Raw genomic sequence first — 57,671 nt, forward strand, 5'->3', positions numbered from 1 at the left:
TTTTCAAGGCCTGCACGTATCTTCCATGGGTTCCCTTTGCGGATACATCGATCCTGAAAAAGCTTGATTTGCCGTTGGGGATCATTTCAAACTGGAACAGCTCGCTGGAAGAGAAATTGACGGAGCACTTTCAGGTCTCCTTTCAATGGATATTGGGATCGGAGAAGGAGCAGATCAGGAAGCCTCAGCGTGCGTTCTATGAACGCGTGATTGATCGGAGCGGATTTGATGCGCAAGACATGGTGTACATAGGCGATTCCATCAAACTGGATGTCGAGCCGGCGCAGAGCCTGGGGATTAAGGCAATATTGATTGACAGGATCGGCGCTTATCCGAATGCATCTGTGCGCCGCATCACTTCACTGGAGGACTTACCGAAGCATTTATGAAGAGACTTGCTATTATCGGATCCGGAGACCTTGGGCAGCAGATTGCCTACCATGCGCGCGAAGACGGGCACTATGAACCTGCCGGCTTTTTTGATGACTTTGAAGCCCCGGGCACAGTAAAGCATGGCGTGCAGGTTTGGGGTGGAGTCAACGATGTTTTGGCGACTTTTGAACGCGGCGCGTTTGATTGCCTCATGATCGGCATTGGGTACAACCACATGGCCTTCCGGCAACAACTCTATGAGCGATTCAGGAACACTGTGCCTTTTGGCAAGGTCATTCATTCCAGCAGTTATATAGACAAGAGTGCGTCGGTGGGTTCGGGCGTTTTTATCTATCCGGGTTGTGTGTTGGATATGGACGTTGAGATAAAGGACAATGCATTGCTCAATGTCGGATGTACCATCGCGCATCACTCCACCGTTGGCGAGGGCTCGTTTTTGTCTCCCGGCGTGAAAGTGGCGGGATTCACGGAGATCTCCGGCGGCGTCATTCTGGGTATCGGCACAATCGTCATTGATAATATTAAAATTGCACCGGGTGTGCGCACGGCAGGAGGTGCTGTGGTGATCGATCACCTCGACCGCCCGGGTTTGTATGCGGGAGTACCCGCCCAATTTAAAAAATGAATATGATTCCTTTTAACAAGCCATTCCTTACGGGAAAAGAGACCGTATACATTCAACAAGCCGTAGCCTCCGGGAAAATTTCCGGCGACGGTATGTTTACAAAGAAATGCCATCAGTTTTTTGAAGAGCGTTTTGGCTTCAAAAAATGCCTGCTCACCACGTCTTGCACCGATGCCCTGGAAATGGCGGCGATCCTCATTAACATTCAACCCGGTGACGAGGTGATCATGCCATCCTACACGTTTGTTTCCACGGCAAATGCTTTTGTGTTGCGGGGCGCTAAAATAGTTTTTGCCGACAGCGAGAAGGACACGCCGAACATGGATGTCACCAAGCTCGAAAGCCTGATCACGCCGCGCACCAAGGCTATTGTGCCCGTTCACTATGCCGGAGTGGGATGTGATATGGATAGCTTAATGAAGCTCGCCGAAAAGTACAATCTCTTTGTCGTGGAGGATGCAGCTCAGGCTATTGATTCGTGGTATAAAGGCAAGCCTCTGGGAGGAATCGGCCACCTGGCGGCGTTCTCTTTTCATGAAACGAAAAATGTGATCGCCGGAGAAGGAGGGATGTTGGCCATCAATGACCCGCGGTTTGTTGAACGTGCGGAGATCATTCGTGAAAAGGGCACCAACCGCAGTGCATTTTTCCGTGGCGAAGTAGATAAGTATGGATGGGTGGATGTCGGTTCTTCTTTTTTGCCATCAGAAGTCATCGCCGCCTTTCTCTTTGCCCAGCTCGAGCATTTAACGGACATCCAAGACCAGCGCAAACTGCTGTGGAAAAAATACGATGACGCTTTCCGCGCAGCGGGGATTGCTGCGTCTCACCTTCCGTTCTTGCCCGAGGGATGCTACAACAATGCGCACATGTATTACCTCGTGCTGGATAGTCTCGATCAGCGAACAGCGTTTATCGATCACTGCAAGAGCGCAGACATTCACCCTGTATTTCACTACCTGTCGCTTCACAAGAGTCCGTTCTATCACGAGAAGCATGACGGTAGAGAGTTGGTCAATGCCGATTTTTTCACGGATAGACTGGTGAGACTTCCGTTTTATTACACCCTGTCGCCCTCCGATCAGGATTTTGTAATCGCTCGCATCCTTCAATTCTTTAAGAAATCGTGACACAGATCAAGAAGGTCATTTTAAGTGGGGTGTATTGGTCCACCGTCAATCAAGTGTTCACACAAGTGGTGGGCCTTGGAGTGACGGCGGTACTCGCCAGGTTGCTGACCCCTGCTGATTTTGGCCTGGTGGCGATGGTCACGCTGGCTACAGGTTTTTTAAAGATCCTCAAGGACTTCGGCATCGGGGCGGCCCTGGTGCAAAAGAAACATGTTTCTCACGAGGAGTATAGCACCGTGTTTTGGCTCAACATGGCGTTGGGAGCTTTGTTCACAGCGGTTACTTTCGCGGTGGCGGGTCCTGTCAGCGAATTTTATCACGAGCCGCTCATCAAGCCGATCACCCAGGTGTTTTCCTTCAGTTTTTTGGTGAATGCTGTTGGCGTGGTGTGGTCAAATCTCCTGATCAAGCAGGTCGACTTCAAACAGATATTTTACCGTAACCTCGTCTCGGTCGTACTGAGCGGCGGCATGGGGATCGCCGCGGCGCTCTATGGGTGGGGTTTCTGGGCATTGATCCTTCAACAGTATGCCCTGATCGTTATCAACACCTACCTCAACTACACGCGCTCAGGATGGTGGCCATCGTTTTGTTTTAAACGCGAGTTCCTGTCAGACTTGTTCAAGTTCAGCCTGCCGTTGCTGGGCGACAAGAGTTTGAACTACTGGATGCGGAATGTCGACAATTTGTTGGTGGGAAGGTTTCTCGGAAAAAATGATCTCGGCTATTATACCAAAGCGTATTCGTTGATGTTGTTGCCGGTGAAGCAACTTTCGGGAACCATTACCAAAGTGTTGTTCCCGTCTTTCTCGTTGATTCAGGATGACGTCGATAAAATTGCTTCCATCTATTTGAAGATCTCGCGGGCCATTGCGTTTGTATCGTTTCCCGTCATGATCAACCTTTCCATTTTTGCCGAGCCGCTGATCCTGATGGTGTATGGCGACAATTGGCGACCGGTGATCCCGCTTTTTCAGGTGCTGAGTTTATTGGGAATGTTTCAGGCCATTGGCACGCTGAGCGGCAACGTCTACCTGGCCAGAGGAAAGACCTTGTTGATGTTTAAGGTGGGTGTGTTTTCAAGATTGCTCATGATTGTAGGGATCGTGGTGGGACTTTATTCCGGCGGCATTATGCCCATGATCTACGGTTATTGTATCACGTCATTGCTGGCGTTTTTGCCGGAGCTATACTTTTTGGGGATCATTATCAATACCAGCTTGTTCGCGCTGATCCGGAATTTTATGCCCTACTTCTTTATTTCACTCATCACGGGAATTGCCGTTTACTATGCTTTTGCGGCGGTTGAACTGGGCATCATCGCCGAAATGACCATCGGAAGCATTGTCTTTGGCATACTGTATATTTTATTGTGCTGGGTCTTTAACTTATCGGCCCTAAAAGAGTTATTAGCATTGGTTAAATCCTATAGAAAAACAAGATAGATATGTACCTGCACGTCTTCACGGATAGTCCCTTCATAGAAACGATTATTGCACAGTGCGAACGTATATCAACACAAAACCGGTACGTTGTTTTTAGCGAATCAAGCAACTATGCGAAGTCGCCAAAGATTGAATTCTTTGCATCGTATAAAGCATTAAAAAAGACGAATTTCAAAGCCCGGGAGTATGAGCGGGTATTCATCCATTATCTCGGAGGAAATGCGGTCGACCTTATCCTGGATAACCCGGGATATCCGGAGTATTATTGGTTCCTCTGGGGAGCCGACGGCTACTCGCTCATTGGCGACAAGCTAAACATATATCTGCCCAAAACGGCCTCGCTTGCCAAAAGTAAAAAGCCACTGAAGCAAATCGTTAAGGCATGGCTTCTCAAAATGCTCCGACCAGGTAAAGAGAAAAAGCTGGAGGCTGTGCGTCAGATAAAGATGTGCTGTACCTATGTAACGGGCGATTTTCAACTCGTACAGGATGCCGCAGGCTCTCAGATGAAGCAACTTGTTTTTGCATATCTGTCAACCGCCGAATTGTTCAAAGGAGATCCGGATATCGTGCTGAACCTGGATTTCTCGAAGAAATTGAAAGTGCTCATGGGCAATTCGTTGAATCCGACCAACAATCACATCGAGATGATCGATTTTTTAAGAGGCCTCCCGGATGCAAACCACTTGTCGGTTATCATGCCGGCCTCCTATGGTGGCTCTGAGCACTATAAGAAATCACTGTTGCCCTATGCCAAGGCGCAATTGAACGACATCTCTTTTATTGAGAACTTTATGCCCTACGATGAATACATGAACGTCATCAAGGAGATTGACGTGGCTGTATTTTTCCACATCCGGCAACAAGGCTCGAACAACGCCCTGGCCCTGCTGTGGCTAGGGAAAATTCTGATCATGCGAGAGGAGAGCACATTATTTAAAGTGTTCAGGGCATGGGGATTGAGCGTGATGGGACACACCGAGGTCCGGTCGGTTGACGACATCCTTCGCTTTAACAAGGCGACGGCAGACCGGTTGAAGTCGAACCAGAAGATCCTCCTTCAGCACTTGTCGCCGGAGGTGGTTGATCGTTACTATAACGCTCTTTACGAATAAGCTTATGAGGAACATCGGGCAATATTTCAGAGAGAAACTGGCATCGTGGTTGAGAAACACCAACTATATCCGATTGGCCGGAGATGCCCGCGTTCACAAGTCGGCAAAATTAAAAGGCGTCCGCCTCAACGGGCAAATCGACATTGCCGAAAATGTGCGGATGAGCGGTGTGTCGATGACCGGCAAAATCTCCATTGGGAGGTATTCGATCATCAACGGCCCCAACACCACGCTCAATGCAAAGATCAATGCGATCCGCATCGGGAGTTTTTGCTCCCTTGCCCAGGACGTGTTGATTGCCGAGGATAACCATCATGCCGATAAAGTGACGTCCTACTACATTCGAAAGAATGTTTTCAAAACGGAAATTTCGGGTGACTATACCAGCAAAGGGGCGATCGTCATCGGTAACGATGTGTGGATTGGCGCCAAAGCTATTGTGCTTAGCGGCGTGACCATAGGCGATGGTGCGATTGTTGCCGCGGGGGCGGTTGTAACAAAGGATGTTCCTCCTTATGCCATCGTGGGCGGCAATCCGGCGAAAGTGCTGCGAAATAGATTTGATGACGAAACAATAAACAAGCTGATGAGTTTGAAGTGGTGGGATTGGCCCATCGAGAAAATAAAATCGAGCAAGGAGTTCTTTTGGAATCCATTGCACGCGACGCAAGCCAACCTAACGAACAAGGAGTAAAGTAGACTTATGATTTTTATCGTCGTTGGATCTTTCAAATTAGGAGGTACGGAGCGGACAGCTTCCAGGATCGGCCTGGAGTTGATTCGTCAGGGCCATGCGGTTAAGTTTATTTTACTGAAGGGAGTTTTTGATTACAATGAAAAAGAGCTCGTGGAGAACTCGATTGTGCTCGACAATCCAAAATGGAAGTTCAAGACCGTTCGAAAGATGCTGTCGCTCTTCACCCTTATCGCGCTGCTGAGGCGTCACCGCCCGCGCTATCTGGTTTCCTTTTCCATGGGCATCAACCTCTTTGTATTTTTTACATTCTACCGGCGGATCATTTTCCGGATCGAGTCCAATATCTTTATCTACAAGAAAAAACTTTATCGACGTTATTTTCAGAAAATCCTTTCGATCAGCCCCAATGTTAAAAAGATAGTGGTGCCATCGAAAGGGCTATACGATGGTTGTTATCAGTATTTTTTGGCACCCGAGAAATTGGTCCTGATTTCGAATCCCATAGATGTCCCCAGCATTCAGCGTCTTGGCGCCGAGTCAATAGACGATTATCCGCAGTTACAAAACGGAAAATTTATCGTTACGGCTGGCAGACTTCACGAAAGCAAAGGCTTCAGACAACTGATCCAGGTATTTTTGAAATCAAAACTGGCTGCAACCTATTCGCTTGTTATCTTGGGAGAGGGGCCACAACGCCCTGCGTTGGAAAAAGTGATTAGCGACTTGTCGGCCGAACAGAAGGTTTACCTGCTGGGATACCAGCAAAACCCGTATCGTTTTTTTGCCAAGGCACGTTTTTTTATTTTGAACTCGGCGCACGAGAGCTTTGGGAATGTGCTCATCGAATCCATGGCATCGGGGATTCCGGTGGTGAGCAACGACTGCGATTTTGGTCCCCGGCACATTATCAAACAAGGACGAAACGGCATTCTCTACGACCGATCCAATGAAGCCGAATTCCTCAGCGCACTCGAACGCGTTGGGTTGGACAATGACTTATGGGAGAGCCTGAAAGAGGCCGCTAAAACGGATGTGGAACACTACAAAATTCAGGAAATAACTAGTTTCTGGACTCTTAATATTATTAACTTTGAGTAAATAACCATGAAGATACTGGACTGCACACTCCGAGACGGAGGCTACTATACGGAATGGGATTTCCATCAGGAGCTTGTTCATAGCTACTTTACGTCCTTCAACGAGCTTCCGATCGACTATCTGGAAATCGGATACAGAAGTAATCCGATGAAAGAATATCTCGGTGAATATTTCTATTGCCCCGACTATGTGCTGGAGAAAGTAAAGAAATTGTCGAACAAGAGGCTGGTTATCATTCTCAATGAAAAGGATGTTCGGCCCGAGCACCTGGATAACCTGTTATCGCCGTGTAAGGGTTTTATTGACATGGTGCGCATTGCACTGGATCCCGAGAACTTAGGTCGGGCATTGAAGCTGGCGGAAGGCATCAAACGGATGGGCTTCGAAGTCGGGTTCAACGTGATGTACATGAGCAAGTGGAAACAGTACGGCAACTTCCTTTCACAAATCAAAGAAGTCGACGGTGTAGCCGATTATTTTTATATGGTCGATTCTTATGGTGGCGTATATCCTCAAGACATTAAGGAAACCATCGACCTCGTGAAGCAACGCACGAGTTGCAAAATTGGATTTCACGGACACAACAATCTCGAACTCGCACTCATCAACTCATTGACAGCCGTGGAGCACGGCGCAGCGATAATCGATGCAACAGTGACAGGAATGGGACGTGGCGCCGGCAACCTCAAAACGGAATTGCTGTTGACGGCCCTCAATGCAAAGGAAGGAAAGAAAGTTGATTTCAATGCGTTGAGCAATGTCGTGGATGCTTTCGAGAACTTACAGAAACATCACGGCTGGGGTACGAATTTGCCCTACATGGTTTCCGGTGCAAATTCCCTTCCGCAGAAAGACGTGATGGAGTGGGTCACCCGGAGATTTTATTCTTTCAACAGCATCATACGTGCGCTGAACAATCAAAAGGAAAAGGTACAGGACAATCAAAAGCTTCCTGTTTTTCAACCTTCGAAAAAATACGGCCAGGTGATTATCGTCGGTGGCGGTCCGAATGCAAAATTGCATCAACAGGCCGTGAAGGAATTCATTCGCACGTTGGACAACCCTTGCCTCATCCACGCCAGTTCAAAAAATGCCGCGAACTACGAAGATATATCGGCCGACCAGTTCTTTTGTCTGGTAGGCAACGAAGGCCACCGGCTGGAGAGTGTTTTCCACAACCTCAGCCATTTCAATGGTCAATGTGTGCTCCCACCATTCCCGAGAAAGATGGGCACCTATGTTCCCGCGGCCATCAGCGACAAAAGCTTTGAGTTGGAAAGTATCACCTTCACCGACCGTTTGCAGGATTCTCATACGGCCTTGGCACTACAGACGGCCCTGGCCTTAGGCGCACGCGAAATTCACCTGGTGGGCTACGACGGCTATCAGGAGAGCACCATTTCGCAACTCGAGAAAAACCTTTCCGACGAGAACGAATTTCTCATCGATGCTTTCAAAAAATCTCAAGGACCCTCGTTGCATTCTTTAACACCAACAAACTACAAGAACCTTCCCGTGGCGTCTGTGTATTCATATCTGGTATAACATGAAAAAAGATATTTGTTTCTTTCTGCCTACGCGAAAGGGTAGTCAGCGTGTGAAATCGAAGAACACCAGACCCTTTGCAGGGATCGAGGGTGGCATTCTGGAACTGAAGCTCCGGCAACTGATAAAGTCCGAAAGGCTGTCGAGCGTCGTGCTGTCGACAAACGATGAATTGTCCATGGAGATCGCCAAACAGATCGATCCGTCGCAGGAGAAAATCAAAGTCGTGCAGCGCCCGGACCGTCTTTGTTTGGACACGACCGTATTGACTGATTTGATTAAATACGTCCCGGAAATAATTCCCCATCAGCATATTCTCTGGGGACACACCACGACACCTTTTGTAACGGGTGCCGACTATGATGCCGGGATCGACAGCTACTTTTCGAAATTGGAGGAGGGCTATGATTCACTCATCGGTGTGATGCCGTTGCAGAATTTTTTGTTGGATAGCCACGCCAATGTATTCAACTATGATGCAGGCGCGAACCGCTGGCCGCGAACACAAGACCTGCCCATTTTGTATGAAGTGAATCACGCGATGTTCATCACGTCGCGGGATATTTACATAAAAGATCACAACCGCGTTGGAGCCAAGCCTTTCTTGTATGAACAGGACAAGATCAAGTCATTTGACATTGATTGGGTTGACGATTTCCTGATCGCAGAAGCCATATATGATAAGCTTTTCAAAGTATAAAGTCGTTCTCTGGGATTTCGACGGTGTCCTGATGGACTCCATGCCCATTCGCGAGGAAGGGTTTAGGAGAACCTTGTCGGGCTATCCGAAGGAGGAAGTGGACAAGTTGCTGGTCTATCACCATAAAAACGGCGGTCTTTCGCGCTACGTGAAGTTCCGTTATTTCTTTGAGACCATTCGCGGCGAGTCGATCGACAATGACCGGATATTGGAGTTGGCTGGACGCTTCTCGGAGGTGATGATGGAGTTGCTGATCAACGAGAAGCTTTTGATCCACGATGCATTGGATTTTGTGAAGCGGGCCCATCAGGGACTGCCGATGCATGTTGTTTCCGGGTCAGATGGCGTGGAACTGAATAAGATCTGTGAGCGCCTGGATATTAGAAAATATTTCCGCTCCATCCACGGATCGCCAACACCCAAGAATCAACTTATTGCAGAATTAATGCAGAAACATGGTTACGATCCGGCGACTACCGTATTGATAGGCGATTCGGTCAATGATCATGACGCTGCCGTTGTGAACAACATCGATTTTTTGGGATACAACAATCCCGATTTGAATTCATCAACCGGTCACTACATACATTCCTTCCGGGAGTTTATGATATAGGTACAAACCTTAACTAACCCAATAAAGAACATCGGGCATGCTTTTTAATTCTGTTACTTTCCTGTTGTTTTTTATCTTGTTCTTCTTCCTGTACTGGTTTGTTACGGGCAAGAGTTTCCGGTGGCAGAACATTCTGATTTTGGTGGCCAGCTATATTTTCTACGGCTGGTGGGATTGGCGCTTTGTATTTCTTTTGATCCTCTCCACACTCATTGACTATTTTTTTGGATTAGCGATCTACCAGTCCACCACCCGAAAGAAATTGTATTTGTGGCTCAGTGTTGCAAACAATCTGGTCATCCTCGGGTTTTTTAAGTATTACAATTTTTTCGCAGAGTCATTCCAACAAATGTCACAGAAGATGGGGTGGGAGATCCACCCGTACATTCTGGAAATTGTGTTGCCGGTGGGCATCTCCTTCTATACGTTCCATGGAATGTCCTATGTGTTTGACATCCATAACGGCAAGCTGAAACCCACCAGCAATTTTATTGAATACGCCGTGTTTGTTTGCTTTTTCCCGCTCTTGGTGGCTGGACCCATCGAGCGCGCCAATCACCTTCTTCCACAGGTGATCAAGCCGCGCACGTTCCAGTATTCGCAGGCCATGGAAGGTATGCGGCTGATCTTGTGGGGCCTCTTTAAAAAGCTGGTCGTTGCCGATAGTCTGGCGGTGATCGTCAATCAAATTTTTGGGCACCACGAGTCGTACTCCGGGGCAACGCTGGTTTTGGGTGCGGTCTATTTCGCATTTCAGATCTATGGCGACTTTAGCGGGTACACCGACATTGCCCTGGGCACGGCAAAACTGCTGGGCTTTGAACTGCTGACAAACTTCAAGTTTCCCTATTTCTCGAGGGACATTGCAGAATTTTGGCGTCGCTGGCACATATCGCTGTCGTCGTGGTTCCGCGACTATGTATACATCCCCTTGGGGGGATCAAAAGATGGGAAGTGGGGCTCGTTGAAAAATATCTTTATCATTTTCTTATTGAGTGGATTTTGGCATGGCGCCAAATGGACCTATGTGGTGTGGGGTGGTTATCACGCGTTGTTGTACGTTCCTTTGTTTCTGCTGAATATAAACCGGAAGCACAGCGACAAAATCGTGGCCCACGACAGGAAGCTGCCTACACTGAAGGAGTTCCTCCAAATGAGTTTGGTGTTTGCCATGGTCACGATCGGGTGGGTGGTGTTCAGATCAAGTTCACTGGTCGACGCGGTACACTATTTTGAAGGAATGACCCGGAACCTGTTTGCCATGCCCAAAGAAACGGACGGCCTTAAACTCGTCGTGCTGTTTTTGATCTTGGATTGGTTTGCCCGGAAAGATGAACGCAAACCCCATGCTTTTGTGCGCGACGAGGTCTACATTATCCTGTTGACCATCGCCTTGCTGATTTTTGGAAAGGGGACGAACGAGAACATCGAATTTATTTATTTTCAATTCTAAGAAATGAAGACTTTTCTCATCCGGATCGGGTTTTGTCTCTGCATCGTTTTGCTGTTCGATGTCGCCTATGTGTTTTTAATCGGTGGCAATTTGCGAACCTATGCAAAGAAGTACCTTGACCTTCCCGGAAATGTAGAAGTGCTGGTGCTGGGCGATTCGCATGCTGATCGGGCGTGGTTCAGTAACACCGATAAAAAAGTATATAATTTTGCCAACGGATCGGATAACATTTCCGACATGAAGCAAAAATTTACATTCGCCGCAGAACACAGCCAAGGCGGAACGAAGAGAATTGTCGTGCTCCCATTCGATGCACACTTGATCTCTCCCTACCGGGAGGTCAAACAAAACAATCGCATCAATAACATCCTGAATCACGCCTATTTGAACCAACGCGTGGTCAACGCGCTTCCTTTGATCTTTGACCCGGATACCGAGTTCGATCTGAAGCGGTTTTTCTTGTCCCTTCATAAAAAGCAGACCGATGCTAACCGTTACTTTAGCCGCGCACACGCCACGGCCCGGTTTCAGGATCAATTTCCCGATAGTTTGAAAAGCAGAAAACTTTTGGTGGAGTACCAGGAACTGATTGAAAGCATCCGCGGCAAGGGATATCAGATCATCGCGGTCAAATACCCGGTTCACCCTTTCTATGACTCCTTGGTTCAAGCCGATCCAAGAAGCCGGAGCCTGAACCACGCCATGGACTCGCTGGCACAGGCGAACCACCTGACCGTTTCTGACTTTTCACAGCACATCAAGGCGCCTGAGTTGTTCCTGGATCAAGACCATGTGAACAAGGAAGGATCTTCGATTTTTGTTACAGAGTTTAAAAAAGCATTCTCTCAATAGTATGAATAAGTTGATACGTGCGCTGAAGGGTTTAAAGCTCGCCTTTTCCCATATCGAACGATTTGATTCAAGTTATTTTCGTTCCAAACGGATTGCTATCGTGGGACCGGCAAGCTCGGCCTTCAATACAGACAAGGGCAAAGATATCGACGGTTATGACATTGTGGTGCGGGTAAACAAATCGGCCCTCACGGTCGACGTTGGAAAAAGCAGCAAGGACATCGGGATCCGGACGGACATCCTGTTTCATTGCTTTCTCGAGAACCTGTATAGCGGGGGTGGCCCGCTGGATTTCGAGATGTACCGGCGCCAGGGAATTCAGTATGTGATCAACCCGCGGAACGAATGGACGGGGCTAAGGAATAGCTACAACTTCTATAAGAAGTATTTGTCCGCTCAAAGAACATATGTTCTGCCCCGTGGTTTATACAAACGCATCGCATCGTCATTGAACGGTTTCAGGCCCACGACAGGGTATTCGGCGCTCTACGCATTGCTGGAGGCGGAGTTTGATGAACTGTATATCACAGGCTTCACGTTTTTTAAAACAGCCTATGGCACGGGGTACCGCGATGAAATGAAAGAGTCGGCGCAGGCCCGGAATTTTATGAACGAGGTGGGGCTTCACAATCCTGATGTGGAGCTGCAGGAATTTAAAAAATTAGTGAAACGCCACGCCAACAAGCGCGTCGTGCTGGACCGGGAGCTATCGGAGATACTGGCGAACTACTGACATGAAGATCATTTATATATCCGATTCGGCCATACCTTCATCCAGCCCCAACAGCATTCACGTGATGAAGATGTGTCAGGCGTTTGCTGAGCTTGGCCACGAAGTAGAGCTGATCGGAAAGAATACAACGGCGTGTCTGAAGGATGTGACGGACATTCACCGGTTTTATGCCGTAAAGAATAACTTTCAGTTGAGAGTCTTCCCGTCAAAGGCGTTTAAGGGATCGGGTGCCTACTACAATGTTAGCTTAGGCTGGCGTGTCCTGGGTCTGCAGGCTGATCTGATCTATACGCGCTCCATCACTGCTGCATATTTCTTGCTTCTTTTCGGGAAAGCCGTGGCCTTTGAAGTGCACGAACCTTTCGAAGGCAAAGGCACAAGACTAAAAAAGATGTTTCGCTTCATCGTCCATCACAAAAAATTGGTGAAGCTGGTGGTGATCTCTGCCGCCCTTAAGGATTACTACCGGAATACATTCAATGTCGCCGAGGATCATATTTTTGTAGCACACGATGGAGCAGATCCCTTTCCGCCGGCGTCGCCCGTTCTGAAGAACGATGCCTTTAAAATTGGCTATGTGGGAAGCTTGTACCCAGGAAAAGGCATGGAGATTTTAATTCCCCTGGCGGAACAATGCCCACAGATTCAATTCCACATCCTGGGCGGAAATTCAAAACAGATCGCAGAAAATAAAGAGCGTGCGAAAGGTTTGGAGAATCTCTTTTTTCACGGGTTTAAATCACAGCAGGAGCTTCCGGCCTATGTGGTTTCGTTTGATGCGGTCATCGCGCCGTACACAGCCTACATAAAAGTGAGTGAGAAAACTGGGGCCAACAACCTGGCGCTGTGGATGTCGCCGTTGAAGATATTTGAATACATGTCGTCGGGCAAGGCCATCATCACATCCGATCTTCCCGTGATTCGCGAGATCTTGGAGCACGGGCAAAATGCCTTGTTGTGCGACCCTGCAGACCTGGCGCAGTGGAAATCCGCCGCCGTGCAACTGAGCCAGGACGACGCATTGAGAGCGACGCTTGCCGGGAATGCGCTGCGTCTGTTCACGGGGCATTATACCTGGAAAAAACGGGCGGAACACATACTGAACGCTTTACAGATCTCATGAAGATACTGCAACTCATCCAAAAGCCTCAACTGCGCGGCGCCGAGATCTTTGCTTGCCAACTGTCCAATCATTTGCTGGACGAGGGACATGACGTGCGCATGATCGCATTGCTGAGCGGTGATGCAAGCATGCCGTTTCGAAACAAGATCGAAACCCTTGATCTGTCTTTATCAAAGCGTTTTTTTGATTTTGCAGGGTGGAAGAAACTTGCGAACGCGATCGAAGAGTTTCAACCCGACATCGTACAATCGAACGCCGGCGACACTTTGAAGGTGGCTGCATTGTCAAAACTTGTTTATCGCTGGAAGGCCCCCATCATTTTCAGGAATGCAAACCTGGTGAGTGGTTTTGTGAACACGTGGTCGAAACGGATGTTCAATGGCTTTTTGGTGAAGCAGGTCAGCTACGTGATCTCGGTGAGCGAACTGTGTCGTCTCGATTTTATAAAAACCTATAACGTATCACCGGCGAGGACCAGGATGGTGCCCATCGGTATCGAACCGCACAAGCTGGATGCTGAACTGCCGGCCGATGTAAAAAAATATTTTGAGGGACACCGGGTGCTGGTGAACATCGCCAGCTTGGTTCCGGAGAAGAACCACGAGGCATTGATTCGACTGGCGGCTAGCCTTGCCACGCAAAAGCTAAACGTAAGAATATTAATTCTGGGGGATGGAAAACTGCGCGCCACCCTGCAACAGAAAATTGAAGCACTGGGTCTCAAAGACAACATAGTGTTGTTGGGCTATCGGAACGACGTCCAATCTATTCTTCAGCACTCCAACGGTTTTGTATTGCCCAGTAATATTGAGGGATTGCCGGCGGTGATCCTCGAGGCCTTCTATTGTAAGGTGCCTGTGGTCGCTACCAACGTGGGAGGGATCAGCGAAGTGGTGGTGAACGAACAAACCGGCTGGTTGGTAGCGCGCGGCAATGACAACGATCTTTTAAACGCAACGCGCGAAGTGTTGACCGATCAGGCAAAGTGTGCACTCGTAACCGAGAATGCCTATCGACTCGTGACCGGGGATTTCACCAATCGAGCTATCGCACATCGCTTTAGCGAAGCCTATAAAGACGCGCTTGAAAAGAATCGATAACACCTTTAAAATCATAATCAGTTGCAACCTAAAATCAAAGTCTTACACTTGATCAAAAGCCTTGGACGAGGGGGTGCGGAAATGTTGCTTCCCGAAACGTTGAGGTTGCACGATCAGGCGAAGTTTGAATTCCACTATATCTATTTCCTGCCGTGGAAAGATGCCATGGTGGATGCGATTCGCAGTCAGGGTGCCAGGGTAACCTGTTTGGCCGCAAATAATAACGTGCAGTTGATTGCGAGGGCCAAGGCCGTGGCCAATTATATCCGTGACCATCAGATTGCGTTGGTACACGCGCATTTGCCCTGGGCGGGAATTGTGGCCCGTCTGGTGGGAAAGATGACGGGTGTTCCGGTTATCTATACCGAACACAATAAGCAAGAGCGATATCATTTTGCTACGCGGTGGATGAACCTGGCCACGATGAACTGGCTCCGCCGGGTGATTGCCGTGTCAGAAGACGTTGAGCAGTCGATTCTTAAACACAAGCCGAAATTGCGTCCACCTGTGCAGACGGTTTTGAATGGTGTGAACACCGAACGGTTTGCTCCAGGTTTGTTTGAGCCATCGGCCATCCGGTCGGCACTGAAAATTCCCGATCATGCTGCGGTGATCGGTACCATTGCCGTGTTTCGTTTTCAAAAGCGGCTCGATCTGTGGATCGACATCGCGAAGCGCATACTCGCACAGAAGCCCGATACCCATTTTATCATCGTAGGCGACGGTCCGTTAAAAGAACTCCTGCATATCAAACAAACAGAGCACGGATTGGAAAACAACCTGCACTTTGTCGGTGTTCAGGTAGAAGTTCGTCCCTATCTGGCAAGTTTTGATCTGTACATGATGAGCTCCATCTTCGAAGGCTTGCCCATTGCCCTGCTCGAAGCCATGGCCTCGGGCTGTGCCGTGATCAGCACCGATGCCGGGGGCATTAAAGAAGTGATCCGGAACGAGCGGGATGGATTGGTGTGCTCAGTGGACGACCCTTTTCGATTGGTTGACTTTGCCGTGGAGCTGATCACCAACAAGGAAAAAAGAAAGACACTGGCAGCAAACGGGCGGACGAGGGTAATGGAGAGCTTCAGTATGGTAAAAATGGTCAAGGAGTTGGAGGAGATCTATACGCTCGAGACGGGTGCAAGGGCATAATTTTTCGCCAGGCAATCCCGAAAATCGGGTCGGTTTTTGACTTCGACAGAAGGAAAATTAATCGTACTTTGCATATTAAGGAAGACTAACTATGGAGATTAGGCCGGCCAGTGAACAGGACATTCCTGCGATCGTAGTGTTGTTGAAGTTGAGCTTGGGGGAGGACTTGATGCCCAAGTCGGAGGCGTACTGGCGATGGAAACATGTCGACAATCCCTTTGGTCCGTCTCCTGTCTTGCTGGCGTTTGACAAGGATTTACTGGTGGGAGTACGGGCCTTCATGCGTTGGAGATGGAGGCTCGGAAACGAAGTGTTTGAGGCCGTCAGGGCTGTCGACACCGCCACCCACCCGGAATACCAGGGCAAAGGCATCTTCAAGAAACTGACCCTGACTTTGCTGGAGAAGTGCCGCCAGGAAGGCTTTCATTTTGTTTTTAATACCCCCAACAAAAGCAGTATGCCCGGGTATATAAAGATGGGATGGGAAGAAGGCGGGAAGTTACCCGTCAAGTTGAAATGTGTGAAGCCGCTCTCGATGATGTTGCACGTGGCAGGATGGAAGGGGGAGGGCCGGGCGTTCACGGGAGACAATCCGCTAAAGGAACTGTTAAAGGAAAACAACCTGGAGAACGTACTGCTTAGCGATCGCGCAGGGCAAAAAGGAATCATCACCGACCATTCGCCGGCGTCACTAAAGTGGAGATATCACGATGTTAGCGTTGCTCAATACTTTGGGGTGGGCATTGAAAAAGGGGGAGCCCTCCGCGCAGCGGCATTTTACCGGGTGAAGAACACCAAAGCCGGAAATGAGTTGCGGGTAACGGATGTTTTCATGGAGTCTGCGGCCTATAAAAATGACGTGGCGGCGCTGCTCCAGGAGAGAATGAAAATGCACGATGCAGAATATATGACGCTCTCGGCTGCGCAAGAGCCGGTGGCGCTGCGAGGTCTTGTACCGAACCTGGAGATGCGTATTGGGCCCATGGTGACGCTTCGTGAAATGAATGCAGCACCGATGGACAAGCTGAGGAACTTTAATCAATGGAGGCCGTCATTAGGAGACCTCGAATTATTCTAAATGTTCAATAATTTGTATGAGGATGTAACATAAGGAGCAAATGCTTTAAGTTATAGCGGAGCCAAAGTTTAACCCCCCCAACAATGGAAACCCGATTCGCAACCGAAGATGATATCCCGGCAATCATTGATTTGCTAAAAACCGGACTGGGAGAAACCTTGGTTCCAAAATCGGAAGGCTACTGGCGTTGGAAGCATTTGGAGAATCCCTTCGGAGATTCTCTTGTTTTACTGGCCGTCAAAAAAGAAAACATAATCGGAGTGCGTACCTTTATGCGGTGGCAGTGGAAAGTAGGAGAGGAACCCATTGAAGCCGTGCGCGGCGTCGACACCGTGATTCATCCGGACTATCAGGGCAATGGCATTTTTGGTGAACTCACCATGGAGCTTATGAAAAAATGTGAGGAGAAGGGGTATCATATATTGTTCAGCACTCCCAATGAAAGGAGCAAAAGAGGGTATTTGAAGTTAGGCTGGGAGAGACCGGACCACTTGCCCGTCAACGTAAAAGTCATCAGGCCATTTAGGATCCTGACGAACGTGCTGAGAAAAAGGAAGCCGCTCGAGCCCGGTCAGGGAGTACACAACTCGGTGGCCTATTATCTGTCCAGACCCGATCTGGACGCACTGCTGGTGATGAATGAAAAACACTATCCCTCCAAGATCATCACAGCGCATACCCGGCAGAGTTTGCAGTGGCGATATGCCCAGGTGCCCGTGGGGCGGTATTATGCGATTGGTGTGGAAATGCAGGGAACAAAGGCATTGTGTTTTTACCGGTTGAAGTCGACGTATGCCGGAACAGAGATGAGAATAACGGATATCTTCCTGGAGTCTGCCAGGTTTGAGAAAGATTTAAAGAACGTGCTGGTGAAAAAGATTGTGGAACATGATATCGATTTTGTGACCTCGGGAAGTTTCAATGTGGCGCGCCTGGTGAGCGGTGTTTTGGCATTGTCAAGGAAATCGATTGGTCCCTGCGTCACCACGCATAAAATTTCCTTGCCGGACCTAAGGAATTTTGGTGGATTTGCAAACTGGAGTCCTTCCTTGGGTGACCTTGAACTTTTTTAGCAGATGCTTGGAGGTATACTAGTGATCATATTTGGCACCGTCATCTCGTTTGTTCATATCGACGCGCTGAAGAAAAGCCATCCCGGCATAGACACGGGACTGCTGAAGAGAATGTTTCTATACCACGTTGTGTTGAGCTTGTGCTATTTTGGTTACATCATGTTTAACCCGTCCGACTCACGGGCCTACTACGAGAAGATCACACTTGATTTCCGGGGCGACACGTGGGGAAGTTTTTACGGTACCAGCACAACGTTCATTGAGTTTGTCGGGTATCCTTTTGTAAAATACATGGGTTTTTCGTTTGAAGCCATGATGGCTTTATTCTCCCTTTTTGGTTTTTACGGATTCCTCTACTTCTACATATTCTTCAAGGAAAATATAAAGTTCAAGCACACCTTTGCGGGCTACGATTTGCTGACGCTCACATTCTTTCTTCCCAACCTTCATTTTTGGTCCGCTTCGCTTGGAAAAGGGTCGATCATTTTTCTGGGGCTTGGATTGTTCTTTTACAGTATCAGTAAGATACCCACTCGCCTCGTCGCCTTGGCCTTGGGTTCGTTCATCATCTATCACGTGAGGCCTCACGTCATGCTGGTCGTATTGGTGTCGTCGGCTATAGGATTCATTTTTACTACCAAAGGCGTGAGCATTGCGTTGCGGGTGCTTTTTCTGGTGGGGGCGTCCATTGCATTCTTTTTTATCTATAAGGATGTGCTCACCATGGTGGGGATAGACGAAGAGCAATTGGTCTCACAAAGTTTCGGCTTGTCCAACCGGGCGAAAGAACTGAGCAAAGCCACGTCGGGTATAGACATCAGTCAATATAGTTTGCCCCTCCAGGTTTTTACATTTTTGTACCGGCCATTGTTTTTTGATGCCCCGGGTCTTCTGGGGATCATCGTTTCTTTTGAAAACGTTTTTTATGTCATGGTATCCCTGACCCTCATCGGGAGTTTTCGGGGAATCAGGTTTCTCGTCATGGGTAATTTTTTGGCCAAGAGCGCCTTTTTAAGTTTTATTACCATCTCGATTGCCCTGGCGCAGATTTCCGGAAATCTGGGTCTGGCCATGCGGCAAAAAAGTCAGGTGATGATCTTGCTCATGTATGTGATATTGGCATTTCGCGATGACGAGTCGTTAAAAGTATGGCGACGAGAGCAAATCAGAAAGAAATTCAAACGAGAGGCTCAAAGTCTCAGGATGCAACCCACCACGCCCAAACCTTCCGTATGACGTCCACCTTCATCATCTCCCTCGACTTCGAACTGCACTGGGGTGGCTTTGAAAAATGGCCGTTGGAGAATTACCGGCAGTATTTTCTAAATACACGGAAAGTCATTCCCGAGATGCTCCAACTTTTCCAGCAACACGATGTGCACGTCACCTGGGCCACCGTGGGCATGCTTTTTCATTCGGACAAGCCATCGCTGGAAAAAAATATACCCGTGTTAAAACCCACGTATGCGCTACCGGAACTTTCGGCGTACCAGTATATAAAAACAAAAGGCATAGGCGAAGACGAAGAAGGAGACCCGTTTCATTTTGCCGGCAGCCTGGTGAACCGCATCCAGCAAACCGCCGGACAAGAGTTGGCCTCGCATACTTTTGCGCATTACTACTGCAATGAGGCGGGGCAAACCGTAGAGCAATTCAAAGCCGATCTCGGTGCGGCACAACAGTCGGCCGCGGTCCATGGAGCCAAACTGCGTTCGCTCGTATTTCCCCGCAACCAGTTCAACGAAGAATATTTGAAAGCCTGTCATCAACAAGGTTTCGTCGCCGTGCGCGACAATCCCCGCGACTGGTTCTGGAACATTCGAAGCACCCAGGGCGAGTCGATGTGGAAACGCCTGAACCGGGGTTTGGATGCTTATTTGCCGGTGGGAGAAGCCAACACTTATCCCTTGGCCAGCGTCAAGAGAACTCCAGGGCTACCGTTGTGTATCCCCGCCAGCCGGTTGCTGCGTCCGTACCGGCCCAAGGAATTGTTTCTCAACAGCATGAAGATCGCGCGCATCCAGACCGAAATGGAGCGTGCGGCGAAACAGCAGCTGGTGTATCACCTGTGGTGGCACCCCCATAACTTTGGAAATTATCCCGCGCAAAGCATGGAAGGCTTGAAGCGCATCCTCGATACTTTTGCCGTCTGTCGCGAGCGCTATGGCATGACCAGTCTGTCCATGGGCGAGACCGCAGACCTTATCTTGTCGCAACATGAATAACAAAAGGCCTGTCCTGCTTCGCATCACTACGGTCCCCATTTCATTGCATCTTCTGCTGAAAGGCCAGTTCCGCTACATGAAAGAGCAGGGCTATGATGTCTATACGCTCAGCGCCGACGGTCCCGAGATCCCCGAAGTGGAAAAAGAAGGCGTGCCTCACCTGATGCTGCCGTTCACCCGGAAAATAACGCCCCTCCAGGACCTGGTTTGTCTCGTAAAATTGATCCGCCTCATCCACCGGATCAAGCCCGACATCGTGCACACCCATACGCCCAAGGCCGGTCTGCTCGGCATGATGGCCGCGCGTTGGTGTGGGGTGGACGTTCGCATGCACACCGTGGCCGGCCTTCCCCTCATGGAAGCCACCGGGCTGAAGCGGAAAGTGCTGGAGCTCACCGAGAAGATCACCTACGCCTGTGCCAACCACGTCTATCCCAATTCAACCGGCTTGAAGACGTTTATGCTGGAGTCGCTCAACACCAGGCCGCGCAAGGTTTCCATCATCGGCAAAGGAAGCAGCAATGGCATCGACACCACATTCTTCCAACGAACGCCGGCCTTAGAGGAGCAGGCCCGCACCTGGCGGCAGCAGCAAGGCATCGAGAGCGGCGACGTGGTCTTTTCCTTTGTCGGGAGGATCGTGCGCGACAAGGGCATTGTAGAGCTAACGGAGGCCTTTAAAATGCTAAAGGCAAAGCAAGCTTCCACGGGGAAGGCGTCGCGGTTGTTCCTGGTTTTGGTTGGTCCCTTCGAGCAGGACTTGGATCCGTTGCCGCCGGAGGTGCTCTCGTTCTTGCAGCAAGACAAGGCTGTGGTCCTGGCGGGCTTTCAGCGCGACGTTCGTCCCTGGATCATGGCCTCCGATGTATTCGTATTCCCCAGTTACCGCGAGGGATTCCCGAACGTGGTGATGCAGGCCTGCCTGCTCGGGGTGCCCTGCGTGGTGTCGGACATCAACGGCTGCAACGAGATCATCCAGGATGGAGCGACCGGCCTCATCGTGCCGCCCAAGAACAGCACGGCCCTGGCCGCGGCAATGGAAGTGTTGATGCAGGATGGGGAGAAGCGCAGCACCTTTGCCACAAAAGCCCGCGACTACGTGGCCACGCACTTTGACCGCGTGCAGGTATGGACCGCCATACAACGGGAATATGAGCGCCTCATGGCCGAAGCCGCCACGCGTTCGTGAGTATTTCGCGAAGGTTAAGAAATTCGGCACACCATTCGCAATACCTTCATCGTATTTGAAGTGGCGTTATCCGCCTCATTCGGAAAACAAGCCTAAGAGGCTTTCAGAACAGACGGTTTTGAAAGCCTCTTCCTTTTTTGCGCCCATCCTTACCCTGATCGTTGTTCGCTTTTTGTGGAACAAACTCCTCAGCGGTGGGGAAAAGTGTGGATCAATGCCACCAGTCCCCGCCAAATCGCCGACACGAAATAAGTTCTAACCTTTCATCAATCTCCCTCGTATTACACTATTTGAATTTTATAACTTTGAACCATGCAGAAAAAAGAGACGCTGGCAGATTTTTACAAGCGTTATCCCCAAAAGGCCCGGCCCGAAGACGAGCCTGGAGCGGTCCAGAACGAACTGGGCCACTTCAACGTTAGCTCGCGCGAATTCTGCAAGAAATTTGCCCCCTACAACCGCCGCGATTTTTATAAGATCTCGCTCATCATCGGCGAGGGGATCTTGTACTATGCCGACAAAGCGATCGAGATCAATCGCACCGCGCTGGTTTTCTTTAATCCCAACGTGCCGTATTCCTGGGAGGCCACATCCGAAAAGCAAGCGGGCTATTTCTGCTTGTTCACCGAAGGATTTATCAACGTACACCGGAACAACAGTCTGCTGGAGTCGCCGCTGTTTCAGATCGGCGGAAACCCCGTGTTCTTTATTAATAAAGAGCAGCAGGACCACCTGAGCCAGATCTACCAAAAAATGCTTCAGGAGATAGATTCGGGCTATATTTATAAGTATGAGCTGTTGCGAAACTACGTGCACCTCATCATCCACGAAGCGTTGAAACTGCAGCCGGCGGATGCCTATTTTAAATACGCCAACGCCTCATCGCGCATCGCCGCTTTATTTATCGAACTCCTAGAGCGACAGTTTCCCATCGATTCCCCCGATCATGTGTTGAAGCTGCGCACAGCAAACGATTACGCCGAACGACTGTCTGTTCACGTCAATCATTTGAACCGCGCCGTCAAAGAAGTAACGGGCAAGACCACCACCGAGCACATCACCGAACGGGTCATCAAAGAATCCAAGGCATTGTTGAAGCATACGGGCTGGAGCGTCTCCGAAATCGCGTACGGACTGGGATTTGAGTACCCCGCGTACTTCAATACCTTTTTCAAAAAACAGACACACCTTACGCCGACTTCTTTCCGGCAGTAAGATTGTTTGAATTTTATAAGTATTGGTTTGAAATGTATAAGCCTTCAGGGCCACCCCACGGGTAGCTTTGTCGTATACAAAGCATATGAAATACAGAACACTGGGAAACACAACCGAAAAGCTATCCGCCGTTGGTTTAGGATGCATGGGGATGAGCTTTGCGTACGGCCCGATCGACAACACCGAATCGATCGCCACGCTCCACCTCGCACTGGACCTGGGAATTAATTTCTGGGATACGGCTGATATGTATGGCAAGGGACACAACGAAGAGCTGATCTCGCAAGTGCTCGTGCCCAACCGCGACAAGATCTTTATCGCCACCAAGTTCGGCTTCCGCAGCCGCGAGGATGGCTCCACGTATTTCGACGGCTCTGTCGCACACCTGAAGAAAGCGGTGGAAGACAGTTTGCGCCGTCTGAAGATCGACACCATCGACTTGTACTACGCACACCGCATCGACCCGAACGTGCCCGTGGAGGAAATGGTGGGTGCCATGGCCACGCTGGTGAAGGAGGGTAAAGTGCGCTACCTCGGCCTGTCCGAAGCCTCCGCGGTCTCGATCCGAAAAGCACATCGCGTACACCCCATCACTGCCTTGCAAAGCGAGTACTCGCTGCTGACGCGCGACGTGGAGAAAGAGATCCTGCCGCTGTGCCGTGAGCTGAACATCGGGTTCATTCCCTATAGCCCGTTGGCCCGCGGACTGGTGACGGCTACTGTGTCCGACACCAACAAGCTCGCCGCCGATGACTTCCGCAGAACACTGCCGCGCTTCAACGACCAGCACATGGACAACAATCGCAAGCTGGTAGATGCGTTTGCCGCCTTTGCCAAAGAAAAGCAATGCACGCCTTCACAACTGGCCTTAGCCTGGGTGCTGGCACAAGGCGAAGACATCATCCCCATACCGGGCACGAAGCGCAGAAAATATCTCCAGGAAAATGCCGACGCCACAAAAGTAGATTTGCTGCCGGCCGACCTGAAAGCCATCGAAGCCTTACTGCTTAAATATCCGGATACAGGACAGCGGTATAGCGAAGGATCAATGAAACTGGTCAACCATTGACCATCAAAAAAAATGTTCGGTCAAAGGGCCGAAAGCATGAATAAGGTCCGTGATAAACGGCTGCACGTATTGAAAAATTAAACATGTTCATCAAGAGGAGAAAACCACCATTCGAATCGACACCCCCTTCTAAGAGTTTACACGATCCCGGAAAACGATTGCACCACCCACCGGATGAAGCGAAAAGGAACAGCAGTTCTGCTTCCCGGTATAGCACGTCCAATATGAATAGAACGATTACCACAGGCGTATCGCCCTCACGCGCGGGCTATGCGTTTTTATTTTTAGTCTGGGCAGGATGTCTCCTGTCTCTCTTTTCCCCACACTCCCTGCAGGCGCAGGATGCGGGCGTATTGAAATTATCGGAAGCGGTCACCGAAGGCCTCCGGAACTATCAGAGCATTCAAGCCAAGCGGCAATACCTGGAAGCATCCGAAGCCATGTCGAAGAACGCCCGCAATGATTATCTGCCCAATGTTATCGCCTCCGTGCAGCAAAACTATGGCACGGTGAACGGGCAATTCGGACCGCTGGGAGCGGTAGGGGTGCTCGGCGTATCGTCGGCCGGACCGGTCTACAGCGACGAAAGCTGGAACGCTGCTTTTGGCGCGCTCTATATCGTGAACGCCAACTGGGAAGTGTTCACGTTTGGCCGCGTACAGTCGCGCATTCAACTGGCCGACGCGCAAGTGCGTCGCGACTCGGCTGACCTGGAGCAGGAGCGGTTCATTCACAGCGTGAAGATCGCGGGCTCATATCTCAACTTGCTGGTGGCACAACAATTCATCCGCAATGCCGAAGCCAACCTGCGCCGTGCTGAAGCCGTACGCCAGAACGTTCGCGCACGCGCGTTGACGGGACTCAACCCGGGAGTAGACTCATCCCTGGCCAACTCGGAAGTGTCTCGCGCCAAGCTTTCGCTGATCGAAATGCGAACCAACGAGCAACAGGTCACCAACCAGCTCGCACAGTTGCTCAATATGACGGCGGATTCCTTTGCATTGGATACCACGTTCGTGGGAAACACGCCGCAGAACTTTAACACCGGGCTGGAACTGGCCAACAATCCGCAGGTGAAATTTTACCAGGCACGCATCGAGCAGGCCAACAGCGCTGCCCGTGTGGCCAAGCGCAGCATGCTGCCGGGCGTCAACTTGTTTGGTGTTTATCAGGCGCGGGGTTCGGGCTTCCAATACAATTACACCCCGGAGTTTCCCGATCGCTACACCACCGACTATGGCAAGGGTGTTAATCCTACGCGCTACAACTACGTGGCCGGTGTGAGCATCGCCTGGAACCTGGTGAGCCCCATCAAGGTGCGGCAACAGGCGCGCGCCCAACGGTTTGTCAGCGAAGGGTATCGTTACGAATACGAGCAGATCAATACCCAGCTGAAGAACCAACTCATTTTCTCCGATCAACGCATCACCAACAGTTTACAAAGCTTGCAGGAGGTGCCGCTGCAATACCGCGCCGCTTCCGATGCTTATCTTCAAAAATCAGTCTTGTACAAAAACGGCCTCACCACCATTGTCGACTTGCAGGTGGCCATGCTGGCACTGAACAAGGCGGAGGTAGACCGAAGCGTCGCCTACATCAATGTGTGGCAAGCGTTGCTGTTGAAAGCAGCCGCTACCGGTGATTTCGATTTATTCATTAACCAGGCTCCGTAAGTATGAACTTAATACGCTTAGCACTTCGCAAACCCATTTCTATTCTGGTGTTGGTGGCCGGCCTGCTCTTCTTTGGCATCGGCGCCGTTCGCTCCATCAAGATCGATATTTTCCCGGCCATGAACCTGCCCGTGATCTATCTCTCGCACCCGTACGGGGGATTCACGCCGACGCAGATGGAGGCTTATTTTGGAAAGCAATACGTGAACATCCTGTTGTATGTGAACGGTATCAAAAGTATCGAAACGCGCAACACGCAAGGGCTCACGCTGATGAAGATCACGTTCTATCCCGGCACCAACATGGCGCAAGCCGCTGCCGAGTTGAGCGCCTTTGCCAACCGCATCCAGGCCATCTTCCCACCGGGGTCACAGCCACCGTTCATCATCCGCTTTGATGCGTCCACGTTGCCGGTAGGGCAGTTGGTGTTGTCGAGCGAAACGCGATCGAACAATGAACTGATGGACCTGGCCAACGTGTACGTGCGCGCATCGTTCACGTCCATCCCAGGCCTGGTGGCCGCACCGCCCTTTGGTGGAAACCTGCGCACCGTCGTGATCAAGGCCGACCCCGAGCTGCTGCGTTCGCACAACCTCACGCCCGACCAGTTGGTGGAGGCGCTCCGGTTGAACAACCAATCGGCGCCTTCCGGAGGCATGAAGATCGGCGACATCAACTACATCACCCCGACAAACAACCAGATCAAAAAGATCAAAGACTTTGAACGTATCCCGTTGTTCAAAGGCGATGTACAAAACCTCTACCTCGGCGATGTCGCCACGGTAGAAGACGGCGCCGACATCACCACGGGCTATGCCCAGGTGAATGGCAAACGCTCCGTGTACCTCAACATTGCCAAGTCGGCCGATGCGTCTACCTGGGAAGTCGTACAGAAACTGAAACAAAACCTCCCGACGTTCCAAGCGCAGTTGCCGGACGATGTGAAATTGTCATATGAATTTGACCAGTCCACCTATGTGATCAACGCCGTGAAGAGCCTCATTTCCGAAGGAGCCATCGGCGCGATCCTCACGGGGTTGATGGTGCTCTTGTTCCTCGGCGACCCAAGAGGTGCGCTCATCGTGATCCTCACCATCCCCACGTCGATCATTTCCGGTGTGTTGTTCCTCCAATTGTTTGGGCAGACCATCAACATCATGACGTTGAGCGGGCTGTCACTGGCCATCGGTATTCTCGTGGACGAATCGACGGTGACCATTGAAAATATTCACCAGCACCTTGACATGGGCAAGCCCAAGGCATTGGCCATTTGGGATGCGTGTAAGGAGATCGCTTTCCCCAAACTGCTCATCCTGTTTTGTATCCTCGCTGTGTTTGCTCCCGCGCTCACCATGGTGGGCATCCCCGGTTCGCTGTTCTTGCCCCTGTCGATGGCCATCGCGTTTTCGATGATCACGTCCTATTTGCTGTCGCAAACTTTTGTGCCCGTGTTGGCCAACTGGATCATGAAGGGACACAAGCCGAAGGCAGGAGAGGAGGAGGTGCATTTTGATGCCGCCAGCGCTGCCGATCTGAAAGTGAAAATGCTCGAAGCGCAAGAACACGGTGGCAACGGCAAGCTGAAGGGCTTTGCACGCTTCCGTCATAACTTCCTGGAGTTCCTCGACCACATCATGGTCCGCCGTAAAACGGTGGTCACCGTCTATCTCATCGTGGCCATCGGCGCCGCCGTCACGTTGCTGAGTACGATCGGCCGCGACGTGCTGCCCAAAGTAACGTCGGGTCAATTCCAGGTGCGCCTGCGCGCCCCGGATGGAACGCGTATCGAGCGTACGGAACAAAAAACGATCAAGGCCATCAGCATTCTCAAGGATTTGGTAGGAGAGGAGAACATCGGCATCACGTCAGCGTTCATCGGGCAGCACGCGCCGTTGTTTTCCATCAGTCCCATCTACTTGTTCACCAGCGGCTCGCAAGAGGCCGTGTTGCAAGTGGCGTTGAATGAGGAGTATGAAGGCAACATGGACGAATTGAAGGATAGGTTCCGGGCCAAAATGAAAGAGACCCAACCCGATGTGCGGGTGTCGTTCGAACCCATCGAGCTCACCGACAAGATCCTGAGTCAAGGATCGCCCACACCGGTGGAAGTGCGCATCGTAGGGCGCAATAAAAAACTGAACGAACAATATGCGAAGAAGGTAGTGGCCAAGCTGAAAGAGATCGATTATCTCCGCGACGTTCAGATCGCGCAGCCCATCAACTATCCTGCCCTCAACATCAACATCGACCGCACACGCGCGGCACAGTTGGGAGTGGACCTGACGGATATTTCGCGTTCGCTCATCACGTCCACGTCGTCGTCGCGCTATACGGAGAAAAACGTGTGGCTGGACGAGACGTCAAACCTGAGCTATGCCGTGCAGGTTCAAATACCGGAAAATCAAATCACGTCGGTGGAAGAGTTGGGCGAGCTCCCGATTCTCCGCAACCAGTCGCGTCCCGTGCTGAACGATGTGGTCACCTTTGAGCAAGACACCACCTACGGGGAAGCCGACAACCTCGGCGCATTGCCTTCCTTGTCCGTGACCGCCAACCTGCGCGGCACCGACCTGGGCACGGCAACCGCCGACGTAAAGAAGGCCCTTCAAGGATTGGGCGAGATTCCCCGCGGCATGGTGATCGAACCCATCGGGCTCAGCCTGGTGCTCACCGAAACACTCGACAATTTACAGTCGGGTCTGTTGGTGGCAATCGTGGTGATCTTCCTCATGCTTTCCGCAAACTTTCAGTCCTTTAAGGTATCGGCCGTGGTGCTCACCGCTGTGCCCGCCGTGATCCTGGGGGCGTTAGGCATGTTGCTCATCACCGGCTCCACCCTAAACCTGCAATCGTATATGGGCATCATCATGTCGGTAGGGGTGTCCATCGCCAACGCGGTGTTGCTCATCACCAACGCCGAGCAGTTGCGCCTGCACAACGGCGACGCGCTGTTGTCGGCCCGCGAGGCAGCAGCCCTGCGGTTGCGCCCCATCCTCATGACCACGGTGGCCATGGTGGTGGGTATGATCCCCATGGCGATCGGCCATGGACAAGGCGGCGACCAGGTGGCCCCGTTGGCACGCGCCGTGATCGGCGGGTTGCTGGCGTCTACCGTAGCCGTTGTGGTAGTGCTGCCCCTCGTGTTTGCCTGGGTGCAAGGAAAAACCACCACACAATCCGTATCCCTCGATCCTGAAGACAAAGACAGTAAATTTTATATCCCGTCATGAGACAGACTATGAACCACCCAACCATACATTTTAATCGCTTTGCCGTGCTCACCAGCCTGGCGGCCATCACCCTGGCTTCGGCCGTCCTCGTGGGGTGTGGCGCATCGGCGGGCAAACCCGAAAAAGAAGCTCCCGCGCCCGCAATGGAAGTGCTTTCCGCGCAACGCCAAAAGCTGGCCACCTCCCTGCACATTCCCGGCGAGTTGATCTCTTTTCAACAAGTGGACCTGTATGCGCGCGAGAACAGCTTCGTGAAAAAGATCTATGTCGACGTCGGCACGGAAGTGAAAGAGGGTCAACTGCTGGCCACGCTGGAAGCGCCCGAGATCACCTCGCGGCTCAACGGTGCGGCATCGCGTCAGAAATCGCAGGAGGCTGTATATCAAGCTAGCAAAGCCAACTACGAACGCTTGCTCGAAACCAGCAAGACCCCGGGCACCATTTCACAAAACGACCTGGATCAGGCTCGTGCCAAAATGAACTCAGACTATGAGCAGCTTGCATCGGCCACCGCCTTCCAAAATGAAGTCGTGAACACGCGCAACTACCTGGAGATCCGCGCTCCGTTTGGCGGCGTCATCAGCGCCCGTAATGTGAACCCCGGTGCCAACGTGGGCCCTGCCGGCAAGGGTTCTGAAAAACCATTGTTCACGCTGCAGGAGCAACAACATATGCGCCTCGTGATCTCTGTACCCGAAGCCTACACGTCCTACCTGGCCACTGGCGACGACGTGGACTTTAAAGTGAAAGCCCGCAGCAACGAAACTTTCCACGCCAAGATCACCCGTCACGCCGGCGCGCTCGACACACGGTTGCGCGCAGAACGGGTGGAGATGGATGTGATGAACAAAGACAAAAAATTACTCCCCGGCATGATCGCCGACGTCACCATTCCCTTGGACAAGAATGACAGCACGTTCGTTGTGCCCAAGTCGGCCGTGGTCAATGCAGCGGAAAATATCTTTGTCATCCGCATCAAAGACAACACCGTCGAGTGGGTAGACGTTGAGTTAGGTCGCTCGGCCTATGGCCTGACCGAGATCTATGGCAAACTGGAACCGGGCGATCAGCTCGTGCGGGTTGCCAGCGAAGAGATCCGCAATGGATCAACAGTGCCGGGTGTGAAAGTGGTAGCCCAACAAAAGTAAGACAGAGAAGAACGAATCCATACATTTCCTAAAAACCCAAACCCAAACATGATCGCAACAAAAGCATACGCAGCTCAAAACGCTGCGGCACCTCTCGCCCCTTTCAATTTCGACCGGCGCGATGTGGGTGTGAACGACGTACAAATCGAAATCCTCTACTGTGGTGTTTGCCACTCCGACCTGCACCAGGTGCGCGACGAATGGGGCGGCTCCATCTTCCCCATGGTGCCGGGCCACGAGATCGTAGGCCGCGTCACAAAAGTGGGCAGCAACGTAAAGCGGTTTGCCGCAGGCGACTTCGCCGGCGTCGGCTGTTTCGTCGACTCCTGCCGCACGTGTCCCAATTGTCAGGCAGGCTTGCAGCAGTACTGCGACAACGGCATGGTGGCAACCTATAACGGTCTCGAGCGCATCACCAAGAAACCCACTTATGGCGGCTACTCCACACAAATTGTCGTGGACCAGGACTACACTCTTAAAGTATCCAACAAACTTCCGCTCGAAGGCGTAGCCCCGCTGCTCTGCGCCGGCATCACCACCTACTCGCCCCTGCGCCACGTGGGCGTAGGCAAAGGCCACAAAGTAGGCGTGCTCGGGCTGGGTGGACTGGGCCACATGGCCGTAAAGTTCGCCGCCTCTTTCGGCGCCGAAGTCACTATGCTCAGCAGCTCGCCTTCCAAAGAAGCCGACGCCAAAAAATTAGGTGCGCACCACTTCGCCCTGACATCCGACAAAAACAAAATGAAGTCCCTGACCAATCACTTTGACTTCATCCTCAACACGGTCTCCGCACCGCACGACTACAGCACCTACCTAAACCTGCTCAACACCAACGGCACCATGATCGTCGTTGGCGTGCCGCCCACACCGTCGGCCATTCCCGCCTTCGACCTCATCATGCGCCGCCGCAACATCATCGGCTCCCTCATCGGCGGTATTCCGGAGACGCAGGAGATGCTGGACTACTGTGCGGATCACAACATCGTTTCCGATGTAGAAGTGATCGACATGCCCTACATCAACGAAGCCTACGAGCGTATGTTGAAGAACGATGTGAAGTACCGGTTTGTGATCGATCTCGCATCACTAAAAAAATAGGACTCAACTAAGCGTCCGCAAAAGCAATAGAGGCACAAAGCACGAAAGGATATTCCCACGTGCTTTGTGCCTTTTGTATTTTCTTTGCTTGCTTCAGCGAAGGAGGGCCCGCCGACTAGCCCGTCGTAGCTTTAGCGAAGGTGAGGCGGTTTAAATGCATTTGGCGGCCCCCCTCGGAGACCTCGGGTCGGGCTATCCGTTCCAAGTCCGCCCAACGCCTGATCCTACGCACTTCGGGCTTTCCACTACTATCCCTGGCCGGTAACCGAAAGCAAATCGCGGGCCTTCATCCCCGATGTAGAAAAATATACTCAGCCGTTGCCGTTGAAACACATCCCGACAGAAGCCTCACAGAATAACAAATGCTCTATCGCGAAAGAAACAAATAGCACCCCGCCCGCCGGATCATGGCATGATATTGTATCTTCGTTAATAAACCCAACCGCCATGATCCAAGAAAACGACATCCTCATCTCACCCGCCACCGCCCGCGAAGTAGTGCTCCTCTTCATCCAGGCCCTCAACGATGAAGACTTCGACACCGCCCGTGATCAACTCCACGACACCATGACCTTCACCGGCGTGCTCGGCACACGTGAAGGAGCCGACGCCTACATCGCCGACATGAAAAAAATGCGCCTCAAATACGACATCAAAAAATCCTTTTCCGATATCACCGACGTCAGCGTTTTCTACGACATCACCATGTCGGGCGTCACCGTATTCTGCAGCGGCTGGTACCGCGTGGAAAATGGGAAGATCAGCTGGTTCAAGGTGGTCTTCGATCCACGTCCCGTGCTGGAACAAAAGAAATAGTTCCGTGCTATGTGCTTCCCACCTGCAAAACAATTGAGTCAAAAAATATAAGGTTGCAAAGTTTTACTAACCTCGGCGAAACCCAACAACCGCAATCTCCCCAAAGCCCGTTGTACTCCGGTGTGAGACCGTTGCCGTCCGGGTCTAAGCCCGGAATACGCCATAGATACGTCATAGATAAGCCAGTATAAGCCTGGCCAGCGCTTCGTCACCGTCGAAATAATCCGTCATCTTCCCAAGGCCCCCTCGTCTCCTGGAGCACTCCCTGGCCGGAAGCCCGCCGCCACAATTTTTTCACCCAGCAACCAGAATATCTCCATTCGCAACCAGACTACCAGCACGACGCTGGTGTGAACGCTACTTTTGAGCCGTATCAAAAGCGCTAGCCCCGCTACGATTTCAAAAAATGACAACCCCCTCTCATCCCGGTCGCGCTTTGCACGATCCCTTGCGACGCATCCTGCACCTTGATGTCTTGTTGCACCGCCAAAGGCTCGTCCTTTTCTTCGCGTTTTGTCTGCACAGCGCTTGTGCCCAGTCCTACCCGGAAACCGTGAAAGTCCTTTTGCCCGATAAGGAGCATGCGGAACTATACAACCCCACCTTCATCATTCGCTGGAAATCAGCAGCGACGGGAATGCTCTACAACGTCACCCTCAAAGACCTTTTCGATGAGGAGTTGCTGAAAATAGAAACGTCAGCAAACAGCATCGACGTGGATTGGAGAAACCCGAAAATAGCCAATGCCGACGCGCTCCTGGTAGAGGTGCAGATCAAAGGAAATGGTAACAGCAAGTCTCCACCCAACCTGGTAAAGAAACTTTCAACGAAAGCTCGTGCGGTCATCGACAAGCTCATCACTGCCGAACCCAGCATCATCAAAGAAGAAAACGCCCGTGGCAAATTGGCACGTGCTGTATTCTATGAAGAGCACCACCTATTGATCGACGCGCTCACCGCTTATGAATATGCCATTTCCCTGGCCGACACTCCGGAGTATCGCGCGGCCTACAAAGCGTTCCTGGTCAAAAATAAAATGGATGACGAGTGATCGTTCGCTTGTCCTACAGAATCTATAAAAATCAAAACCCTCTATGCTTAAAATCAAGTTGTTCTTTTTGGCTTTGCTGTGCCCCCTGATCAGCAGCTTTGGCCAGTTCACCATCAAAGGAAAAATCATCGACCGTCAACAGGCATTACCTTTTGCCACCGTACTCCTGCTCGGCCAGGACTCGGCTGTGGTAAAAGGTGTGATGACGGAAAATACAGGATCGTTTGTTTTTGAGAACCTTTCGCCGGGGAATTATTTTTTATCCGCCTCGATGGTGGGATATATGAAATTTCAATCGCCCCTGATGACGCTCGATAAGAATCTGGTCATACCCGACATCGTCCTCGAAGAATCAGCAACCGCATTGGATGAAGTATCCATCACGGCCGACAAGCCGCTTTTTGAACAGCAAACCGACCGGCTTGTGGTGAATGTGGCCAGCAGCATCACATCCTCGGGCAACACGCTTCTGGAAGTGCTCCAGAAATCACCGGGCGTGGTGGTGAACCGGCAAAGCAACAGTATCGCGATCAATGGAAAAACCGGTGTGCGCATTATGATCAACGATAAAGTAGTCCAAATGCCGCTGGATGCAGTCGTGCAGATGTTGGATGGCATGAGCGCATCGAACGTGGAGAAAATCGAACTCATCACTACGCCACCGGCAAAATATGATGCCGAGGGAAACGGAGGGATCATTCATATCGTGATGAAAAACAATGAAGACCTCGGCACAAACGGGTCCTTCGGATTGACGCTGGGATACCGGGGTGCGGAGACGTTGGGAGCTAACTTTGCGCTGAACCACCGCGCAAAAAAGACGGCATGGTTCCTGGAATACTCCTGGCTAAGAAATCACAACTGGCACGCGATGACGATGGTGCGAAAGTCGCTCGGCGATGGATTCCCCGTGACGATCAACGACCGCAGCGACCGCGAGAATTGGACGACACAACAAAACCTGAACGCCGGCTTTGAATGGAAACCAACAACCCATTCGGTCCTGAGCCTGGGCGCGACCGCTTACCGGAGTGATTGGGAATTGACCGCGCTGGCCTTTGACGAAGCACACCTGACGGCCGATGCGATGCGGAATACCAAAACGAACATCCAGGAGTCGAACATATGGCAAAGCGCAACCCTGGGAGTGACCTACCAGACAAAGATCAACCCGAAAAGTGATCTCAATGTTTCGGTTGATTATCTCTATTATCACAACAACAATCCATCGCTCTACGACAACGCCTTGCTCGATGAGCACGATCATGTCAGCGAAACTTCGCGGATAGCATTGGACAAAACAACACCCATCCATTTTCTGATCGGCAAAGCCGACTACCAGTATTCACCTTCTGCTGCCTGGACCATCGACGCGGGCATCAAAGGCGTGACATCAGGTCTCGACAACAATGTTGTGGTGCGGCGATGGCTGGGAGGGGACGCGTGGGACGTGGATCCGTTTTTTTCTTCCCACGCCACGCTTTCCGAAACTGTGCGAGCCGCCTACGTCTCCACCAAGTGGCAACCCGAAAAACGATGGCTCATCACGGGCGGTCTCCGGTATGAATACACGCACACCAACATCAGCACACCGGCCGAACAGGATGTGATCAACAGAAAATATGGCTATTTTTTTCCATCGCTTTTTGTGAAGAAAGATCTCGATGTCGAAAAAGACATCCAGTTTTCCTATTCCAGAAGGATCACCCGGCCGACGTTCAACGACATGGCGCCCTATGTATTCTTCTGGGGACCAAACACGTTCTCGGGTGGAAACACGTCGCTTTTGCCCGCGGTGGCCGATGCCGTCAAGGTGGGGTTTCATGCCAAGCAGTGGGTCGTTTCCCTGCAGTACACACACTCCCGCAGGGAGATCAATTCGTATCAGGCAGAAATCGATACGGCCTCCAACACGCTAACCTACCGGGCTCAAAATCTGGACTATTTAAATACCCTTGGACTCACCAATTCTTACTCGCTGAGCATAACACCGTGGTGGGAAGTGCAAGGCAGTGTGACGTTGCAGTATCAGGTTGCCCAGGCGGCGCCCGTGCAACACGATGTCAGGAAGCATTTGTTTGGTGTGAACCTGAATGTGGTGAGCATCGTCAAGTTGCCAAGCGACTTTGCGATCGAGATCTCGGGAAGTTATCAGTCCACCCAGTTATCGGGCATCGCGGTATACCTGCCACAGGGGTCGCTCAACGCGGGTGTTCAAAAGAAGTTGGGTGAAAACGGCACGTTGACGTTGGCGATGGACGATATTCTATACACGAACTACTGGCGGATCAAAACCAACTCACCGCAGAACTACGTGGACGCTTATTTCAAATACGACTTTCACAATCAATACGTCAGGCTCACCTACAAAAGAAACCTGGGGAGCCGGAAGATCGCCGCGGCGAAATTGAAATCCGGATCCGATGAAGAACGGCGAAGGGTCAGCAACTAAGATGGCTGACCTTAGACATAACTGACCCACCATTTTTCTTTGTTCCGGATCTTGAGGTCGTTCCAGAAAACACAAAGCGGGTAAAGGAGCAGCACCACCGATATCCAAAAGATATACACTTGGGGAAGGCTGAAGCCGTAGTGACCCACGAGCTCCGGATTGCCCTTGGCGACGGCTCCTGAAAAGATCATGGAGCGCCAGGAAAATCCGGTGAGCACGGCGGCGATCATGGCCAGCAGATGGATCAGGTAGATATGTGCCACATAATAGAACAAGGCAACCTTGCCAAAAAGCGAAACCGGTTTCCAGGCAGTCACCTTTTTGCCCTCCAGCAGGCCGAGCAACGTCAATGAAATGCCAATGGTTGCCAACACGTAGAGCAACGACGGCGGGTATTTTTCCAAGTTAAAAAAAGACATCACCGTAAAAGGCCATTCGGGTTGCACGCTCCAGGGGAGGGGATCGCCATAGCGATTGATAAGCCGCAGTCCAACAAAAATGAAAAGACTCAACGCACCCAACGTCAGGAGCAGTTCCCGTCTCCTGTCAGAAGTAAAATCAGCGTCATACCACCGTCCGAGACAATAGCCCAGCGACATCACCCCGGCCCAGGGGATCAGCGGATAAAGCAAAGAGAACCGGTAGCCATGCCCCAGGTCGAACACCTTCGACACATGCAGGAATGACCAAACGACGTCTGCTGTGGATCCACTGGCAAAAGCGATGTGGTCCAGGCGGTTGTGACCCACTACCAGGGCAAGTCCAAAAAAGAAGATAGCGGATAAGGGCAAATGAATGAGGCCTGCCAACACGATCATGCAACAGCCGATGATGGAGATGATGGAACTTCCGTTGTAACGGAAAAGCGGATCGAAGTGCCACCCAAACCGGACGATCGTCAACTGCAATACGATGAGCCAAAGGCCGCGGGTCAGTAGGAAGACGGTCATCTCTTTTTTTGTTTTTCTTTTCGCTACAAAATAAGACGACGTGCCGGCAAGAAAGATGAAGGTTGGCGCACAAAGGTGTGTGATCCACCGGGTGAAGAACAGAGCGGCAGAGGTGCGTGTAAGATCCTCCGGACTATAGAGAAATGCGTCGAAGTGAAACAAGTCGCGCACATGGTCGATGGCCATGATGATCATGACCATCCCCCGCAGCAGATCGATCGATTCGACTCTATTGACCCGGCCGATCGATTCGACGCTGTAGGTCCGACTAAAATTTTCCAGTGTCGTCATAAACTAAAATGATAAAGCGAGACGTCAATCCGTGAAAGGCGAGTGCCCGGGTGTGGGCAAAAGCGTGACCTATTCGTAGGTGAACTCTACTTTGGTGTGAAAAGAGAAATCCGGATTGGTCTGATCATCGGGGTTTCCTTTTTTGTAGCTCGTGATCTTGGTCACCGGGTAGCCATCGTAGTCATACGTATAGACGTGTGTCACTGGAACGATGGAGGGGAATCCGCAAGTGAAATAGTGGACGTCTTCGGCCACTTTGTTGTTGGCCGGCCAATTTTGCAAGTCGAAGTCCATATAGCCGAGGTGCCGGAAGGGATTGATGTTTTTGTCGTACGCGTAGCTTCCCGTGTTGCATACCTGGCCCTTGGTAGTGATATCGCTGACGATATTTTTATAACGAAAATCAAAAGTATACGAGAAGGCTCCACCGTTGGAATAGCTATACGCTACGTTGACGCGGTTGTTCTCACTATCCGTTTTGGAAGTTTGGGTTCCCACGAGGTCTTTGGCATAGTGCAACGTTTCGGTTATTATATTTTCCGCGCCATAGCGATACTGGTATTCGGCATAGGGCCTCCCGCTCATGACGCTCGTTATCTCGGATACAACATCGCCTTCATAGAGGAAGGTGTCGGTCGTGGTTTCTTCGAACTGTGCGGTTTCCGGGTTGTAGGTTTTGTGATGGATCTGATCCAGGTGACCTCCGACCGTGTAGGTAAATTCAATTTTCAAGTTGGGTTGATAGGTCGTGCCTCCGCCCGCAGCGCTGACTTCATTGGACAGGATATAGCTCGATAGTTTTTTTGCTTTTTTCGATCCCACCAAAACATAGGTAACCGGAAGCGAACCATCAGCCCGTCCATCCCAAAAGACTTCACCGGGTATGTCCGACTGGATGTCGTTCGTTCCCCATTTGTCCACCAGGGCGATGCTGTAATGATGAAATCCTTTTTTAACCTCCAACAGGTTATCGGCAGGGCCAACGAAGTTGAAGTCCTTTTCCCACTGCAATACATTATTCGCATCATAGCCATTGACGTGGATCTGCGCATCCACATTCTCATAGAGCACACCGCCGATGTCCATTTTAACATTTGATTTGATGAGCATCACGTCGCTATTGCCTGCTCCGCCCGGTGCGAAGCTGGTGTAGCCGAATGCTCCGGGGGTGTCGTCGGGCGTCACTCCGAGCACCGGTGGAGCGAACGCGTCGACACCCTTTTGAGACACGACGAAACCCAAAGGAAGAGGATTGGCGATGTAGGGCGCCAATGCCGATCCTTCCTTGGGCGTCGCGTAGAGGGTTTTATGGGCTCCATCTATGATGACAAATTCAAGCAGTTGATAGTTTTCTGCGGGCAAGTCCAGCCCCGCACTTTGATACCCCTGACCGGAAGGCGACAGCGAAAGCGATATATTCTCCCGCATATTTCCCTGGCTGTCTTTCAGCGTGAGCAGCACAAAGGCTGGCGTCGTGGTCTCGTCTGCCGCGCCGCTGTTTCGCTCGACCTCGGAAAACGAGAACACTTGTTTGCCGATGATGGGCTCAACCCGTTCTTCCGTCCTGCAGGAAAAAAGAAGCAGGGTTAGGAGGGCATACAAGATGGCAAACAGGAAGACAAAGGGGGTCAGTAATCTTTTCATAGCTCGCTAGGGGTTTTTCAAAAAATTATTTCCCTGCCAGAGACGCAGAATGGGTGGGTAAGGGTTGGTTATTTTTGTTTCAAAAAGGGATACTCTTGTTGCATACCGCGAAAACAGCCTGGAAAGGAATCAAATCATATTTTTTTGGGGTGAATGGAGAACACAAAAGGGTGAATGCCCCAAAAAGTTTCAAGCCTTTTGGGTCGCGTTCCTTTTGCTGTATTCGCTGGGCGCGACTCCAAATTTCTTGCGGAAGCGTTTCGCAAAGTACGACTGTTCGTTAAAGCCCACGGCATAACTGATTTGCGTGAGCGTATCGGCTTTGGAAAGAATGAGCTGGGCTGCCTTTTGCAAACGGATCTCATTGATAAATTCATTGGGCGACAACCCGGCGATCGCTTTCAGTTTTCGAAAGAGCTGTGCCCGGCTCAAATGCATGTTGTCTGCCATTTTCTCTACCCCAAAACCGGGATCGGCGATGTTGTCCTCCACAAGCTGTTTGGCTTTCATCAGGAATTTGTCATCCAGCGAAGGCTCCTTGGGCGGTGGAGCAACAGCGGAATAGCCGGCTCTATATATAATGGCCAGTTTCTTTCGCTGCTCGATGAGATTGGTGGCCCTGATCCTTAATTCCTCGGAAGAGAAGGGTTTTGAGAGATAGTCGTCGGCGCCGGTCTGCAGGCCGTCGATTTTTGACTGTGGGTCTGCTTTTGCCGTGAGCAACACGACGGGGATGTGACTGGTGCGCTCGTCGGTCTTCAATATTTCCGTGAGGCCTATACCGTCGAGGTTTGGCATCATCACATCGGAGATCACCAGGTCTGGGATGCGTTCAATGGCCAGGGCATATCCCTCAGCACCGTCTTTGGCGGTGAGCGTGATAAATTGCCCCTGCAGCGTGGACGCGATATAATTCCGGAGATCATCATTGTCCTCTACGATAAGAACGGTTTCTTCATGTGCAGCCTCGTTCTCCGAAGCAACCTCGTCAGGGATATCTTCACCATTAAATTGGAGCGACGCTGCGGTTGTCGCGGGATGATCCACCATCGCAGTTTCTTCCTTGAAAACGGTGAAAGCAGGCAGCCGGTCCTTCGTCTGAGGCAGCGTGATGCGAAGGGTGGTGCCTTGGTGCAGGGTGCTACTGAGTTGAATGTTGCCCTGATAAAGATCCACCAGCTCCTTCACCAACGACAATCCCAGTCCTGTACCAAAGCCGTCGTCGGCCGCATGCCGGGATTGATAAAAGGGTGAGAAGATATGCTGTTGCTCTTCCTCCGGAATTCCCTTTCCGGTGTCGCTGATCGCTATTTCCAGGTCGTTCGTTTGTGGTGATTGAGTGATGGCAAAAGTGACTTGCCCGCCTTCGGTTGTAAACTTAAAGGCGTTGAACAAAACGTTGTTGATGATCTTTTCAAGTTTGTCGGCATCAAACCAGCCGTCGCGCGTCTCCACGGCAATGCTTTTCTCGAAGCGGATCTTTTTATTTTCAGCCAGCGAGTCGAACGAAGCGGAGACTACGGTCAGGAATTTTTTTAAATCACCTTGTTGCACCACGAGCTCCATCTTTTTTGCTTCCAGTTTGGTGAGGTCCAGGAGCTGGTTCACCAGGGAGAGCAACCGGTTGGCATTCCGTGCCACCAACTGAAACGATTCTTTTTCGCCGGCCGCCAGGGTAGGGGAGGCCAGTTTGTCTTCGATCGGGGTTAGGATGAGTGTCAGCGGTGTGCGGAATTCGTGTGAGATGTTGGCAAACAAATTCGATTTCAACTGATCGGCTTCCTGCAGCCGCAGGTTCAGGGACTTCTGATTTTCCAGCAGGCCACTCACTTTTCGATTGTGCGACCGTTGCAAAAAGTAGATCGTAACGCAGATCACGGTCATGGCCAATAGCCCGAGAATCAGGTACAGTTGTTTTAGATTTTGAATTTCCTTTTGCTGTTCCAGGGCAAGGATGGTCTGATCCTTCTTTTCGGTTTGATAGCGCGCCTCCACCTCGGCAATTTGTTTTGCCTTCTTCTCCGTGTAAATGCTGTCCAGGTAGTTGTGCTTCAGTTCAAGATAGGCCAAGGCTTGTTTGTGGTGGCCGCTTTCCGTTTCCAAAAGCGTTAGTTTGTCATAGACTTCCGCCAGCACTTCCTTATGGCGCAAGGTGGTGGCCATCGCGAGGGCGGATTTCAAATAGTGCTCGGCCTCACCGTATTTTTTTTGATGGATATACACTTCGCCCAGGTTGGTGTAGTTCACCATGGTCCGGTATTTATTTCCCAATTTTTCCAGGATGGCCAGCGCCTTTTGATAATACTCCACGGCGGCGGTGTATTCCTTTTTTTTCATAAAGATCACCGCCAGGTTTCCATAGGTTTGGCTCAATCCGTCTTCATCCTTGATTTCCTCCCGGATCTTTAGCGACTTCTGGAAATAGTCCTGTGCCTCGTCAAACTTGGAGAGATTATAATAGAGTGACCCCAGGCTGTTAAAGCTATAGGCCACATCCCGCTTGAGTCCCGCCTTTTGACGGATCTCGAGGGCCTTGGTGTAGTAGTATTTTGCTTTTTCAAAGTCCTGGCTTCGTTCATGAATAAGGCCCAGCAAATTATAGGCTTGACTCAAACCCAGCACGTTGGAGCTGGTTTCGAATGTCTGCAGCATTTCAATGGCATATTCTGTCGCCGGGTCGTAGTCGCCAATCACCCAATAATAGAGTGCCATGTATTTCAGCGCCGTGCCGATGCCGAAGGTGTAATGAAGTCTTCTCGAGATTCGCAGTGCCTCGGTGGCGTGAAGTTTATTGCGCTCGTTGTCGGAAGTGTATTCATAGTAACAGATTCCCGTGAGCAGTTGCACCCGCACGGTGTCTTCTTTCGGATGCTGATTCAGCTGGTGATAGAGGCTATCCAATTTTTTATTCTGCCCCCACGCCGGCAAGCCGGACATTAAAGACAAAGACAAATACAGCCACGCAATTTTTTTCATAGAGGGTCTTGTAGAAAAAATATGGGATAACCAAAAACTGCATAAACGCAACTGTAACGTTTTGGGTTTCTATCCCGGACAAAATGTAGACGATCTATAGGATATATCTTTGACGTCGCGTAATAGGTTACGGAAAATGTTGTGGCATTGTATAATTAGGATATCGTAGTTACGCTCTCGTGATGCGCGATGTGTTTACGCTTTGTCAAAAGGTCCGAAGTCAGGATGCTTTCAAAATAAAATCAGAATCTGCAACAAGAGTGTTGTCCTTCGCAACCAAAGTGCGAGCCTGCGCATAGCTGGATGCTGACTTTTGTAACGCGAAGACAATGAAAACACACTTCGCACGATACTATTCACAAAACAAAAACATACCATTATGAAAAACGCACTCTCGATTCTCGTTGCATCAACTGTCTTTTATTTTTCATGCAGTTCAAAAATTGACAAATCCTCCACTGCCACTACACCCGTGAAAGATGTAAAGTCGTCGAGCGCAAAAAATCTTTATTTGGACGTACACAACCTGGAACCCGGGAAGGTGACTTTCGAAGCCGTTGCCGGAGCACATCAAAAAGATCTCGCCACACAAGGAAAGTATGACGTGAGCTTTATTAAATACTGGGTCGACGAAGCCGCAGGCAAGGTCTACTGCCTCGCCGAATCCCCTGACTCGGCATCCGTTTACAAAACCCATCAAGAGGCCCACGGACTCGTGCCCCAGTTGGTGCGCCGCGTCAGCGACGGTCCCGAGTCCACCATCACGCTCAATCACAAACTATTTCTGGACATCCATCAGCTCGGCGCTGGCAACGTCACCGCCGAAGCCGTTGCTGCTGCCCACGCAAAAGATCTGGCAACCCAAGGCAAATACGACGTCAACTTCATCAACTACTGGGTAGATGAACAAACGGGCACCGTGATGTGCCTGTCGGAAGCGAAGGACGAACAAGCCGTAATCAACACCCACAAAGAAGCACACGGGCTCATCCCTAATGAGGTGCGTCCGGTAAAACAAGGCAAGTAGACAAAATTCTTTTAGGTTGGTTGGTTAAGGAGGCCTCTTAGAAATAAGAGGCTCTTCTTTTTTATGGGGGGAAATACAGGAGCCAGTAGTTAGTAGCTAGTAGACAGGAGTTAGTGACCAGTAGTTACCAAGCGCACTTTGTCGTGAATTTCTTCGAACTCCTCTATATCCCTGACCGACTACTGTCTATTGAACACTGGCTACTGACTACTGTCTACTGGCTCCTGTCCGCAGCCGAACGCATTATCCCATAGCCGGATAAACACTTTTGTTTGTGGCTCCTTCTTGCCCGCTTTCAGCAATGGCTCGTTATTTGCAAATTGCTGAAAGAGCTATCCCTTTACCACCATGATCTTACGCCATGAAATCGCCATCGCCGCAAGGCAGTTTATAAAAAACAAGAGTTCGTCCTTTATAAACGTTATCGGCCTGACCATCGGGCTCACAGGTTTCCTCTGCATCATGCTTTTTGTGGAGCACGAACTTAGCTTTGATAAGTTTCATTCGCGATACGCCGACACCTATCGTGTTGTAAAAGATTTTGTCAGCGCCGACGGGACCAGCGTCCCCGACGCCACCACGCCGCCCGCATTGTGCAAGGCCTTGCGGACTGACCTTGCCGAAGTGGAAGTCGCGACACGCATCTCGCCCCCTTGGGGCCGGTTGTATTTGCTCCAATACGAAGATCGAAAGTTTTACGAGACAAAGCTGATCAGGGTCGACTCTGAATTTTTCGACGTTTTTGATTTTCCGTTTGCTTCGGGAAGCCGCGAGAATGCCTTAAAGCAAATTCATTCGATCGTGATGACAGCGTCGGCCGCAAAGAAATATTTCGGGGACGCAGACCCGATGGGCAAAACGATCCGCATGAATATGAATGGCGGCACCGACTACGTAGTCTCTGGCGTTCTGAAAGACATCCCCGACAATTCGCACTTCACGTTCGATCTGCTCATTCCGTTTGAAAGCAGGCGCAACCCCGACACCGATTGGCAGATGTCGGATTTTTACACGTATGTCAGGCTACGACATGGAGCGGATCCTTCATCGTTCTTGTCCGAGGTAAAGAAAATAGTAAAAACACATTTGCCCAATACACTTGATCGGTATCATGTTCAGGCGTTGGCGGATATCCATTTGCACTCTAATCTGAAATGGGAATTGCTGCCCAATGGCAGTATGGCCTATCTCAGGATCTTGGTGCTCATCGCTATATTCATAATGGTGATTGCTTGCATAAACTACATCAACCTCACTACGGCGCAGTCATCCAAACGTGCGAAGGAAGTAGGCATACGGAAATCGATTGGCGCCGTACGGGTTCAATTGATCCGTCAATTCCTGGCTGAATCATTGTTCACGGTGTCGATCGCACTCTTATTTTGTTTCGCCATCACCTCCCTGATGCTTCCCTTCCTCACCCCCGTAATGGGTGCCGATCTTTCGGGGCTTTTGTTTCACAGTCAGATCATCCGGTGGTGTCTTCCATTTGGTTTGTTGTTAGCATTCATTGCCGGCTTTTACCCGGCGATATATCTTTCGGGATTTCAACCCTTGAAGATTCTTAGAAACAATTTTGCCGATGGGCACAAAGGCCGGTCGCTGCGGAAATTTCTTGTGGTCTTCCAATTTTCCATATCCTCTTCGCTTATTGTCGGAACGCTGATCGTCACGAGCCAGCTCGACTTCATGAAGCAGAAGGACATGGGATTCGACAGGGAAAACATCGTGATCGTGCCCAACGTACGCGGTGGTATCGGCGATCCTGGTCCGGCAACCGGGACATGGGACGAGGCGGTGCGGCAGATTTCCGGTGTCGGTAGCGTTGCGCGTGCGGATGGTGTCCTGGGGTCCAACTATACCGTCAACGGCCTGGAATATGCTCCGACCCATGTACGCGTTCCGTTGAACTTCTTTCGCATCGATCACGATTTTATCCCGACCATGAACATTGCGATCCAGGACGGCCGAAACTTTTCGCGCGATTTTATCTCCGACACCACGGCCATCATCATCAACGAAGAAGCCGCGCGACAACTTGGATTGCCGAAGCCCTGGATCGGGCAGAAGCTTGCCTGGGACGATCAAGCCGGAAAGACGCATGACGTTACCGTGGTTGGAATTGCAAAAGATTTCCACTTCACCGATCTCCACCAAGCGATCACGCCATTCGGTTTCATTTTAGAAGTAGCGAACGGGAGTAATTTTTTTATCAAGATCAATTCGGCAAGTCTTCATACTACGATAAAAGAAATCGAGAGCGTTTGGAATCACTATAATCCGGGGAAGCCTTTCCTATATACCTTTCAGGATGAGTACGTCGCAGGACTTCGCATGAACGATGAGCGTTTTCGGAGCCTCTTCTCGATTTTTACCATTTTGGCGATCGGCGTCGCTTGTCTGGGACTTTTTGGCCTGACCATTTTCCTGGCTGAATCGAGAACCAAAGAAATTGGCGTAAGAAAAATCATGGGCGCATCCATCGTGAGCATTCTCCGGCTTATGTCGGCAGAGCCCATCACGATGATCGTACTCTCGATGCTCATCGCCTTCCCGGTCGCCTATTACCAGATGAACACCTGGCTACAGGGTTTTGCCTATCACATCAAAATAGGATGGGAAGTCTTCACGCTAGCAGGAATCGCGTCCCTATTGCTGGCCTTTCTCACCATAAGCTACCACGCCATAAAAGTAGCCACAAAGAACCCCGTAGAATCCCTGAGAACAGAGTAAACCCCGACTACTGGCTACCGACTACTGACTACTGACTACTGACTACCGACTACTGGCTACTGACTACTAGCTACCGACTACTGGCTACTGGCTACTGACTACTGAACACCGCCTCCCAAATTCTGGCTCCTGGCTCCTGGCTTCTGGCTCCTGATTACAACGTCCTATCCATAATCCTCATCGAAACCAACGCCTCTTCCAATGAACAAGGATTCGCTCCTTCGCCTCTGAAATATTTCGTGACCGCCTCAATCATGGGCAGCTGAATGTTTACGGGAAACTCCATGGGCATCACCTGTGTGCCCGTGGCCGTGATCACCTGAAGATCGGAATTGGTAAAGAATGAAAATCGAAGCTTTCCGCGGTCGCCAATGATCTCACATACATCTTCCCTGGAGTTCTCGGCCACATTAAAGGCCCACACGCCCTGCATCAGGATATCTTTTTCAAAACCCAACTCAACCGACGTGATGTCGGGCGCCTGATACGCCTTGGATTGATTGAAAGACCGCCCCGTAGAAAATTTAGGCTCCCCAAAAAGCCAGCACAAAATATCGAGCTGATGTGGAGAGAGATCATGAAACAGACCGCCGCCGGCCAGGTCTGGGTTGAGACGCCAGGCGTGTTCGGCGTTGGTGTATTTGTGATTGGGTTGTTGGAGTACGCTGATCCGGACCAAGCGGATGTTCCCGATGGTCTCTTTTTCCAACAGCGACTTCACAGTTTTGAAAAGCGGGAGCGCACGCCGGTAATGCGCGACCGAAACTTTATTGTTGTATTTCTTTGTCAACGCGATCATTCGCTCGCACGATGCGGCATTGACCGTCACCGGTTTTTCTACATAGACAGGTTTGCCCGCTTTGAGTGCTTCTTCCGTATAGTACTCGTGGGTAGAAGGAGGGGTAGCCACGTAAATGGCGTTCACGGCCTTGTCGTTGATCAACTCGTGGGCATCGCCGTAAAACCGGGCGACATGGTGGCGACGCGCAAAATCTTCTGCTTTTTCCACATCGCGCCGCATCACCGCGACAAGCTTCGAGCCCTCGACTTTGCTAAAGGCTGGTCCGCTTTTGATCTCACACACGTCTCCACAACCAATAATCCCCCAGGCGATTTGGTTACTCATAGTTCTTAATATTTTGTATGCATGGTTATCGTTGTCGTTCGGCCGCCCTTGGCCGCCCTGGTTGGTGTTCTTTACCAACAAGTTTTGGACGTGCGTCAATAAAATTTTAACCTATCTCTCTAAAAACCTTCTTGACATCACCGTGTGCCAGCCCTTTTCATCTTTGCCGTACAATGGCATTTCAAGGTAGCAATCCTCCGTTAATAAACCGGCAGAAATTATAGCAGATTAAGGTGCTGTGTGCGGGACGCAAAGGAATTTTCAGACCCCTGGCTGCCGGATTCGCGATCGACTTTGTCCACTTGGCGGATAAAGGGTATACCCTGGCCAACACCCGCCGTTTCTTTGAGTAACCATTCAGAAAAACTCAAAAAAAATAAGGTTATGGAACAAGCAATCAAATCTCAAAACAACATGAAACAAGTCGAAAAAGTCCTCTACACAGCAAAAACCCACACCACCGGCGGCCGCGAAAAGGGCGTAGCCCGCAGCTCAGACGGCCACCTGGACATTAAGCTCACCACACCCGGCACCCCCGGAACCGGCACCAACCCCGAGCAGCTGTTTGCCGCTGGCTGGTCAGCCTGCTTCGAAGGCGCCATCGCCATCGCCGCCCGCAAATTGAAGGTCACCCTCCCCGGCGAAACCGCCATCGACGCCGAAGTGGACCTCTGCCAAACCGACGGCGCCTACTTCCTCCAAGCCCGCCTCAACGTGAGCCTCCCCGGCCTGGACCGCGAAATAGCCCAAACCCTGGTAGACGCCGCACACCAAACTTGCCCCTACTCCAAAGCCATCCGCGGCAACGTAGACGTCACCATCAACTTGGTTTAAACCAAATTGACCAGAAAAAAGATAGCCTACCCGTTGCCATCCGGTAGGCTATCTTTTTTTATTAACCCCAAAACAAATTACAAACACCTTTGCCCCGACTTTGCGCCTTAGCGTCTTTGCGGTGAAGAACCACACTACACCGCCTTCACGCTATCGCTCCTCCAGCCACCCCAAAAAAGCACTAGTCTTCTCCTTTCCAATCAACAACTTATCCGGACTAGGGATCACCAGTCGCACAAACAACTTCCGCGCAAAATAATGCTCCACCTCCTTCACGGCCCCGAAGTTGATCAAATACTGCCGGTTCACCCTAAAAAACTGCTTGGGCGACAGTACGGCCGCCAACTGATCCAGCGACTGCGCAATAGTATACTCCTGCTGCTGAAAAGTCACCAGCGTGGTCGCGTCTTCTTTGATATAAAAAAAAGCAATCGCATCGGTTTGAACGGTGGTGTATTTGTTGTTCTTGAAAACCAGAAAACTTTTCTTCCCATCGTCCACCCCGATCTTGCTCATCAACGCATTCCAATCCGGCACAGACTCCTGCTGGAAGAAGTTTTTGAACCCCTCGACCTTTTCCAAAGCGTTGAGAATATCCTGCCTGGAAAAAGGCTTTAGCACATAATCGATACCGTTTGCTTTGATGGCCTCCATGGCATATTGGCCATAGGCCGTGCAAAAAATAATAGGGCAGCGAAGGGTAATGGTCTTAAAGATCTCGAAGCTCTGGCCGTCGGCCAGTTCGATGTCCAGAAAGACCAGGTCGGGTTCCTTGTTCCCGGAAAAATAGGCCACGGCGCTTTCGATGCTCTGCAATTGCGCAATGATCTTATAAGAAGGCCGGAGGGTTGTGATCAGATCGGCGAGCGATTTTGCGGCCTTGAGCTCGTCTTCAATGATTACGATATTCATGGATGAGGGGCAGTTTTACTTTAAAAGAATGTTCGTCGCGAATGATCTCCACCTCTTTATTCAAAAGATGCAGGTAGCGCTGGTTGATATTTTCCAATCCCAATCCCAAAGAAGGCTCGGGTGTTCTTTTGGGTTGAAGGCGGTTCTCTACAACCACGTAGCCCGGGTCTGAATACAACTGGATGTGCAGCGGACGATCCAGCGACACCGTATTGTGCTTGATACAATTCTCGACGAGCAGTTGCAAGGTGAAGGGGGGGATGAATGTAGCCTGCTGTTGCTGATCAATGCGGATCGAAAGGTCGATGCCGTCTTCAAAACGCGCCTTGAGCAAGTACACATAGGCATTCAATATATCCAGTTCTTCCGAAAGCTTGATCAGGTCATGTTTCCGGTTTTCCAGCGTGAACCGGTAAAAATCGGAAAGCTTCAAAATGAAGTCGACCGAGTGGGCATCGTGGCTTTCCACCATGTATTTTAAAGTATTCAAACTGTTGAACAGGAAATGCGGATTCACCTGCTGTTTGAGCAATTCGTACTGGGCGCCGAGGTTATCCGTTTTGGTGCGCTCCAACTCGATGCTCACCTGTTGATTGTGATAGCTCTGATACAGCAAGTGAAGGAACATATAAAACGTCAGGTTGATCAGGATGCCCCGGATCTCCACCATCAACATCGCCGGCCCAAAATCCAGGTGTGATAAAAGCAGTTGTTGAAACCAAGCCAGAAACAACATCACCCCGATGCCCAACGCCAGGCTCTTGACGAGCCGCCCAAATGAAAAGCCGCTCGCCACATCCCGCGAAGAGTAGGCGGGGAGCGTCATGATATTATAGTACCACACGAACAGCGAAAACAAAAACGTGATCAGGGAGTTGACCACCGCCTCGTAGGGATTGAAATGAGGTTCAGCAATTTTGGGAACGGCGATCAGCACACCCAGAAAAAGAGAGCTTAACCAAATGGTCCTATTCGAGACCTCAAATGTTTTTTTACGCATGCTCCAAATATAGGGTTTAAATGACCTTTTAGTTTCCACCTCATGACATCACCCACCCAATCCCGCTGCTAAACTAGGATGGAGGGGCGACGATCCCATACGGCAAATCCCTCCGGGTGGACAATATCGATCGTGAAACAGGCAGTCCGGATCTTAATTCCAACGCCTGAATGCTGCCGCCGATTCCTGGCTCCGGATTAATGGCCCCTGGATTCAATCCCCGATTGAAAATCAAATCGATTCACGGCCGTAATATGTCCGTCCATCTTGTTCTGGACAAACCCAATGAGCTCCCAACCCTTTTCCGTAAAGTCACCGGGAAGTTCCATCGCGATCTCCTTTTTACGATCCCCACCCAGCGGAACATAAACCAAACGGCGCACGATCTGCACGTGCGATAAGCGCCTGCCGGAATTCTCGCCGGCCCTTACATTGCTTTGTGCCGATCGCTGCACGAGGGTCAGCACGAGCTCCGAATTTTTTTCATCGCCATCAACCTGGTAGCGGACGTTGACTTTGCCACCCTCTACCGTGCCTTCAAGAATCAACGTGGTTGTGGCCTTCTGCTCCAACCCATTGGCAATCGCTCCGAGAATGGGACCACCGTGAGAGCCGACATACTCGCTCTTGCCATTCACGACAACTTGCGGCGTGTACAAGGTCTGGAGGTCCAGCCACTCGGCGTATTGATGCTGTCTTTTTGTAAATTCCGGATCACCGAACGAGTCTTTCCAACCTTGGTGATCCCAATAGTCAACATGAAACGCCAGGACGTAAACGTGATCTTGGTTGCTCTTTTGAATTTTGTCGATCAGTTCGTCGGCCGGTGGACAACTGGAACAACCTTCGGAGGTGAAGAGCTCCACAACCGCAAAACCCGGTTGATTTTCCCCGGTCTGTTGTTTAGTATGGACGTCTTCAACATGCGTTTTTTTCACCACCGCTGCCACGGCAGCCAACACGCCCAACAAGCCGATGGCGAGCGTAAATACTCTGATTGCTTTCATACCTTTTTTGTTTTGATTTCTATCGTCTGATCCATGAACAGCGCTTCATGACCGTTCATGCATCAAAAGTACTTCTTCCGGAAGCCCGCTTCCGACAACAAAATGGCCGGCTGTCCAAACTCGTCCGTGAAGCCGGCAAATGCGGGGGTGGAGTGACCGGGACCTCAGGTCCGTATTTTTTTTGTACCTTATTGATAAACCATTATGCTATGGATTTAGAAAAAAACTCCCCGTTGCGCTGGAATTTTACAAAGGGCATCCTTTTCAGATTCGTGTTTTCTTATCTGGTGCTTTGTATCTGGCCATTCCCCTTGTATTTCATTCCGTATTCCTGGTATGTATATCAACCGGTTCAAAGGTTGTTCGGGCAAATGGCCAATGCGGTTGGACCGTTGCTGCTGGGTAAATACTACCTCTCTTCGTCCATGATCGCCAGCAGCGATACATCGTATAAATATGCCCTGACCTTTGTTTTTCTGATGTTGGCAGCCGCCAGCACGTTGATCTGGTCGGTCATTGATCGCAGGCGATGGGCCTATGAGAAACTTTCCGCGGGATTGAATCTGCTGGTTCGATACTACCTTGCCCAGGCCCTGTTGATTTACGGTTTCCTCAAGGTCATTCCCCTCCAGTTCCCGGAACCGACCGTAGCACGTCTGACGGAGACCTACGGAGATTCTTCCCGCATGGGTCTGCTTTGGACCTTTATGGGGGCATCTCCTGCCTACACCATCTTCACAGGCGCAGGAGAGGTGCTGGGAGGAACGCTTTTACTTTTTCGACGCACCCGCTTATTGGGCGCTGTGATTTCAGCTTTTGTTTTAACACACGTCTTTGCGCTCAACATATTCTATGATGTTCCCGTGAAATTATATTCGTTCCACCTGTTGTTCATGTCGCTCTTCCTGATCACCCCCGACGCACAACGGCTGGCCAACCTGTTCGTATTGAACAAACCGGTCGCTCCCGAACTGCCGGCGACGCCGGTAGCGGATGTGAGGCTTCGATGGTTGGGCATCATCGTACAGACCGGATTGATCGGCCTTATTTTTTTTCAACCCCTGTATTCCGCCGTGTCGCAAAAACGGGAACTAGAGACCAGAGCCGCCGGGATGGAAAAAGTTGACGTCGTTGGGGAATTTGAAGTGTCTTATTTCATTCTCAACAACGACACCCTGCAGGCTGTCGAAACTGAAAAGCGACGGTGGAAGAATGTACGGCTTGGCGGAAACTCCATGCAAATCACCTACATGGATGGACTGTCGATCCCCTGGCTTTGCTCCATCCGGAACGGCTCAAAAAAGATCAAGGTCCTTTCGAAAGACCTTTCCACCACAGGTGAATTTCGTTTCGAAAAAGAAGGGGAGTGGCTCTCGCTGCGCGGAACGTTGAACCAGGACTCCCTGCGCATTGTCTCCCGGTATACGTCGGCAAATGCTTTTTTATTATACCGCGAGTTTCATTGGATCAGTGAGGAACCTTTCTATCACTAATCGCTAAGCTGCGTAAGGACAAAGGAACAAGGTATGGTGACTCTTAGTAGACATTGTCAAATATAAATACTTCGGTGGTGGCCGGTTTTTCGCCTCGTAAGGTCGCATCCAGAAAATCTGCGTAGGTAAAGCCGTCGACATGCTGGTAGACCTTCATGGTGTTGAACAGTATTTTTGATCTGTCGAGCTTGTCCAGAAATTGGTACATCTCTGTGAGCTTGGCTGGAAAATCAAAACATTTCAGTTTTGTGGATGCGTCTCCGTAGGTTGTCATGGAAATGACATCGGAACCTACGGAATACCTCCATTCGGCCCGGGCATAGGTGTAGGAAGGGATTAGTGTATCAAAAGTAGCCCTTCCTGGATTGGTGACGGTCAGATTGTGCAGCGGGAAAGTAATGGCGGATGCTGGAGTTCCTTCTTTAAAATACTGCGTATTGTTTCTGTTCACGGTGTTGTTGTTGAAGATAGAGGTCTGGTATCGATCAAACCCGTCTACATAGCCAAGATTTTGTGAATCTGTGTTGGCGGAGCTTAGAAAATAAGAATTGCTCTCGCCGTTCATAAATCCCAAGGCTGTCGCAGCGTTGTAACCGAAGTAATCTATTTTCAGAATTTTATCCGCCGGTTTGAAATCCGTATTGTAATCGAGATCCAATTGATCCTGCGGTTTGATGCCGGTCTTTAGAAAGTAGACAGGAGTTTCTCCGCGCTTTCCGGTGACTAGCACCTTTGCAGGACTTTCCCGCAAAGTGTACGCCAGGACAAGAGAGTTGTTTTCGAAAGACTCTTCTACGGGCCTGTCCACGGAAGGATTTTGCTGCCGTGTCGAGAACGATAGATTGAGGAGCGGATCACCGGATTCTACATAGTTGGCGATCGAAAAGATGGCGGCCCCCAAATCATTGCCCCGGGTGGGAATCGGATCATCCGGTAATTCTATTGTTGTTTTTACCGGAACGCCCATGTAAGTTGTGAATGTAAAATTGTTGGATTGTGAGTCTGGGTCACCTTTGCGACAGAGCGTCACGTTTATTTTGCTTAATTCCGTAGAGGCCTTGAGCTCCGTCAATCCTCGTCCGCAGCCTTTGATGTCCAATACTTCCCCATTGTCGTCGGTTGCATAAACCCAATACCAATTTGCCCATTGCGTGCCCACCTCGATGGAAAGGATGACTTCGGGCGTTTGTTCAGGCTCGGGATCGTCTTTTTTAGAACAGGCTAAAACAAGGGCACACAGTGTAGCGACGAGGATGAGTTTCCGGGGGAACATAGGCATAACAAATGTTGTGGATGGTGATGTCCTCAAGGGACTAGGATGCGCTAGTTAACTTGGATTTAAAAAACATGGTAGAGGCATCCAACAGGAAGTTAGTAAAAATTATTGAGCCGGCTGCCGGACTTCCAGGGTATAGTCCGACGAAATATCGTCGGTGCCAACGAAATATCGTTGGCTATCGGAAATAAAACCACTCAGGCGAGCTCCATTCGGCCTTTTCTCCCGGCATGCGAGTTGTGAAGGGCCCTGGCATGACCCTCTCATCCAACGATCAAAATTCAAACGCAACGTCCCGCCTGGGCCTTTTCATGACCCTCATCGCCCTGGAGGCCATGGCTTGCGACGTGCCGCGTATCGACTGCACAGCACACTTCAACATGTTGGTCACCGCTTTCCGCATCGCCTTTATGGCGCTGGAAAATGCTTCGCTCCGAAACTATGTTCACTTAATCTCAATACTTTATGGCACGCTTGTCTTTAGAACTGCTAAAAGATTTGCAATCCCGGGCCACCCCTGGAAAATCATTTATCCTCCGCATCGATGGCGATGATGTCTTCATCCGTAAGTTCCCCGACATGAGCAACGTGGTGTGGACCCCAAAGCAAAAAAAGCAACGCTCACTTTTTGCCCAGGCACAGGCCTACGCCAAAGAATTTCTGTCCGATGTGGCACGGGCCTCGCAATACAAGGAAACATTAAAGCCGGGTCAGCGGGCCTACAACCAACTCATTGCCGAGTATATGATCCGGGCCAGGCAAAATCCGTAGGGAATAGCCTACGGATTTTCGATCACCAGCGTGACGCTGCTCCGTCCTTTTTGATTGAAGGCCTTTGCTTTGACCACGCCCTTTGTTTTGATGGGCGTTTCATAGCGTGTGCTGTTCATCACAGGCTCCGATCCATCCGTCGTATAGCGGATGTCAAAGCCCGGTACTTCCAGGTTCAGGGCAACGCTTCCATTTTCAACGGTTGCGCCAGGGTAGGGAATGTGGTAGGCGTAGCCACCCTGGAAAACATCGAGCCGCGGTAATTCTTTTTTGCCCAGCACATTCATGAACACCGACCACCGGGTTTTGTAGAGTGCGAGGGATTTCGCGGCGTTGGGTTCGCGCTCCCAATCGGCCTCGGGAGCCCAGGCGCGTTCGGCGAGCGCCAGCAACCGGGGGAGCAGCATGTATTCCACCAGTTCCTGCCGGGCCAGGTTCTCGACCCACAGCGCGCCCTGCAATCCCTTGATGTGTGCTTTGCCCGCAGCGCTCAGTTTTTCTTTTCCATTGAAATAATCGTTGGGCAGGGGCTTCCCCGCAAGGTCGGTGGTGGTGTTCCGGTAATAGTCGAATGGAACGAAGGAATAGACTTTCTGTAAGTCGATCAATCCCACCCAGGCGTCGCCGGGCTCTTCGAAGGCGGGTGCGTGGGCCATGTCAAAGTAGAAGTGATCCACACAGGCGAGCACGATGTCGTAGCCTTTGTTCGCCATCTGGTAGGGCATGGCTTCGTGCCCCCCGGCGTTCCACCAGGCGTCGACCAGCACGTTGCCGTTTTTGAAGTCGGGGATGTCCAGCACTTCGCGCGAGTCGTCGCTTTTTTGTACGCCTGTCACCAGTTCTTCCCACCCATAGAGCATGAGGCCGTGCTCCCTCAGTATTTCTTTCATGCGTATAAAATAATGGCGCCACAAATCGGTGGACGTTTTAAGCGAAGCATTCTCTTTCTGAAACGCCGCCACTGCGGGTGACTTTTCCCACGAGCCGGCAGGCACTTCGTCGCCTGCCATGTGGATCATAGTGAGGGGGGCGTTGGCGTCTTTGTACATGCGCTGTAGCTCGGTCACCACTTTGTCGATGAAGGCGTAGGTCGAAGGCAAGGCAACGTTCATCACATTGTCGTTGAAATACTGATTGCTGCGGTATACCGATCGGTCGTTGACATCGCGAAGCAAGTAACGTTCGGCCTCGGCACGATTGTTTTCCTGCATATATTTCTGGTAACGCGCATCCATCGAAAGAATGGCAGCCCGCGCGTGGCCCGGCGATTCGATCTCGGGGATCACACGGATGTGCCGGCGGGTGGCATAGCGCAAGATCTCCAGGAAATCTTCGCGTGAATAATGTCCGCTGCCTTGCGGTTTGCCGGGTGTGGCGCCCGAGCCATAGGAGGGATGCAGCCGTTGATTGTTCTGAAACGGATAGCCGCGAACAGAACCTATTTCCGTCAGCTCCGGCAACCCGGGAATTTCCAGTCGCCAGCCTTCGTCGTCACTAAAGTGAAAATGAAATACATTCAACTTATACAGCGACATCACATCCAGTATGCGAAGCACTTGCTCTTTCGACTGAAAGTTGCGTGCCACATCCAGCATAAATGCGCGCATCGGAAAACGCGGTTGGTCTTTTATTTCGGCACAAGCCAGGGTCAGGTTGCTGGTGTTTGTGGAGCGAATGTCGGATGGGAAAAGAGATTGCAATGAGCGCAGTCCATAAAACGCCCCGGCGCCGTCGCCGGCCGCGATGGTGATGCCCTGTGGTGTGATGCTGAGGCGGTAGGCTTCTGCGGGAAGTGTTTCTTTTTTAAATGAGATGTTTTTTGCATTGGCCGATGCCGGGGAAGGAGCAGGCGTGTTGAACATCGCCTTCAATTCTTCCTGGAGAAAATCAGCTTCGTGCTGAAAAGCAGGATCTGCAGTAATGTGCACATCGCCTGTCAACGTAAGCGTTCCCGTCTTGGCAACAAGTGCAGCAGGGGTAGGGAAGACAGCCGGGAGTTCGGCCAGCGGAATGTCGCGAACGATTTTGTTTTGATCATAAACTCCACGATAGTCCGGTGTCGGCAAATTGTCTTTGCGATCAATCGTTGGATTCGCCAGCGCGATGGCCCGCGTTGAATCCGCATCCCAGGTCAGAAACAAACCGGAAGGAACATCCTGGTAATTGGCAACCGGCGCTTTCCCCGAATAGTCCAGTGTGAACGACTGCCCGCTTGCAACAGGCTGAAACGACGCGGTAGGCACCACATAAAAAAGCTCTCCACTCACCTGCCGGATCGCTGCAACAGCACTCGACGATTTCAAATCGTACCCATGATACCGCAAATTAAAATACAAACGCCACCCCGAAGCCGGCAACACCTGCTCCGACGTATTTTTAATGACCAACCTGGCCTGAAACCGCGGCACCTCCGCCGAAGTATTCCGAACCAACTCCCACGCTACCTGCACCGGAGCCTCACCCTCCTCAGACCGGGCACGCACACTACAACCACTCACCCACACCACGCAGGCGAGCCATACCGTCACTAAAAACATTTTGCTATTCATATGATTTTGCATTTGCGATTTTGTATTGTTCCCTCAACAAACTCGTGATCCGCATGCTGACCTCAACGGCTCCCGCATCCCATCTCATTACTGATCACTAACTCCTGGCTCCTGACTCCTGGCTTCTGACTCCTGAATTCCGACTACTAAATAACTACCCCCATTTCCCCGATACTTTCCCTATTTTGATTACTTTATACCCTAATTTGTTCTATCAAGAATCGATTCCTGCTTTTTTATAGCTTCGTCACACAAAATAGGTTACCCATGAAAGCCCTCTACGAAAAGATCATTCCCCCAGAGACCAGCTCCTTCAAGGCCTATGCCTACGAAAAAGAAGCCTTCGATACCCCCTGGCATTACCACCCCGAGTATGAGCTCACCTACATCACCGCGAGCCGTGGTGTTCGTTATGTGGGCAGCAGCTTTGAGAATTTTGAAGAAGACGACCTGGTGTTGCTGGGCCCCAACCTTCCGCATTGCTGGAAGAACAACGGGCCGCAACCCTGCGCGGGAGCCATCGTGTTCCATTGGGGCAACGACCTGTTGGGCGACCGCTGGCTGGAGAAGCAAGAGTTCAAATCCATACACAAGTTGTTGCGTCTGGCCGAAAATGGTTTGTGTTTCGAGCGAAGCTTTGCCCAACCCTTGAAAGAAAAGTTACTTCATGCCTTGCAACGCTCGCCGCTGCAAAAGCTGTTGGCCTTGCTCACCACCCTGGAAGAGATGGCGGTCACCACAAAATATCATGTGCTCAGCGCCGACGGATTCAGTTTCGACATCAAGTCCATCGATCACGAACGGCTCAATACGGTTCAGGACCATGTGGGGAAACACTATGCGGAAAAGATCACGCTAAAAGAAATGTCCAGCCGCGTTCACATGACGGAGGAGTCGTTCTCGCGGTTCTTCAGCAAGATCATGGGCAAGCCGTTCTTCTATTTTCTGAACGAGTATCGCATCCGCATGGCGTGTCAACTACTCATTGCCTCTGACCTGCCGGTGGTGCAAGTGGCTTTTGCTACAGGGTTCGAGAGCCTGCCGTTTTTTCACCGACAGTTTAAAAAATACAAACACTGCTCGCCGGGCGAATTCCGCAAAAACTACAGAGGACTGGCCTGATGGTGCTATTGCGCTAACGATTCTTTTAGCGGCCAATGAAAACAAAGCAGGTACCCGTCAGGATCTTTCACATACAGCGCCTTCCACCCGTAGCCCGTGATGATAGGTTTCTCAACAGCGATCCCCTTCGTCAATAAAAAAGCATACCACGCATCCACATCCGGGCAACCGAAATATAACGAGGTGTCTTCATGCGCCGCGATGCGCGTGAGATCAGGAGAGGATGGCCGTTGATCTTGTTCATAACCCGTGTTCAACATCACCTCAATCTCATTGCGCCGCAGCAAAGCCCAATCGAAATGTTCCCCCTGCGGCGTGGACGTCGAGACTACCTCGAACCCAATGACTTCCGTATAAAATTTTATAGCCGTAGGCATATCAAATACCTGAAACAAGGGCGCCATACCCTGAAGAGCAATACTTTCCGGATTCATGCAATTAAAATAACAATTTTATCCACGGGCACAGCCTCTCAACAACTAATTACTGCCTACTGGCTCCTGGCTTCTGGCTCCTGAATTTCAATTCCCCCGCTTCAGACTCGTCCTACTCGCCAACTCCTTCACTACCTGATAAAGAAATTCCTGTCCCTCATAAAACGCTTTCACCCCAACGCGTTCATCTTTACCATGCGCCCGCACATCGTTAATATCGGCAAAGATGCCACACACGCCATACGTAGGAATGCCTCCATTGCGCAAGTACGCCCCATCCGTAGCTCCGGTCGACATGGTCGGCACCACCGGCACTCCGGGCCACATCTTCTGCGTGATGCGCTCGATCGGTCCGAACAGTTCCGGGTTCAGCGGCGACGGGGGACTCATGTTCGCCACGTTCTTGGCCGTGACGGTGATCTCGCTGTCATGGAAGAC

General features: G+C 50.9%; 47 protein-coding genes (2 of these 47 cut by a window edge). 36 read left to right on the top strand and 11 right to left on the bottom strand.

Annotated features, from left to right (window positions below; genetic code table 11):
• The 30 genes from D4L85_RS22075 to D4L85_RS22225 all read left to right on the top strand — a co-directional run.
• Positions 1 to 389: the 3' portion of an HAD family hydrolase gene (locus D4L85_RS22075; protein ID WP_119756343.1), read on the top strand. Its footprint begins 250 nt before the window's first position; 389 of the gene's 639 nt are visible here — the last part of the coding sequence; its start codon lies off the left edge, out of view; its stop codon occupies positions 387 to 389.
• Positions 386 to 1,018 (top strand): acetyltransferase, encoded by a 633-nt coding sequence (locus D4L85_RS22080; RefSeq protein WP_119756344.1) that lies wholly within the window; start codon positions 386 to 388, stop codon positions 1,016 to 1,018. Before D4L85_RS22075 ends, D4L85_RS22080 begins: the two co-directional genes overlap by 4 nt.
• Before the next feature lie 2 nt (positions 1,019 to 1,020).
• Positions 1,021 to 2,148: a dTDP-4-amino-4,6-dideoxygalactose transaminase gene (gene rffA, locus D4L85_RS22085; protein WP_119758895.1), complete on the top strand. Its 1,128-nt coding sequence runs from the start codon at positions 1,021 to 1,023 to the stop codon at positions 2,146 to 2,148.
• A complete protein-coding gene (locus D4L85_RS22090; RefSeq protein ID WP_160143911.1) occupies positions 2,145 to 3,593 on the top strand; it encodes an MOP flippase family protein in 1,449 nt (482 codons plus the stop codon). Before rffA ends, D4L85_RS22090 begins: the two co-directional genes overlap by 4 nt.
• 2 nt (positions 3,594 to 3,595) lie before the next feature.
• Positions 3,596 to 4,708: a TDP-N-acetylfucosamine:lipid II N-acetylfucosaminyltransferase family protein gene (locus tag D4L85_RS22095; RefSeq protein ID WP_119756346.1), complete on the top strand. Its 1,113-nt coding sequence runs from the start codon at positions 3,596 to 3,598 to the stop codon at positions 4,706 to 4,708.
• 4 nt (positions 4,709 to 4,712) lie between these two features.
• Positions 4,713 to 5,402: a CatB-related O-acetyltransferase gene (locus D4L85_RS35040; protein ID WP_269467495.1), complete on the top strand. Its 690-nt coding sequence runs from the start codon at positions 4,713 to 4,715 to the stop codon at positions 5,400 to 5,402.
• 9 nt (positions 5,403 to 5,411) lie between these two features.
• On the top strand, positions 5,412 to 6,503 hold the full coding sequence (locus tag D4L85_RS22105) for a glycosyltransferase (RefSeq protein WP_119756347.1): 1,092 nt from the start codon (positions 5,412 to 5,414) through the stop codon (positions 6,501 to 6,503).
• Between the two features lie 6 nt (positions 6,504 to 6,509).
• Positions 6,510 to 8,048 carry an aldolase catalytic domain-containing protein gene (locus tag D4L85_RS22110; RefSeq protein WP_119756348.1) on the top strand — a complete coding sequence of 513 codons (1,539 nt, stop codon included), beginning with the start codon at positions 6,510 to 6,512 and terminating at the stop codon, positions 8,046 to 8,048.
• A 1-nt stretch (position 8,049) separates the two neighbouring features.
• A complete protein-coding gene (locus tag D4L85_RS22115) occupies positions 8,050 to 8,748 on the top strand; it encodes an acylneuraminate cytidylyltransferase family protein (protein ID WP_119756349.1) in 699 nt (232 codons plus the stop codon).
• Positions 8,726 to 9,361 (top strand): HAD family hydrolase, encoded by a 636-nt coding sequence (locus tag D4L85_RS22120; protein ID WP_119756350.1) that lies wholly within the window; start codon positions 8,726 to 8,728, stop codon positions 9,359 to 9,361. Before D4L85_RS22115 ends, D4L85_RS22120 begins: the two co-directional genes overlap by 23 nt.
• A gap of 37 nt (positions 9,362 to 9,398) precedes the next feature.
• Positions 9,399 to 10,814, top strand: coding sequence for an MBOAT family O-acyltransferase (locus tag D4L85_RS22125; RefSeq protein ID WP_119756351.1), 1,416 nt, complete (start codon positions 9,399 to 9,401; stop codon positions 10,812 to 10,814).
• Between the two features lie 3 nt (positions 10,815 to 10,817).
• Complete coding sequence (locus tag D4L85_RS22130; RefSeq protein WP_119756352.1) at positions 10,818 to 11,666, top strand: hypothetical protein; 849 nt, start codon at positions 10,818 to 10,820, stop codon at positions 11,664 to 11,666.
• 1 nt (position 11,667) lies between these two features.
• Positions 11,668 to 12,399 (top strand): glycosyltransferase family 29 protein, encoded by a 732-nt coding sequence (locus D4L85_RS22135; protein WP_119756353.1) that lies wholly within the window; start codon positions 11,668 to 11,670, stop codon positions 12,397 to 12,399.
• Between the two features lies 1 nt (position 12,400).
• Positions 12,401 to 13,522 (top strand): glycosyltransferase family 4 protein, encoded by a 1,122-nt coding sequence (locus D4L85_RS22140; protein WP_119756354.1) that lies wholly within the window; start codon positions 12,401 to 12,403, stop codon positions 13,520 to 13,522.
• Positions 13,519 to 14,622, top strand: coding sequence for a glycosyltransferase (locus D4L85_RS22145; protein WP_119756355.1), 1,104 nt, complete (start codon positions 13,519 to 13,521; stop codon positions 14,620 to 14,622). Before D4L85_RS22140 ends, D4L85_RS22145 begins: the two co-directional genes overlap by 4 nt.
• Positions 14,623 to 14,670: 48 nt before the next feature.
• The gene (locus D4L85_RS22150) at positions 14,671 to 15,771 is read left to right on the top strand and encodes a glycosyltransferase (RefSeq protein WP_228450575.1); all 1,101 of its coding nucleotides are present in this window, start codon (positions 14,671 to 14,673) and stop codon (positions 15,769 to 15,771) included.
• A 91-nt stretch (positions 15,772 to 15,862) separates the two neighbouring features.
• Complete coding sequence (locus D4L85_RS22155; protein ID WP_119756357.1) at positions 15,863 to 16,849, top strand: GNAT family N-acetyltransferase; 987 nt, start codon at positions 15,863 to 15,865, stop codon at positions 16,847 to 16,849.
• An 83-nt stretch (positions 16,850 to 16,932) separates the two neighbouring features.
• Entirely contained in the window at positions 16,933 to 17,922 is a 990-nt protein-coding gene (locus tag D4L85_RS22160) for a GNAT family N-acetyltransferase (protein ID WP_119756358.1), read from the top strand.
• Positions 17,923 to 17,925: 3 nt separating this feature from the next.
• Positions 17,926 to 19,158 (top strand): hypothetical protein, encoded by a 1,233-nt coding sequence (locus tag D4L85_RS22165; protein ID WP_160143912.1) that lies wholly within the window; start codon positions 17,926 to 17,928, stop codon positions 19,156 to 19,158.
• Positions 19,155 to 20,147: a polysaccharide deacetylase family protein gene (locus D4L85_RS22170; RefSeq protein ID WP_119756360.1), complete on the top strand. Its 993-nt coding sequence runs from the start codon at positions 19,155 to 19,157 to the stop codon at positions 20,145 to 20,147. Before D4L85_RS22165 ends, D4L85_RS22170 begins: the two co-directional genes overlap by 4 nt.
• Entirely contained in the window at positions 20,140 to 21,336 is a 1,197-nt protein-coding gene (locus D4L85_RS22175) for a glycosyltransferase family 4 protein (protein WP_119756361.1), read from the top strand. Before D4L85_RS22170 ends, D4L85_RS22175 begins: the two co-directional genes overlap by 8 nt.
• 312 nt (positions 21,337 to 21,648) lie before the next feature.
• The gene (locus tag D4L85_RS22180) at positions 21,649 to 22,551 is read left to right on the top strand and encodes a helix-turn-helix domain-containing protein (protein ID WP_119756362.1); all 903 of its coding nucleotides are present in this window, start codon (positions 21,649 to 21,651) and stop codon (positions 22,549 to 22,551) included.
• Between the two features lie 85 nt (positions 22,552 to 22,636).
• A complete protein-coding gene (locus D4L85_RS22185; protein ID WP_119756363.1) occupies positions 22,637 to 23,620 on the top strand; it encodes an aldo/keto reductase in 984 nt (327 codons plus the stop codon).
• A 224-nt stretch (positions 23,621 to 23,844) separates the two neighbouring features.
• Positions 23,845 to 25,293 carry a TolC family protein gene (locus D4L85_RS22190; protein ID WP_160143913.1) on the top strand — a complete coding sequence of 483 codons (1,449 nt, stop codon included), beginning with the start codon at positions 23,845 to 23,847 and terminating at the stop codon, positions 25,291 to 25,293.
• A 2-nt stretch (positions 25,294 to 25,295) separates the two neighbouring features.
• Positions 25,296 to 28,523: an efflux RND transporter permease subunit gene (locus D4L85_RS22195; protein ID WP_119756365.1), complete on the top strand. Its 3,228-nt coding sequence runs from the start codon at positions 25,296 to 25,298 to the stop codon at positions 28,521 to 28,523.
• A complete protein-coding gene (locus D4L85_RS22200; protein ID WP_119756366.1) occupies positions 28,520 to 29,671 on the top strand; it encodes an efflux RND transporter periplasmic adaptor subunit in 1,152 nt (383 codons plus the stop codon). Before D4L85_RS22195 ends, D4L85_RS22200 begins: the two co-directional genes overlap by 4 nt.
• Before the next feature lie 48 nt (positions 29,672 to 29,719).
• Positions 29,720 to 30,769: an NAD(P)-dependent alcohol dehydrogenase gene (locus D4L85_RS22205; protein ID WP_119756367.1), complete on the top strand. Its 1,050-nt coding sequence runs from the start codon at positions 29,720 to 29,722 to the stop codon at positions 30,767 to 30,769.
• 447 nt (positions 30,770 to 31,216) lie between these two features.
• A complete protein-coding gene (locus D4L85_RS22210) occupies positions 31,217 to 31,585 on the top strand; it encodes a nuclear transport factor 2 family protein (protein WP_119756368.1) in 369 nt (122 codons plus the stop codon).
• 406 nt (positions 31,586 to 31,991) lie between these two features.
• Positions 31,992 to 32,636: a hypothetical protein gene (locus D4L85_RS34495; RefSeq protein WP_160143914.1), complete on the top strand. Its 645-nt coding sequence runs from the start codon at positions 31,992 to 31,994 to the stop codon at positions 32,634 to 32,636.
• A 43-nt stretch (positions 32,637 to 32,679) separates the two neighbouring features.
• Positions 32,680 to 35,088, top strand: a complete 2,409-nt coding sequence (locus D4L85_RS22225; protein WP_119756371.1) for a TonB-dependent receptor — start codon at positions 32,680 to 32,682, stop codon at positions 35,086 to 35,088.
• Positions 35,089 to 35,099: 11 nt separating this feature from the next.
• On the opposite strand, the gene D4L85_RS22230 is transcribed toward D4L85_RS22225, so the two are convergent.
• The 3 genes from D4L85_RS22230 to D4L85_RS22240 all read right to left on the bottom strand — a co-directional run bounded on the left by D4L85_RS22230 (position 35,100) and on the right by D4L85_RS22240 (position 40,949).
• On the bottom strand, positions 35,100 to 36,329 hold the full coding sequence (locus D4L85_RS22230) for an acetyltransferase domain-containing protein (RefSeq protein WP_119756372.1): 1,230 nt from the start codon (positions 36,327 to 36,329) through the stop codon (positions 35,100 to 35,102).
• Between the two features lie 69 nt (positions 36,330 to 36,398).
• Complete coding sequence (locus D4L85_RS22235) at positions 36,399 to 37,973, bottom strand: hypothetical protein (RefSeq protein ID WP_119756373.1); 1,575 nt, start codon at positions 37,971 to 37,973, stop codon at positions 36,399 to 36,401.
• A gap of 189 nt (positions 37,974 to 38,162) precedes the next feature.
• Entirely contained in the window at positions 38,163 to 40,949 is a 2,787-nt protein-coding gene (locus tag D4L85_RS22240) for a hybrid sensor histidine kinase/response regulator transcription factor (protein ID WP_119756374.1), read from the bottom strand.
• Between the two features lie 379 nt (positions 40,950 to 41,328).
• Between D4L85_RS22240 and D4L85_RS34820 the strand changes: the two genes are divergently transcribed.
• On the top strand, positions 41,329 to 41,976 hold the full coding sequence (locus tag D4L85_RS34820) for a DUF4242 domain-containing protein (RefSeq protein ID WP_228450577.1): 648 nt from the start codon (positions 41,329 to 41,331) through the stop codon (positions 41,974 to 41,976).
• Between the two features lie 348 nt (positions 41,977 to 42,324).
• Positions 42,325 to 44,709, top strand: coding sequence for an ABC transporter permease (locus tag D4L85_RS22255; RefSeq protein ID WP_119756375.1), 2,385 nt, complete (start codon positions 42,325 to 42,327; stop codon positions 44,707 to 44,709).
• Positions 44,710 to 44,863: 154 nt separating this feature from the next.
• Here the strand turns inward: D4L85_RS22255 and D4L85_RS22260 are convergent, their stop codons facing one another.
• Positions 44,864 to 45,835 carry a Gfo/Idh/MocA family protein gene (locus D4L85_RS22260; protein ID WP_119758898.1) on the bottom strand — a complete coding sequence of 324 codons (972 nt, stop codon included), beginning with the start codon at positions 45,833 to 45,835 and terminating at the stop codon, positions 44,864 to 44,866.
• A 384-nt stretch (positions 45,836 to 46,219) separates the two neighbouring features.
• On the opposite strand from D4L85_RS22260, the gene D4L85_RS22265 reads away from it, so the two are divergent.
• A complete protein-coding gene (locus D4L85_RS22265) occupies positions 46,220 to 46,669 on the top strand; it encodes an organic hydroperoxide resistance protein (protein WP_228450579.1) in 450 nt (149 codons plus the stop codon).
• 150 nt (positions 46,670 to 46,819) lie between these two features.
• Here the strand turns inward: D4L85_RS22265 and D4L85_RS22270 are convergent, their stop codons facing one another.
• The 3 genes from D4L85_RS22270 to D4L85_RS22280 all read right to left on the bottom strand — a co-directional run bounded on the left by D4L85_RS22270 (position 46,820) and on the right by D4L85_RS22280 (position 49,588).
• On the bottom strand, positions 46,820 to 47,581 hold the full coding sequence (locus tag D4L85_RS22270) for a LytR/AlgR family response regulator transcription factor (RefSeq protein WP_119756376.1): 762 nt from the start codon (positions 47,579 to 47,581) through the stop codon (positions 46,820 to 46,822).
• The gene (locus D4L85_RS22275; protein ID WP_119756377.1) at positions 47,562 to 48,581 is read right to left on the bottom strand and encodes a sensor histidine kinase; all 1,020 of its coding nucleotides are present in this window, start codon (positions 48,579 to 48,581) and stop codon (positions 47,562 to 47,564) included. Before D4L85_RS22275 ends, D4L85_RS22270 begins: the two co-directional genes overlap by 20 nt.
• A gap of 197 nt (positions 48,582 to 48,778) precedes the next feature.
• On the bottom strand, positions 48,779 to 49,588 hold the full coding sequence (locus D4L85_RS22280) for a DUF1223 domain-containing protein (protein WP_119756378.1): 810 nt from the start codon (positions 49,586 to 49,588) through the stop codon (positions 48,779 to 48,781).
• 209 nt (positions 49,589 to 49,797) lie between these two features.
• Here D4L85_RS22280 and D4L85_RS22285 point away from each other — a divergent pair, with 209 nt between their 5' ends.
• Positions 49,798 to 51,081, top strand: a complete 1,284-nt coding sequence (locus tag D4L85_RS22285; RefSeq protein ID WP_119756379.1) for a hypothetical protein — start codon at positions 49,798 to 49,800, stop codon at positions 51,079 to 51,081.
• A 43-nt stretch (positions 51,082 to 51,124) separates the two neighbouring features.
• On the opposite strand, the gene D4L85_RS22290 is transcribed toward D4L85_RS22285, so the two are convergent.
• Positions 51,125 to 52,354: a hypothetical protein gene (locus tag D4L85_RS22290; RefSeq protein ID WP_119756380.1), complete on the bottom strand. Its 1,230-nt coding sequence runs from the start codon at positions 52,352 to 52,354 to the stop codon at positions 51,125 to 51,127.
• Positions 52,355 to 52,822: 468 nt separating this feature from the next.
• Between D4L85_RS22290 and D4L85_RS22295 the strand changes: the two genes are divergently transcribed.
• Positions 52,823 to 53,128, top strand: a complete 306-nt coding sequence (locus D4L85_RS22295; protein ID WP_119756381.1) for a hypothetical protein — start codon at positions 52,823 to 52,825, stop codon at positions 53,126 to 53,128.
• Positions 53,129 to 53,136: 8 nt separating this feature from the next.
• Here the strand turns inward: D4L85_RS22295 and D4L85_RS22300 are convergent, their stop codons facing one another.
• Positions 53,137 to 55,677: a family 20 glycosylhydrolase gene (locus D4L85_RS22300; protein WP_160143915.1), complete on the bottom strand. Its 2,541-nt coding sequence runs from the start codon at positions 55,675 to 55,677 to the stop codon at positions 53,137 to 53,139.
• A 267-nt stretch (positions 55,678 to 55,944) separates the two neighbouring features.
• Here D4L85_RS22300 and D4L85_RS22305 point away from each other — a divergent pair, with 267 nt between their 5' ends.
• Entirely contained in the window at positions 55,945 to 56,799 is an 855-nt protein-coding gene (locus tag D4L85_RS22305; RefSeq protein WP_119756383.1) for an AraC family transcriptional regulator, read from the top strand.
• A 5-nt stretch (positions 56,800 to 56,804) separates the two neighbouring features.
• Here D4L85_RS22305 and D4L85_RS22310 read toward each other — a convergent pair whose 3' ends face one another.
• Both D4L85_RS22310 and D4L85_RS22315 read right to left on the bottom strand, forming a co-directional pair.
• Entirely contained in the window at positions 56,805 to 57,233 is a 429-nt protein-coding gene (locus tag D4L85_RS22310; RefSeq protein WP_119756384.1) for a VOC family protein, read from the bottom strand.
• Between the two features lie 87 nt (positions 57,234 to 57,320).
• On the bottom strand, positions 57,321 to 57,671 hold the 3' end of the coding sequence (locus D4L85_RS22315) for a M20/M25/M40 family metallo-hydrolase (protein ID WP_228450580.1). The gene runs 1,056 nt beyond the window's last position; the window shows 351 of its 1,407 coding nt (coding positions 1,057-1,407); its start codon lies off the right edge, out of view; it ends in the stop codon at positions 57,321 to 57,323.

It is taken from the genome of Chryseolinea soli, assembly GCF_003589925.1.
In the GTDB taxonomy this organism is placed as follows: domain Bacteria; phylum Bacteroidota; class Bacteroidia; order Cytophagales; family Cyclobacteriaceae; genus Chryseolinea; species Chryseolinea soli.

Excerpts from the sequence above, each read along its gene's own strand:
- D4L85_RS22110 (WP_119756348.1), top strand. The coding sequence starts at position 6,510 with ATGAAGATACTGGACTGCACACTCCGAGACGGAGGCTACTATACGGAA.
- D4L85_RS22290 (WP_119756380.1), bottom strand. The coding sequence starts at position 52,354 with ATGTTCCCCCGGAAACTCATCCTCGTCGCTACACTGTGTGCCCTTGTT.
- D4L85_RS22275 (WP_119756377.1), bottom strand. The coding sequence starts at position 48,581 with ATGCGTAAAAAAACATTTGAGGTCTCGAATAGGACCATTTGGTTAAGC.
- D4L85_RS22130 (WP_119756352.1), top strand. The coding sequence starts at position 10,818 with ATGAAGACTTTTCTCATCCGGATCGGGTTTTGTCTCTGCATCGTTTTG.
- D4L85_RS22095 (WP_119756346.1), top strand. The coding sequence starts at position 3,596 with ATGTACCTGCACGTCTTCACGGATAGTCCCTTCATAGAAACGATTATT.
- D4L85_RS22190 (WP_160143913.1), top strand. The coding sequence starts at position 23,845 with ATGAATAGAACGATTACCACAGGCGTATCGCCCTCACGCGCGGGCTAT.
- D4L85_RS22080 (WP_119756344.1), top strand. The coding sequence starts at position 386 with ATGAAGAGACTTGCTATTATCGGATCCGGAGACCTTGGGCAGCAGATT.
- D4L85_RS22310 (WP_119756384.1), bottom strand. The coding sequence starts at position 57,233 with ATGAATCCGGAAAGTATTGCTCTTCAGGGTATGGCGCCCTTGTTTCAG.
- D4L85_RS22105 (WP_119756347.1), top strand. The coding sequence starts at position 5,412 with ATGATTTTTATCGTCGTTGGATCTTTCAAATTAGGAGGTACGGAGCGG.
- D4L85_RS22145 (WP_119756355.1), top strand. The coding sequence starts at position 13,519 with ATGAAGATACTGCAACTCATCCAAAAGCCTCAACTGCGCGGCGCCGAG.
- D4L85_RS22170 (WP_119756360.1), top strand. The coding sequence starts at position 19,155 with ATGACGTCCACCTTCATCATCTCCCTCGACTTCGAACTGCACTGGGGT.
- D4L85_RS22240 (WP_119756374.1), bottom strand. The coding sequence starts at position 40,949 with ATGAAAAAAATTGCGTGGCTGTATTTGTCTTTGTCTTTAATGTCCGGC.
- D4L85_RS22260 (WP_119758898.1), bottom strand. The coding sequence starts at position 45,835 with ATGAGTAACCAAATCGCCTGGGGGATTATTGGTTGTGGAGACGTGTGT.
- D4L85_RS22115 (WP_119756349.1), top strand. The coding sequence starts at position 8,050 with ATGAAAAAAGATATTTGTTTCTTTCTGCCTACGCGAAAGGGTAGTCAG.
- D4L85_RS22175 (WP_119756361.1), top strand. The coding sequence starts at position 20,140 with ATGAATAACAAAAGGCCTGTCCTGCTTCGCATCACTACGGTCCCCATT.
- D4L85_RS22230 (WP_119756372.1), bottom strand. The coding sequence starts at position 36,329 with ATGACGACACTGGAAAATTTTAGTCGGACCTACAGCGTCGAATCGATC.
- D4L85_RS22140 (WP_119756354.1), top strand. The coding sequence starts at position 12,401 with ATGAAGATCATTTATATATCCGATTCGGCCATACCTTCATCCAGCCCC.
- D4L85_RS22255 (WP_119756375.1), top strand. The coding sequence starts at position 42,325 with ATGATCTTACGCCATGAAATCGCCATCGCCGCAAGGCAGTTTATAAAA.
- D4L85_RS22205 (WP_119756367.1), top strand. The coding sequence starts at position 29,720 with ATGATCGCAACAAAAGCATACGCAGCTCAAAACGCTGCGGCACCTCTC.
- D4L85_RS22120 (WP_119756350.1), top strand. The coding sequence starts at position 8,726 with ATGATAAGCTTTTCAAAGTATAAAGTCGTTCTCTGGGATTTCGACGGT.
- D4L85_RS22225 (WP_119756371.1), top strand. The coding sequence starts at position 32,680 with ATGCTTAAAATCAAGTTGTTCTTTTTGGCTTTGCTGTGCCCCCTGATC.
- D4L85_RS22295 (WP_119756381.1), top strand. The coding sequence starts at position 52,823 with ATGGCACGCTTGTCTTTAGAACTGCTAAAAGATTTGCAATCCCGGGCC.
- D4L85_RS22210 (WP_119756368.1), top strand. The coding sequence starts at position 31,217 with ATGATCCAAGAAAACGACATCCTCATCTCACCCGCCACCGCCCGCGAA.
- D4L85_RS22270 (WP_119756376.1), bottom strand. The coding sequence starts at position 47,581 with ATGAATATCGTAATCATTGAAGACGAGCTCAAGGCCGCAAAATCGCTC.
- D4L85_RS22160 (WP_119756358.1), top strand. The coding sequence starts at position 16,933 with ATGGAAACCCGATTCGCAACCGAAGATGATATCCCGGCAATCATTGAT.
- D4L85_RS22185 (WP_119756363.1), top strand. The coding sequence starts at position 22,637 with ATGAAATACAGAACACTGGGAAACACAACCGAAAAGCTATCCGCCGTT.
- D4L85_RS22235 (WP_119756373.1), bottom strand. The coding sequence starts at position 37,973 with ATGAAAAGATTACTGACCCCCTTTGTCTTCCTGTTTGCCATCTTGTAT.
- D4L85_RS22195 (WP_119756365.1), top strand. The coding sequence starts at position 25,296 with ATGAACTTAATACGCTTAGCACTTCGCAAACCCATTTCTATTCTGGTG.
- D4L85_RS22300 (WP_160143915.1), bottom strand. The coding sequence starts at position 55,677 with ATGAATAGCAAAATGTTTTTAGTGACGGTATGGCTCGCCTGCGTGGTG.
- D4L85_RS22135 (WP_119756353.1), top strand. The coding sequence starts at position 11,668 with ATGAATAAGTTGATACGTGCGCTGAAGGGTTTAAAGCTCGCCTTTTCC.
- D4L85_RS22165 (WP_160143912.1), top strand. The coding sequence starts at position 17,926 with ATGCTTGGAGGTATACTAGTGATCATATTTGGCACCGTCATCTCGTTT.
- D4L85_RS34495 (WP_160143914.1), top strand. The coding sequence starts at position 31,992 with ATGACAACCCCCTCTCATCCCGGTCGCGCTTTGCACGATCCCTTGCGA.
- D4L85_RS22265 (WP_228450579.1), top strand. The coding sequence starts at position 46,220 with ATGGAACAAGCAATCAAATCTCAAAACAACATGAAACAAGTCGAAAAA.
- D4L85_RS34820 (WP_228450577.1), top strand. The coding sequence starts at position 41,329 with ATGAAAAACGCACTCTCGATTCTCGTTGCATCAACTGTCTTTTATTTT.
- D4L85_RS22180 (WP_119756362.1), top strand. The coding sequence starts at position 21,649 with ATGCAGAAAAAAGAGACGCTGGCAGATTTTTACAAGCGTTATCCCCAA.
- rffA (WP_119758895.1), top strand. The coding sequence starts at position 1,021 with ATGATTCCTTTTAACAAGCCATTCCTTACGGGAAAAGAGACCGTATAC.
- D4L85_RS35040 (WP_269467495.1), top strand. The coding sequence starts at position 4,713 with ATGAGGAACATCGGGCAATATTTCAGAGAGAAACTGGCATCGTGGTTG.
- D4L85_RS22280 (WP_119756378.1), bottom strand. The coding sequence starts at position 49,588 with ATGAAAGCAATCAGAGTATTTACGCTCGCCATCGGCTTGTTGGGCGTG.
- D4L85_RS22305 (WP_119756383.1), top strand. The coding sequence starts at position 55,945 with ATGAAAGCCCTCTACGAAAAGATCATTCCCCCAGAGACCAGCTCCTTC.
- D4L85_RS22200 (WP_119756366.1), top strand. The coding sequence starts at position 28,520 with ATGAGACAGACTATGAACCACCCAACCATACATTTTAATCGCTTTGCC.
- D4L85_RS22285 (WP_119756379.1), top strand. The coding sequence starts at position 49,798 with ATGGATTTAGAAAAAAACTCCCCGTTGCGCTGGAATTTTACAAAGGGC.
- D4L85_RS22125 (WP_119756351.1), top strand. The coding sequence starts at position 9,399 with ATGCTTTTTAATTCTGTTACTTTCCTGTTGTTTTTTATCTTGTTCTTC.
- D4L85_RS22155 (WP_119756357.1), top strand. The coding sequence starts at position 15,863 with ATGGAGATTAGGCCGGCCAGTGAACAGGACATTCCTGCGATCGTAGTG.